We start from the raw sequence: 57,671 nt of genomic DNA, 5'->3' as shown, positions 1-57,671 counted from the left end.
CATGCACAAGCTGATGTTGATTATGCTATTGAGCCGGGGTGAATGTCAGCCCTTATTGGAGTTCTGCCGTATTTTTGGAGGGGATTTTTGCCGGGTAGGGGGCTGAATATTTATCTGATGTCTCTTTTCTATAATTTTTAATCATCCGGCTTTTCTTATGTAATATACAAGATGTTCAGCAATTAAAAAATCAGGGATTATTATTGGAAAAATATTTTTTGATAATTTTGTATGCTACGGGTAACGCTCTTTTAACCATTTTATCGGACAGGTAAATTGTATCTCTTCTGTTTGGGAGATTGTACATAGCAGGATATACAATGATTTTCTTTTTAATACTGGCATTTGAAATAAATATCTCATTTTTATCATTAATAAGATGAATGGCTGAGTCAAAACTTTTTAATCTCTCTTCTAAAGGTTTTAGAATTTTAATCTGTTCTTCTTTTGTAATATCTTCAGGGAGTTTATTGTACATTCCCCAGTTAAGTAAATCGAGAGCTGCATATCGGTCTAATTTGTCCTGACGGTATTTATTCCAGTAGTGTTTTAAACAGTTATGGCAGGCAGATTCACAATTAGATGGACAATTTAGAGTTTCTTTTGTATTTTCAAAAATTAGTTCAGTTATATTTAATAACTCTGAAGAATATCCGGCACCGCTTGATAAACTGTCATAAATATAAATGTCCACAAACACATTTTCATTATTACTGTGAATTCTGTATCCTGCCTTAAGCTCAGAATATTCTATGTCAAGACTTCTGCTTGCTGCCATAAGCATGGCCTCGGTTAAAGTAACTGCAGCATTTTTGATCCATAGTCCGTTGTAATCAGTGTTTATCTTATTTTTATCAAGATCAAATTCAAAGATGACCATATCAGTGTTGAAAGTATGACCGAGAAATACATTTTCAATATTGGAACTATTATAATGGTAGCATGGATATCTGTTTTTTGAACGGGGAACATATGGTCTTCCTATTCCTTTAAGGGAGGGTTCGGAAGTTTGTGCAACTTCAGCTGCGCCACATTCTCTGCAAACATTAAATCCAAGTCCCTTAATTCCTTTATTAATAATAGTTATTTTATCTGAACGGTTTGCTGCCTGTATATGTGGAAATCCAGTATTTTTCAGGTCGTTATGAACCGGTTCTGCAAAATAACATGGTTCTTCGGCATATGAATATTCAACCTCTGCCCATGATTCCGGAATACTTGTACCATTTACCGGAGCAAAACCCCATGGTCTTAACATTTTATGGTCTGAAATTATTTTTGATTTGCAGAAAGGACATTGATTATTTGGTGGTATCTCTATTGATGTCCATCCACATTCAGAATTTTCACATTGATATAATTCAAAAAGGTAGTTAGGATCTTCAAAATAGGGTTTCGCCTGTTTTTCATAAAAACCCTCTTTAAATTTAGAATGGTGGCTGTAAATACCTCCGACCTTGTATGTTTTCTTATCTACGACAAGTATTTTACCGGGTGCATATTCACTTATTGCAATATCAAGTGAACGCTCCGGTTTTTGATCAATTTCTCCATTTTTATCTTCGATATAAAATCCAACAACGTTCTGTGGAAAAGAATATGTTGGGAGTATTCCTTCTGAATTAAGGTGATCGAGAAGTGTGAATTTTTCACTTTCATTTGATGTATATCTTTCAGGGTTTTTAAGTACAGATTTTCTGATCTCTTTTAAGTTATCTATAAGATCTCTTCTGAATTCATCAATGGGGGCATTGTTATTGTAATTCTCAGAGAGCATTGTATCTATAAAGTCCTGCCTGAATCTATAATTATTAAGGTAATCCAGAAAGGCATTATAATAATTGTTGTAAAATTCTGCGGTGTCACATTCTGCAAGGTTGGTTTCCTGAAGGCTCAGGAAATCATTTAAAATCACTAAATTCAGGTGTCTTTTATTTAGTTTTTTGTTATTTACATCAATCCAGGGTAGGCGTGTTTTCCCGGAGATTATTTCCTCAGGATTGTTAAAATACCAGCCATCATGGGGTCCGTTCTGTGCATATGTTACTATTGTTGAAACTGAAGAACCCCTTCTGCCTGCACGACCAGCTCTTTGCTGATAATTTTCTCTCATAGGTGGAACATTTCTAAGACTTATTGCAGTAAGTGAACCAATATCGATCCCTACTTCCATTGTCGTTGTACAGCTCAGAACATCAATTGGAAACTCCTCTTCAAATAAAATATTCTGGAATCTCATTTCATAATTTTCAGTTTTGGACCATGTTTTTTGGCGTTGATCTTTATGTGACAACTGAGCCGTATGTTCCTCTGAATTTATTGTTTTTATTTCCCTTCCGGTACCTTCATCAAGCGCCTTTAATATAGGCTCTCTCCAGAATCTGTATCTTTCAAAATCAGCTATCTTTTCTATTGACTTTTCACCACATCTTGCGCAGTGACCCCACAGAGTATATGGAAAAATACCAGAGCATTTTTTGCAGCGGAACCACTCATGATTATCATCAAACTTCAGTGAGATTTTGTTGAGAAGCAGAAAATTTGATTCCTGCTCTTCGCTTCCTGTTCTAAGAAAATTATGATGAAGGTTCTTTTGGATTAATAAGATTTTTTCCTCATTATATCCCTGTGAATTAAGAATTTTTTTGAGGAAAGGGGGCATTTTATTTATGTCTTTATTTTCAACTCCAAAACGACCGTAAGAATAGAGAAAAACATTATCTCTTACTTTATTGGAAATACTCTCTCCAAGTGCATATTTATCTGTGCAAAGGTAATAAGCCCATGCAGAAAAAAGAGCAGTAAAGTCTTCTTCAGAAATGTTGATGCTCTCTTCTGCTAATTCGTCAATGGAGTCTTCAATATCTTCCAGATTACTTGGAATTAACCAGCAGAGTCCAAGATCTACAAGAGATCTATATGATGAACATAGGTTTTTCAACAACTGTTCAGAATATAATCCTGGTGGATTCCGTAGTTTTTCAGCTAAGTTATGATATTTTAGTGTTTTATTTCTTCGTTTTGCCTGGTTAATGTCCTTTTTGATATTTTCAATATCTCTATTGAATTTGTCCCTATCTCCACCATAGAACAGTCTTAAATGGTTGATGCCTGCAATTTCAAGAAATGCCGGATATAACATCTCTAATGTTATCTTTTCATTATACTTTTCAGACCACTTCTGAAGGTTATATCCTGCAAGAACAATTGCTGATCTGGCAGCCTCATCATCTGCTGATCTTGTCATATCCTTTGCAAGAACAGCAGCTTTTTGTCTGCTGTCTGAGAAGAGTAAAACCTTTCTCCCTTCATTTGGTTGCCGTTCAAGTTTTTCTCTGTCAAATATTGTTGGTGGCTGAATATGAAGTTGCGATGCAACAATATTATAGAACGGTTCATTTCCTTTTGTTGAAAAATCAGATAAGGAACGACTACCAAGTAATTTATTGCATTTTGGACAGGTTGTGAAGGTCAATTGCCCTGGCTTATTTTTTATTTCAGTATGTGAATAAAGGACTTTTAAAAATCCATTTTCATTGTTTGGATTGCTGGATGTAAAAACTCCTGTTTTTGAATTTAACCAACCCTTTGATAATTTGTTTGATTTAAGCCTGTATTTTTCCGGAACAATATAAAAGTGAACCTCTTTCATATCATGATAATACTTTTCTCCGGGATATCTCCAGATATCATTTCCGTCAGCTGATACATTGTTGCTCATGTATCCTTTGATGAATATGGCTCCACATCGACGGTCATTGACTAATTCATATATTTTTCCACCGCAGGAACAGACCTCTCTGCTACTGTCAGTATATAATTGTCCAAGAGTTATTCCATCTCCTGAATGCTTATTTGGGCAATCCGGATTTGTACATGCAAAAAGCCCATCAAGACCCCTAAAGAACATATGCAGACGTGCCGGAAATAATACCTGACCTTCCTTACTCTTTGCAAGAGGCATAATAGCCAGTAATACCTGAATTGCATAGTTGGCTGTATCTTCAGGATCATCAGGAAAGACAATTTTTGCAAGTTCTTTGACATTGGTTGCTTTTCCGGATGTTGACTTTATGAGTCGCTGAACCGGGGCAAATTCCGGAAGTTTTTCGAACAGATAATTTTCCAGTTCGTTATATGTAAAGTCCGGAATATTTTTATTTAAAGCCTTGAAATATTTTTTAATCTCTGAAATTCTTGTTTCTTCATCTTTCAGGAAGTTATCAACAGATATATCTGAAATTTTGTTTGCTTTGAATTTAGCAGTGCCTTCTAATGAGATTTCTTTATGCTTGCCTGTAATGACTGAGTAATTTTCATTTTCAGGGCTATTGACTGTTAAATCATTAATGAAGTTCTGAATAGCTCCTTTATCTTCACTTGATTTTACCGGAATGCTTGCACTGGTGAGGACAAACCTGATTTTATCTCTTTTAATTCCTAATTTGTACATCAGACGCCGGAGGAGTAGTGCAACTTCACCTCCGGGGGATCCATGATACATATGGGCTTCATCAATAACAATCAGGAGTTTATTTTCCGGAGATGCATTCAGCCATTCCCGTGTCCTCTCCCAGATTGGCTTTTCTATATCACGGATCAGCATAAACTGAAGCATTGTATAGTTTGTAACCAGTATATCCGGGCAGTTATTCTGCATTTCCCATCTGGTGATAAGTTCAGCGTCTTCTGGTTCTGTAGAATGAATTCCCTGTTTTAAATTGTCAATGAATCCTTCCAGATCTCTCTTTGCAGGATACCTACCGATCTTCTTTAATTCATTGATAAAATCAGTTTCCGGATTAAGAAGATCTTTTTCCATTGTTTTTGCAAGGTCCTTGTCTTTACTTTTGACCAGGTCGCCGGGATAAGGGGTTCTGCCGGTGTACATCCCAAACTGTGGGTAACGGATGTCTGGATTATTTGTATATTCTGAAAATATGGAATGGAATTTGCCATCCTGATCTCCGATCATTTTGCGCAGGCGACCAATCTGATCGGATACAAGGGCGTTCATTGGGTAAAGTAATAATGCTCTGATCCCTCTTTTTTCCCAGGATTGAGGATTCTTTTTTGCTTCATCTGCAAGGCTTGCGAGAATTGGCCACATGAAACATTCAGTCTTACCTGAACCGGTTCCGGTTGTAACCATAACATCTTTTCCCTGAAAGAATGACTCTAATGCCTCTATCTGATGGGCATACGGACTATCAAAAACTCCAAGATTTTGTTCACTCATCCTGTGAAGGATATCCCGTATGTTTTCCGGTATTTTTGCAGATAATAAACCATTCCTGATAATCTGATATGAAGGATTTGATTCAATATATGGATCCTGATATATGGTATTGTCTCTTTCTAAAAGTTCATCTCCTGCTTCAAGAAGCAGATTATTTAGTCCAAAATACTGTGACTGGATGTAATTTTTTAGCTTATTAACAAGTTCTTTATGAGTATTCTGAATTCCGTAAGCGTCTGTCATTCATTGATCACCCTATATCCACATTCAAATTTTTAAACATTTTTTTTATTATTGGCAGAAATACAATAGGTGCTGTATATTGTGTTCTGTCATACATGCTACGAACAGGCCAGGCAATCATGTTCAACAATGTTTGTTCTCTTTGAGGAAGAGATGTATAAAATTCAATATTCACTGACTTGCCCATTAATGTTAATTTGGCCTTACAGGGATTGCCTTCTGCTGATCTAATGCCGTATAGAAATCTTCTGACCTCTTTTGTATCAACAATATGATTTGGAAATGTTATCGATGAGAGAGTTCCGTTATTGTTTTTGATAATTCCATAATCTAAAATGTTGTTACTGTTTTTATATGCTGTAATTTTATTTGTCTCATCAAAATAGGGTATCCATGATTTATAAAAACTTTTCTTAGAATTAAAGTCAAAAAATCTCCAGTTTTCCGGAATTTCTGACAGAGGAGTATATTTTCCTTTCATTCTTTTATTGAAGTTGTAAAAGGTAGATTCAGCGTTTTCATCAGGTATGAAGAATAGTTCTTCTAATTGTTGGGTAGAAGAGTTTTCAGGAACCCTATTGATATAACTTCCAAGACCTGATATTTGATTGCCAGTTTCAGGGAAGTTACCACGCTCGAAATAAAGATTATCAGTAACAAATCCATATTTTTTCTGGGATAACTGAACAGTATTATTTATCCCTGAGACTAATACCCCTGCTGAAAATAGTCTCTTCTGAATTTCCTGAATTGGTTTTGGATCTTTTTCATCTTCCGGATAAAAATAGTCTTCTATCTGTGGATATATTTCGAGAAAACCTTTGAGAATATCTCCGCATTTCCTTGTAATGTGGTGCTTTGTGCAGCCATCTTCTGTAACGCCTTCCTGGTCATCAATTTTCCTGTCAAATGTTGACGCTTTTATCCATTCTGAAAGGGCGGAATATATGACACGGGCTATAAATCTGTCTTCGTTTTCTTCTGGGAAGGGGATTATCTTCATTTCTTCAGCCATTTTTGAATGGATGCCCGTTTTCATCTTATCTTTCCCCACCGGACAGTTTTTCTGCTATTTTGTAATACTCTGTTTTATCTAAGGTTTGTAAATAGTCGAGGTAATTATCTGTGTTTTCCTGAATCTGATTGTATGTAACCAGTTCAGGAAGAAGGATATTGATAAGAGATTTGTTTTCCTCTTTTTCAGGACCTAAAAGTGTTGAGAGAATTTTAGCCCTTAAAAGGTTATAGCCGTTTTTTAACCCTGATTCTTCTGAAAGCTCACATATTTCTTTGTAGAGTTTCATATATTGATTTTTATTATACTCTGCATTGCTCATTTCTTCAATTTTTGCAGGGGTTAGATCATCATAAATTTCATTCAAATTAAAAGGCAGTATTATTTTTTCACAGTCAATGAGGCTCATGTATCCCAGGATTCCTGCCGGAAGTATCCTTATAGTATCCTGGAATTCTGCTGAAAAAAGAAGAAATTTATCCGGATTATCCTTAATCAGATTGAGGTAGATATATTCATCACAGAATCCAACTGCATTTTTAATAAATACTACATTACTTTCACTTGACCTGACGGAGTTAAGTAACTCATCATAATTTCTAAAACCTGTAGGAACAAAGATAATTTCAGAAGTTCTGCCACAGAATGTTATGGATATAGTTTCAGCCAGAAGCTGGGATGTGTTTCCTATTAGGAGAACAGGTGTTTTAGAAAGGTAAGAGCCAATAATAAATCTGGCTAATTCACCTGAGTTATATTCATCCGGAATTAAGATGCTGTCAAGATTTTTTTCCAGTCCACCTATAAGATCTTCTTTATTGGTTATGGAATATATATTGTCTCCTTCAAATGATTTAGAACAGTTCTTAGTTAGATTATAGTCCTGAATTGGAGTTGCAGAATTCTGAGTGATGCCTTTTAGTACAGCAATTTCACCTAATAGGGCACCTGTATTCTCTTTAATGGACTCAACTTTTTCTTCACAATATTTGTTGAGTTGTTCATTTCTATTTTCTAAATTGCTTATTTTGTTGTTGTATTCAGTGATTTTTTCTTCTTTTTTCCTATATTCATTGGTAATTTCAGCTTTTTTTAATTCTAAAGATTTAAGCTCGTTATTAAGATCTTTTTCTTTTTTATTAAAGATATTTTGAAGATCAGTCTTCTTTTCTTCAAGAATTTTCAACTCCTGCTCAGCTTTTTCTTTTTCGTCAGTCAGATAGTCTTCTTTTAATATATCAAGATAATATTCTTTAAATTCCGGAGTATTTTCAATTACACTTTCAAGAAAGTTTTTCATCCCTTTATCGGATGCATATTTTTTAATAATCTGAGCAGTTTCTTCAAATTTACTTGTTGTATTATGGGTAAAAATAAATTCTTCATTGTCTGAACCGGTTAATTTAAAAAATGCTTCAATATCTTCTCTGTTATCTAAGGCATTGGATATTGTTTTTTTAATAATATTTCTTTGTTCATCATCATAATTCATCTTTTCAGTAATCTCCTCAAAGTAACTTTTGAAGAGAGAGATAAAACTTTTTATTTTTAACTGCCCATCAGGTTTTTTAAGTTTTCTCTCTCTGTAAATTATCCTCCTTTGAGCATAGTAATTTTTTATTGTAGCATTTTTGATGTAATTATCAGTATCAATACAGAGTTCTTCTCGAATTTTATGAATTTCAAGAGTTGTACCCTCCTTAATTTTCATTGTATTATTTTCTATACTGTAGTCTGATTTTTTAAGATCAAAACAAATATATCCATCTCTTTTAGATTTATCAAAGACTAATAGTAAATTATCAGTTATGAATTCAGGAATTTTAAATCCTGATATCAGGATATCGATAAGATCTTCAAGTTTACGTGTTTTTATTTCATCCTTGCTGTCAATATTTTCATCATCTAAAAATATTAATTCGTAAAACTTTTCATTCGTACGGTTTGACAGTTGCTTTTTTTGATCTTCTGGATTTAATTCCCATTTCCATATGGCTAAATCGTTATTTTTTGCCTGATACCGATCCATACTGATTGTTTTGATATTCGGAAGATCAAGTTTATGGCTTTTCCCGTCTAATTTCCATAGTGTTTGTCCATCTTTTCCAATGGGATCTGCAAGTCTAAGCAATTGAGAATAATTATTCTGTTCGATTATAGTTAGACATAATGAGTAATTTTCGTTATTCATTTAAAGATTCCTCCTTTAATGTTGTTAATTATATAGTCATAAGCTGGCTTTGGAATTTCACCTATGCGAAGAGAGTTTAGAATATATGATTTAACTTTGGGATATTCATCGGGGTCTTGTAATGCATATTTTAGGATTATCGGAGTCGTTATCTGCTGTCCTTTTAGCTGAATAAGAGTTTGATACATCTGATTATCACTTTTTTTTATTTCATTGGATTGTTTTTCGTTTTTTTGAGGAAAGTGTATCCTGCTTATAATATCCAGGCCATGGAGGACGAGGAATGTATCGCCTGGCTTAATATCTGATATTTGAGGTATCGTTAATTTATTGGTAATCAATGTCTTTAGGTAATTATTCCGGATATGGCAAAAACTGCATTTATAATTGGATTTGCAGGATATTGTGGAGTTTTTTGTGGTTTGTAATTCTTCGTGATTCTGGAGTTCTTTTTTACCGTACTGTATCGCTATTGTTGGGGGAGAATAAGGAGGAATATTAAGTGAAGGCTTGCAGGAAGTAACGGGATTAAATTGAGTATTATCCTCTTCTAAGGGGATTTTTGTTTCATTTTTATTAACTTCTACATTTAGAATGTCCAAATGTGCGTTTAATGTAATAATTTTTATTAAAATTTTATGTTGTAATATTTCTTTTGAAGATTTATCTTTCTCAACTGATTTTTGGGACTCTAACAGATAATGGGCATGGCAGTCTTTTTTGTAAATATGTTGGTTACCATATTGGACATGTGGAGGCCACAGTGGCGTTAATTTTTGTGGTTTTTCAACCAGAGTCAGATTTAAGTCTCTTGCAAATTCAGAAGATTCATTAGTTATTTCAGTAAATTTGATCTTATATACAAACCATTCTTCAGGCAAATCAGATTTAACTGCTAATATGTTACAGGATTCAATACTCAGAAATTTTTTATTGGATAATATTTCTGCTGAGGGTATAACTAAGTAGTAATATGTATCTGTTGTAATTTTTCCGTTAAATGCAATACGTCTTGAGAACATATCGCTGCAAAAAAAGAGGGCGCCTTTCGGTTCGATTCCATAAATTTCTTTAAAACATCCGTATTTACTTGTAAGCGGATTGGGATTGTGGCGGTATTCAATATGATAGGTTTCGTAAAGATAATCCAGAGGTTTGTATGTTATTTCATCAACTATCAGATCCTCGAGATATATTTGATCGAATTGTACATAATTAGGATCCTTAATTATTATTTCCTGTGATGATTCTATATCATCATTTATTGTGCTTTCTGGTACAGGTGAAAGCCCAATAAATAACCTGAAATTTTCTCCAAGTTTACGAATATATAATGGAAATCCTAACAGTTTTTGATCTAACAGATATCTGTCCTTAGAGGTGCCAATTCCATTTCCGGATACATATTTGTCGCATGTTTTCGCGATTAAAGAACCTCTTATGTGTCTGAAATGTGCTTCCTGTATTTTTCCATGATAATATTTAACATATTCCCCACAATAAGGACATGTGTACTGTTTACTTTTCTCACTGCTTGATTCAGTTCTGATCTTTTTTAATTCTTTAGCATATACTTTTACTTGATTACCAGGTTCTTTATTGTCATATGCAAATTCCACAATCAATGCCCCATTTATTTAAGACAATATCTAAGGATTTTCAGGAATATTTTGTATATCTGAAAATATTTCAAACTCAACGAAGAATAGATAATAAAGTTCTAATTGGGACTATTGCTGATGTGAAAGAGATATTTTATCAATCTTACTGTTTTTTTATTTTTTAGTTTATAAAATATTATATTTATTAATGTAATAATTCAATATGGCTTGGCCATAATGATTGATTATTTAACTTAAATTCCACATATCCCCAAATTTATTATCTGCTGAATCCTTGATTTAATAATCCATTGCGCATTAAATATTATCCTTATTTTAATGTCGGATTTATTAAATATTAAATCTTTTCTTTTTGTTATCTAATGAATATTTTAGAGCTTAAATATCATATTTTTGACATTAAAGCATATCTATGTCTATCGCTATAGAATTGTTTTCACTGCACAGTTTCCTATATTTCTAATGAACAGATTCCTATATTTTAAATGCACAATTGGCAATGTCGCTATCAAATACAAAACTGTTGAACATGATGGAAAAGGCAAAGTTAAAGGGAATTATTCTCTTACAGAATATACAGTATAAACAAAATCTACAGAGTATACAGAACGGACAGAAAAGACAAAACGGACAATTCCGGCAGCATCAGCAGTTATACCAAAATTCCGGGGTTAAGAGGAGCTGCACCATAGAACCACTGAAGAATTTTGCCACGATTGTCACAGGCATCCGGAGATGTGGCAAGTCCACACTCTTAAGGCAGTATCTTTCCGGGAAAAAACCGGTATATTATATCCATTTTGAGGATATCCGTCTGGCATCCTTTGAGCTGAAGGATTTTGAGAAGCTTGAGGATATCTTCCTAAAAGAGCTGGGACTGTCTGAAATCTACTTTTTAGATGAGATACAGAATGTAAAAGGCTGGGAGATATATGTCCGGTCACTGCTTGATTCAGGCAAAAAGGTATTCATCACAGGTTCAAATGCAACCCTGATGAGCAGTGAACCTGGAACAAGATTAACGGGCAGGAATATCAGATATGAACTTTTTCCGTTTGATTTTGATGAATTTTGCCGGGCTAAAGAGAAGGAAAGAAATTCAGCGGAGTTTGAGAAGTATCTTAGTGGCGGGGGTTTTCCGGAGTATGTGCTCCGGAAGGATGAGAGGATATTGCAGGCACTATTAAATGACATCATCTACAGGGACATCTTAGTCCGGAATAAAATCCGGGATGAGGGAGTGGTTAAGAATATTATTACATATATGCTCTCCAATATCGGAAATGAGACCTCCTTTAACAAAATTGGTGAGTTGTTTGGGGTTGCACCAAATACGGTTATATCCATTGTCAATGCTCTTGAGGATGCGTACTTCATCTTTGTTCTGAATAAATTTGATTATTCACTGAAAAAACAGCAGAGAAATCCTAAAAAAGTCTATTGTGTGGACAATGGTTTCATCACACATGCTTCATTTCAGTTTTCAGGAAACAAAGGCTCGTTACTTGAAAATCTGGTATTCATTGAACTCCGGAGAAGAGGGTATGAATTATATTATCATAAGGATAAGGATGAATGCGATTTTGTGGTAAAAGAAGGTGTCAGGATCACAAAAGCATTTCAGGTATGCTATGAATTAAATGACGACAACTTCAAACGGGAAACAGATGGTCTTATCGAGGCAATGGATAAATATGGTCTTGATTCCGGGGTAATCCTGACGTTTGGCCAGGATGATGAGTTTGATTTTGACAACCGGAAAGTTGCTGTAATTCCGCTGTGGAAGTATAATTTTTTGGATTAGAAATATTATTTTGGATAATTCTGGGGATTTATCTCTTTTTTAGCTCATGAAGGCCTTCTGTCGGGTTTAAAAGCTTTAATTTATAATTGTCAAACATCATTTTTTTGGCGGATTTTATAAGAGGACTGTCCAGAGTAATAAAATAATCAGCACAATTAAGAATCGCAGTCGTTAGTATCTTTGAATCCTGTGTTTTTGAATTACTAACCAGAAATAATATTGAAGATAATATGCTCCAGTATTGATCTTCATCGCATGGAGATACTTCGGGAATTATTGTTATTCCATGATTTTTAAATAGTACATCAAAGGATTCAAGAGTTATTCTGTATGTTTCAAGATAAATTTCTTCAGGAATCTCAGGATTGTTTCTTGAATCGCGCCATCTTGAGATTGGAATTCCGTTTTTAAAAAATATAATGCTTCTTATTTCATCCCGGATTGCGGAAAAAAGCTCGTTTGATGCAATAGATGTAAAATAAAATTCATCCTTAAAATCCGGTTTCCTTTTTAAAATATTTCATCAATAAGATTGATTGCCGGTTTATATCTCCTGATAAGCATCTGCGAATTCTTCGGATAAATCATTTGAAAAACAGAGATTTTTAATGATTCCGCCGCTTCCTAAAATCCAGTGTGCAATTATATTTGTATCAATAAACCATATTTTCGGCTGAATAAAATATCTCTCCTTTCAGCTTCTGTTTTTGGCAGAACTCCACAATCCTTTAATCTGACCTTTCTTTCCATATTTGCTTGATTTTTGGCGAACCTCATAGTACTTGCCGGTTACAGGATTGTGAATTCGCTTTTTTGCTTCGGCAGTCATGATTATATTCTCTATGTTCTTTTACCTGATAGTCGTTTTGGCTGCGTGGAGAAGTGTAAATTTTAAGGTTATCTTATTAGTCCGGAGTAATCCTGACATTTGACCAGGATGATGAGTTTGATTTTGATAACCGGAAAGTTGCTGTAATTCCGCTGTGGAAGTATAATTTTTTGGATTAGAAATGTTATTTTGGATCATTCAGGGGAGTTATCTCTTTTTTAGCTCCTGAAGGCCTTCTGTCGGGTTTAAAAGCTTTAATCTATAATTGTGAAACATCATTTTTTGCGTAGTTACATTTGGGACATATGTCCTCATACTTAAGGCACTTCATAGCAATACTAATGTGGTGTATTTTGGTGCCTAAATCCGGAGATGACGTCAAATATTTGAAATCTGCTTGGCAGAAGACCAATGAAAAGAAGTTGCTGATTGATCTGAAAGAGGATTACGGCTTCTCTAAGGCATTAAGCAGATCACTTGTTCATCTGATGCGCGAACACATTGATGAGAACTATGGTAATCTTAGGAAAGATTACCAGGTCGTTTATCATCCCGTTAGTGCTAATGAACCACCAGGTAAATCGTTAGATGAACTCAGAAAGGTTTCTGTTAGTCTTACTGTTTTTGACACTGAGGATGAAAGAGTTTTAAGAGAGTGTGGTCCAAGTGGGTTGAGAAAACACCGGATAGTCAGGCTAACAAATGAAGCATATGATCAGGGCGGATTATTGGTTCAGGAAGATCTCGCTCTGTTGCTTACGACCAGTGTCAGGAGTATTAGAAGAGATATAAAGGAGCTAAAGGAAGAAGGAATCACAATCCCTACACGAGGGGCGATTCAGGACATAGGTCCAACAATATCCCATAAGACTCAGATTGTTGAACTATATCTCAAGGGATATGAGTACACAGACATAGAACTTAGAACTCATCATACCGGTGATGCAATAAAGAGATACATCAAAGCCTTTTCAAAAGTTCTATTCCTCCATAGGTCAGGCTATTCTCCTGTAGAAATCCGTGAATTAACTGATCTGTCTGAGAAAGTTGTTTCAGAATATCTTGAGCTGTACAACAAATATGAGGACATTGGTAGAGAACGAATTTCTCAGATAATGGAACCTATCCAGATTGAATTCCAGAAGAAAAAAGGGGGGGTGGGGGTATGAGTTTATCGTGCAGGAAAGGCTCAGTACAGAATCAAAATATCAAAACTATCGGATTGGAAAATTCAATGAAAAGGTTGTTTCGTGACGAATATGCCTTCATTGGAGGAGATCGTGTCCTAAATATGATCACTGAGGATGTGATCAAAACAGTAAAGGATTATTCACATGATCCCTGGAGCCTTGAAGTTGGACAGATAATGTGGTTTGCCAGAAGTCGGTTTGAAAAACCAGGGCCTGCAAAAAGTTCAGCTGACATTAAGAAAGTGCCAGTTATACTTTCAATAGTTCATGAAGATGATATCAAAATGAAGAATGATGGATTCTCAGCAAAAGAGGTCAGAGTTGGGAGAATTGTAAGAATCATCAATGAGGCTTACGAGCAGGAAGCAGTACTAACTCAATCAGATATTGCTCTTTTGCTTGGAATCTGTAAAGCTACAGTGTCAAATTTAATCAACGAGTATCAGAAGAAGAATAAAACCACTCTGAAATACTGTGGAATGGTTCTTGATATTGGACCATCCCTGACTCACAAGAAGGAAATTATCCGTATGTTTCTGCAAAATGTACCCACTCCGGATATTTCAAGAAGGATGAATCACACCGAGGATGCATGTGACAGATACATAAAGTCATTCAAGAAAGTCCAGATGCTCTATAATAGTAAGATGGAACCCACTAAAATATCTCTACTTCTTGAGATGAGTGAACGGTTAGTAGTTGAATACATTGAAATAATTAAAGAACATAGTTTGGAAAGGAGTTAATGACCATGAGTGAAAAACTTGGAAGAATTCAGTCACAGGTCATATGTCACTATTTCACTATGTGAATAATAAGATAGTCTGGCAGTGAATCATTTTATTGATATGGACATGCGGCAAAAAAATTGATTCTGGCCTTATTTAGATTATCTGAATTGTGTTCCTGCTATTCTATTGTTATGGCCGCAGAAAAAAGGAGTGTGATTTCACTCCTGTTGCTGAATATAACTGATAATGGGGATTAGAATCTCCCTGTTTGCTCCTCCTATATCTCCAAGTGAATTCATATTGATAGTTAATGCAGTATCTTCCTCTTCCCAGTAGTACCACATAGTGTATGATCCCGGATATCCTCCGGTGTGTCCCCACAGTGTTAAATTCATTGAAGAGTTGGTGATGCCTCCGTATCCAAGTCCATAATCCATTTTGTTAATCGTTTTCATCTCCTGAAGCGATTCAGGACTTATGATCTTCGCATCTTCGAGTAAAAGATGGAATCTGTTCATATCGGACGTTGTACTGACGATATCTCCTGCTCCCCTGTCAAACTGAATATACAGGTTTGAAAAATCAGGCAGTTCTCCGTCAACGTACTCTTCTCCAGGGCACCCCATATGTGGTCCGGGGATGCTGTTGGTGCGGTGGACAAAGGTCTGATCCATGCCTGCCGGTACAAGAATTGCCCTGGTGATGTAGTCCTCATACGGTGTCTGGGCTGCCTGGTCAATGATCAGGGTGAGGAGTATATAATTCACATTTGAATATTCATAGTCCGAACCCGGTTCAAAGAGTGGGCTTGCATTGATTCCCTGCCACATCCCATATTGGTATGGTACCGGAAGATCGGGTTTTGGGTATTCAGTCCGGATAATTTCATCTTCGTTGTAATCAGCAATGCCGCTTGTATGGTCAAGGAGCTGCCGTATGGTTATCCTGGAGGAGTTGGGTATTTTTTCTGCTATCTCTTCAGGCAGCCAGTGATCGATAGTATCATCAAGGGATAGTTTCCCCTCTTCACTGAGTTTCAGTATGGCAGTGCTGGTGATGGATTTGGTAACACTGGCGATGATGAAACGCATATCGGGCGTTGCTAAAACATTGGGGGAAATGGAGGCATTCCCGGCGGCAGAACTCCAGATCCATTCAGGTGTTGAAATTTCGATTAATAATCCCGGTATTCCGGTCTTTTCAAGACCGGTTGTAATAATATCCTGTAGTCCGTCACTGATCTCCTCCGGGGGAGACGGCAGGTTTGTATCCTCTGTGGGTGAAGTGTTTTCAGAAACAGATGATTCAGAGATACATCCACATGAAAAAATCAGTCCGAAGATGACAGCACACAGAATAAATGTATGCACCCGGCTGATAGCCGAAAAGTTCATATGGTGTATTTGGATGATTTTGTGATAAATCTATCCATTCTCTATTTTCCGGAACAGTAGCGATGTTGTGGTCAATACCGGATTTATACTCCGGATGAATCTGTAGTTACAGGATTCTGCCGTTGCAACGGCCCATGGTGCGACAGAATTTTCACCTTTTTTGTTTTGGATGAAACTTGATTATTTTTTCAGGAATCATTCTCAGATTATGGCTTGTTTGGGTTTATGTAATTTACATTCTACCGTGCCACAATGTTATGCCTGAAAATGGCACAGTAACTTTGCTACCGTTGCATTTTCCCGTGGTGCGGTTGCAACAGTAAATAATGAATCCGGGAAAACCGGCCTATTTTTTACGGGCGGTTTTCCGGCTAATAATTATATATAATCTTCTCTAATGTTAACTTATCCTCCGGAAGGATGAGGGCTATTGCTATGATGTTTATTGCACTTGCAAAATTCAAAAAATCACTCAGCAAAGAGGTTGTTGAGCAGAATATGAAAGATATAGAGACTGACACAGAAGGGGAGATAAAATACCATGGTATTTACTGGACGCTTGGACGATACGATACGGTTGTCATGTTTGAAGCTCCGGACGAGAAGGCTGCAATGAATATGGTTTTAAGACGGGCTGACAGGATGGAAATCGAGATGCTCGTTGCAGTGCCGGCAGATGAATCACACCCGTCCGGGCCGGTCTGAACTGACAGATAATAATCAGAATTTGATTTTCACTGAATTTTTCATATGTCATCGGTTAAGGTAAACTTTAATTCTAAAATTCTCTCACTTATCCACTAAAATTAGCTACTATTCGTCATAAGAGTCTCTCCTGATAGAAACAGGGTTAACAGGACAGACTCAGCAAACCGGGCAGAAGTTACCAAATTCCTTATGGTGTTTTCAGTCCATACTAATAATAACAAAAATGATTCCTGCAGATCAAAATATTTCACCTGAAGAATTAAAAGAAAGTACTGCAAGACTTTCAATCCTGTCAAACAGTGGTCTTTTTACTATGAAATTAATTGTCGGAGTTTCAATTGGCTCTGTCAGTATTATTTCGGAAGCTATCCATTCAGGAATGGACCTTCTTGCATCAGTTATAGCTTTTATCTCTGTCAGAAAATCTGCCGAACCGCCTGATCATGAGCATGAATTCGGCCATGGTAAATTTGAAGACATCTCAGGACTGATTGAGGCATTACTTATCTTTATTGCCGCAATTCTGATAATTTTCGAAGCTGTGTCAAAATTAACAGGCGGGGGACATGCCGTTATTCCTTTTGAAATGCTGATGGCAGGAATCGTGGTTATGGGGATTTCGGCAACTGTCAACTGGTTTGTCTCAGAAAAACTGATGAAAGTGGGAAAAGATACCGAATCAATTGCACTTGAGAGTGATGCATGGCATCTGCGAACTGATGTTTACACTTCACTGGGTGTTTTTGCAGGTCTGATTCTCATTCAGATAACAGGAATAACTGCATTAGATTCAGTTATTGCAATAGGGGTTGCTCTTGTAATTTTAAAGGCTGCATTTGATCTCACTAAGAGAACACTGCATAATCTTATTGACAGAAGTATTCCTGAAAGAGATAAAGACCGGATAAAAGAGATAATCTGTGAACATTCATCAAAATATGCAGGTTTTCATGATCTAAGGACAAGAAGGGCCGGCCCTCAGATATTCATAAATTTTCACCTTGTGGTTGCAGGTGATGTCTCTGTTCAGCAGTCTCATGACCTTACAGATCACCTCGAATCAGATATAAAGTTTGAATATCCCAGATCAGTTGTAACAATACATGTTGAACCATGCAATGAAGGGTGCAGAAGATGCGGATCTTTTTGTAATTATAAATGAGAGGCTGAATAATAGATATTAGCCTTTTAACAATTTTTTAGTGTTTGATTAATAAAATAAAGCAATTTAGATTACTTTTTTGGATTTCATTATTTTACAGGTGTTAAAAGTTTAGTATTCAAAGTCAGATTTCCTAAAAAACAATCATGAAACAGATGCTTCATGTAAAAAAGAATATTTTGATATTTTCAGAGGTTGTAGCCGGTATTTTCACGGTATGTTTTGGATTATAAAATCTTTTGGATTTTTCTCATGGATCTTTTCAGGCGGGCGGCATCTCATCTCAGATAATCGGTTTTAATAATTATCACCTGCATCCGCCGCCGCAGCCGGTGGCTTTTTTGCCTGATTCCTTCTCTTCTTTATCATCCCGGAAGACACATTTACCCTCCCGGGCTGCCGAAATAACGGTTTCAGGGTTATCCTCAGCTATATCCATATCACCGATCTTCTTTATTCAAAGGTGTGTGGGGGCGAATAGTTACAAAAAATTATTTGGGAACCATCCTTTTCAGGTCATCTTCAACCGTGCTGTTCTTTCCAAGGCCGAAATTCTTCACCAGAACGTCAAGAACTGCCGGTGAGACAAATGCCGGAAGAACAGGTCCGATGGTGATATTTTTTATTCCGAGATTTAACAGTGCAAGAAGGACCAGCACCGCTTTCTGCTCATACCATGCGATGTTGTATGATACCGGAAGCTCGTTTATATCAACACCGAACGCTTCCGCAAGAGCTTTGGCGATTACAACGAGCGAGTAGCTGTCATTACACTGCCCCGCATCAAGAACACGCGGGATTCCGCCGATATCTCCAAGACCTAAGCTGTTGTATCTGTATTTCGCACAACCCGCCGTAAGGATCACAGTGTCGGCGGGGAGGGCTTTTGCAAACTCAGTATAATACTCACGCTCCCTGTGCCTTCCGTCACATCCGGCCATAACGATGAACCGTCTGATTGCACCGTTTTTGATTGCATCCGTAACCGGGCCTGCAAGGGCTAAAACAGCGTCATGTGCACAGCCTGTAATCAGATCGCTGCCATTTCCGACAGCCTCAGGCGGGCTGCATTTCTTTGCATGCTCAATAATTGCGGAGAAGTCCTTGTATCCTTTCTCATCAGCTTTTATGTGCTTTAATCCGGGATAACCCACAACACTTGTTGTGTATACGCGGTCTTTGTATGAGTCCTTTGGCGGAACAATACAGTTGGTCGTTATCAGGACCGGGCCGTTGAACGACTCAAACTCTTCCTTCTGGTGCCACCATGAACGTCCGTAGTTCCCGACAAGATTGTCAGTTCCCTTAAATGCCGGATAGCCGTGTGCCGGAAGCATCTCACCATGCGTATATACATCCACACCCGTTCCCTTCGTCTGCTCAAGAAGCATCTTCAGATCTAATAGATCATGTCCTGAAATGAGAATTGCCGGGCGGTCTCTTACTGTTGTCTTTACGGTTGTAATCTCAGGCTTTCCAAATGTAGTTGTATGCGCCCTGTCAAGAAGTTCGAGTGTCTTAACCCCTACTCCGCCGCACTCCAAAACAAGTCCGGTCATCTCATCTACGTTCAGATCTTTAAGAGTTGATGCAAGACCTTTCTGGACGAATACCGGGATTTCATCATCGGTAAACCCGAGTATTGCCGCATGATGATAGTAAGCGGATACTCCCTTAAGCCCGTAGACCAAAAGTTCTCGAAGGGACCTCACATCCTCGTTGTCTGTTGAGAGCACCCCGACCACTTTTGCCTTTTCTTCAATTTCGGATTTCTCTTTTGGCTTCCATGTGCAGGCGTCATGTTCAGCATCACCGGTTTTTGGTATTGAGTCCCTGACTGCAATAGCCTCGTTGATAAGCTGATAGTAGCGGTCTTTATCGAAATTGACATTTGTCAGCGTCGTAAAAAGCGAGTCCATTATGAAAGTCCCCGCATCAGGATTTCCGGCGCCTTTCTCCATTGCAGCCATATTTCTGACCGATATTCCTTTGCACAGATATATCAGAAGGTCGATTAGATTTGCAGTTCCCTCGTCCTTTCCGCAGATACCTTTTTTAGTGCATCCTTTTCCGTTTAACGTCTCTTCACACTGATAACAGAACATATTTGTTCACCACAATATCTTTTTGATACAATGTATGTATAGGATACTCAGGTATAAATATCAAAAAGTTTCTAAAACTATACCATGGATCAGTCATGCACTGTCTACCAGACCGTCCGCTATCTTACGAAAAAATGGACACTCCTGATAGTTCTCGAGCTATATAAAGGAGAAAATTACACTCTGAGGTTTTCTGAATTAAAGGAATCAATTCCGGGAATCACATCAAAGTTGCTCTCCGAACGTTTAAAGGAGCTTGAAGAGGAGAATATTGTAAATCGGAGGGTCGACTCACGGTCATTTCCTGTCAGGACCGAATATTCCCTGACCGTGAGCGGCATTGAGATAATCGGTATAATTTCTGATATAAAAAAATGGGCGCTTAAATGGAAGATAGAAAACGTTGCCTGCGGGGACCAGGACTGCCGCGAGTGCGTCCTCTAATTTCCCGGTGATCTCAAACTCCTATGAAACAGTACACCGTTTCATTCATTATCTGTGAACTGGCTGGTTCATGAATGACTATTACTATTTGAGATCACTATTCCGGATACTATTACCATTTATGATCACTATTCCGGATACTATTACCATTTGTGATCACTATTCCGGATTCTATTACTATTTGAGATCAGTATTTCGGGGGCTGAATTATAGTAATTCACCTGAAAGATCTTAAGGACTTACCTCGTTTTAGTTCTATAATCCTTTGGTAATTTTAAAACCATTTGATAAAAAAAAGCGGGGACGGGCAGATAAATCAGAGCCCTGCCCTTGTGACAATGACGTCCGCGACATCTTTTGCACTTTTAAATGGGAAATCGTCAGGTTTGAGCAGTTTCCCGGCTTCCCCTGCGGTCACCTTCAGGTCACCGGCACAGCACGCTGTATCCGCTCCGTCCGGAAACGCCGCGATGAGATCTTCAGGCGTTTGAATCGGGAACTCTGCACCGGCGAGAGCACCGGTGATCTGGGCATGGATCTGGTCCTTTACTGAAGGTCCTTTATCTTCACTCATAGTCTTTCCTCCTCAGTCATAGCTGCGATGTCGCCGGCAGCTTTTGCGATCGAACAGTCCGGGCTGTGTGTATCACATCCGAAGCATGCACTCTTTACCGCCTTCAGCGACTCTTCGGCTTTCTCCACCGATACGTTTTTTCCTGTGTAATTCCATTTCGACATTTTTGTCACCAGAACTACTTTGACGGTTATTAATATATATTTTAGCGTCATAAAAATATACATAAGAGTCCAGGTACAGAATTATGACCTGAACCATGAATAAAAATTACCTGAAAATATAATATGGATATAGATATCATGGAGACAACACAGGATGGCCCGCCCGATATCAGCGAGCTGAAAGACGAGATATCCGAACTCAGGACGGAACTCAGAAGATTCATAACGAACTCCGGCCGTCAGCATACCGATCTGATACTTAACAAGCTGAAAGCTGACTATGCAGACCTGTTCAGAGAGCAGCATGTGAAGACCGCCGGAAGCGATCTTTTTGCACACATGGTTGACAGCTGCTCAATGCGGGATAAATGCTACGAAGTATTTATGGATTTTCTCAGGAAGACTTCCAGGCACATAGAAGACGGAAGTGTCTCCGAAGAGATCATAAATTCATACAGGGATGATCTGAAAACCCTCAGAAGTAAAGGCCCTTCGGATAAATGCGGCACCTGCTTTTCGGAGGTCGGGCGTCTGTTTGAAAAACAGGTCGACCTGATGGAATCACTTGGAATATATAACAGAGTCAAAGATGAAGATAAGACTCTGGAGATCGACGATGCAAAAGTTGTCAGAGACATCCTCGAACCTCTTGCAAATATCCAAAGATTCCAGATCCTAAAATCACTTACCACTCAGAGGAGAACATTCTCGGAGATATCGCATATAACAGGTCTCCGTGGCGGAAATCTCCTATTCCATATAAAAAAACTGGCAGATTCGGAGATGATCCTTCAGATGCACGAGCGGGGAGATTATATGATCACAAAAAAAGGTTACAAAACGATAAATTCAGTTCTTGAACTGTCCGGACAACTCGATCAGATCTGACAGCACCCGCATTCCAGAGGAAAAGATCGGATAGTCGGTATAAAAATAGAGATTTAATGATGATGGGTCTCTTTTCCGGCCCTCTCTTCCCACGGGGAAAGCCCCTGTTTCACACGGTAATCATTTATCGCTTTGTGAATTGCATCCTCTGCAAGAACAGAGCAGTGCATCTTCTGCGGGGGAAGACCTTCTAGTGCCTCTGCGACCGCTTTGTTTGAAAGCTCCCATGCCTCCTCAAGCGTCTTTCCTTTGATAAGCTCGGTTGCCATGCTGCTTGACGCAACCGCAGCCCCACACCCGAATGTCTGAAACTTCACATCAGAAATCCTGTTTTCGTCAACTTTGATGTAAATCTTCATGATATCACCGCACTGCGGGTTTCCTTCCTCTCCGATGCCGTCAGCACCCTCGATAGTTCCCATATTTCTCGGGTTTTCGAAATGATCCATAACAGTCTCGCTGTAATCCATCAAAATCACCTTTTATCTCTATTTTCCTTTTTTTAATTTTTCATTATTCATCTCTCAGCTTCGCAGTTCAGGAGGTGTCAGAGGTGACATATTGCGAAGCTTCTGCACAATTTCAGGAACAGTCTCTAAGACATAATCCACATCCTCATCCGTTGTTGAGTGCCCGAGTGTCAGTCTGAGTGAACCGTGCACAATCTCCGGATTGAAGCCGCATGCCATTAAAACATGCGAAGGCTCTAAGGATGCAGAATTGCAGGCACTTCCTGTCGATGCCGATATCCCCTTTCTGTTTAACATCAGGAGTATTGACTCTCCTTCAATGTACTCAAAGATAATACTTACGTTGTTTGGTAGTCTCTCCTCAGGATGTCCGGAAATATGCGACCTTGGAATCCTTAACAGGCCCTCTGTCAGTCGGTTTCTGAGACGAATCAGTCTTTTTGAACTCTCCTCCATCTCAGACACGGAAAGTTCAAGTGCAAGACCAAGACCCACAATTCCCGGCACATTCTCTGTTCCGGCACGCCTCCTTCTCTCCTGATCACCGCCGTGCATCAGGGGATCAATCTTAACCCTCTTTCCGATGTATAAAGCACCTGTCCCCTTAGGGCCGTTAAACTTATGGCCTGAGAGTGAGAGCATATCAATATTCATCGAAACAACGTCAATCGGTACATGCCCGACTGCCTGAACAGCATCAGTATGAAATAATATTCCTCTCTCACGTGCAATTTTTCCGATTTCTGCTATTGGCTCAATTGTTCCGATTTCGTTGTTTGCAAACATTATTGTGATAAGTATGGTGTCATCCCGGATTGCAGCTGAGACATCATCAGGGTCAACAAGGCCGTAATTATCAACAGGAATATAAGTTACTTCAAATCCCTGTTTTTCAAGCCATTTGCATGTGTGTGAGACTGCATGATGTTCAACAGAGGTTGTAATAATGTGTTTTCCTTTGTTTTGGTTTGCAAAACAGACACCTTTAATCGCCCAGTTGTCAGACTCCGTTCCTCCGGATGTGAAATAGATCTCTTTTGGCTGTGCACCTATTGCCGCTGCGACCTGAGAGCGTGCTTTTGCAACCGCCTCGCGGGATATTTTGGCTATATCATAAAGAGAGGACGGATTTCCAAAATTATGTGTCATAAAGGGAATCATCGCATCAAAAACTTCCGGTCTCAAAGGTGTTGTTGCGGCGTTGTCCATGTAAATCATACGTGTTTTATCTGTCATTTCAGACTGCATCTCCTGTGAAATTTATATCTTAAGCATATATTTTTTTTGTTGACGGATAACTGTATAAACGTTCATGAAATTATATTTCATGTAAGTTACAGAGTAACTTTCATGTAAAATCACACAGTATTTTTTACAGAGTCTGTGGCAGAATGGAGAGTGAGCTTAAATCTTCTCCAGAACCTTTTATCTTATTTTCGATAATTCTGACAACATCAACAGATGCCGCAGTCGAGGGTTTATCCGGAACAGCACCGCATCCGCTCGCAGAAGCTATAGAAGGCTCAAATGTGCCAATACTGCGGGCAATCTCTATTACATCCTCCTTGTCAAATCCGATAAGAGGTCTGTAAACAGGAATTGCTGCTGCATCTGTAAGTACTGCCAGATTATCAAGCGTCTGTGATGCAACCTGCCCCATCGCCTCGCCGGTAACAAAACCTTTTGCCCCTGTTCTTCTGGCAGCTTCTGCTGCAATTCTGTACATTCTGCGTTTGCATATGAGGCATGTAAACCGCTCCTGTCTGTTTTTCTCAAGAATCTCTCTTGCTTCTTTAAGATAAGAATCCTTAACGACAAGAAGTTCGATCTCAGGCTGATACTTTCTGAGTGTCTCTATGACACCCTTTGTTCGTGAAAGATTTGTCTCATCTGAAAATCCATCCAGTTCTACATACAGAGGGATTATCTGGCAGCCGCGTTTCATCATCATGTATGCCGCAACCGGAGAATCTATGCCTCCGGAAACAAGTGCAACAAGCGTCCCCTCAACTCCCGAAGGTATTCCGCCTGCACCCTGCTCAACCCTGTCAAAAATGTAGCACTCATCATTTCTTATTTCGATATGTATCTCCAGTTCAGGGTTTTTAAGAGAGACTTTTAAGTGCGGATAAATGCTCTGCACCAAAGAGCCGTATTTTTCAGCAATATCTCCTGATGTAAATGAATGACTGCCTATACGCCTTACACGTATGGCAAAAGTTTTGGCATTCAAAATATCAGAGTTTTCACAAAAAACCTTTAATCCGTCTGATAAATCTTTCAAATCTAAAGCATCACATAAAGAGAATGAATATATTCCAAATATATTTCTGAGCTTTTCGGGGTCAGCCTCTCCTTCAGCCCATATTCGCCCCCGTTCACATCTGACAGTTGTATTTGGAAAACTTTTTGTGATGTTGTCTGCTATAGTTTTCTCCCATTCACGCCGGACATGATCAGATTTTAAAAATACCTCGGAATAGCGTATCATCCAGATCTTTTTATTTATACGCTTCTCAGTAGCCATCTGCTGCTCCTTTTCCTCTTTGCTGCTCTCCATCTTCATAGGGTTTTTCACTTTTTTTCATCTGCACCGACCCATCAGTGAGCTTATCGCCTCACTCGATATGAGTCCGATAACCCTGTTCTTCTCATCAACTACAGGAATAGCTGATATTGACCGCTCCTCCATCCGCCGTGCAACCTCTGTTACTGTCTCATCCGGTAAAGCCGTAATTACTGAACAGGACATAATATCTTCAAGATTTTTATGACCACATGCAACCGCTTTGGCTATATCCCAGGACGTCACTATTCCGATAAGCTCCCCGTCATCTGCAGTAATTGGGAGATGATTGACAGAATTTTCTATCATTACCCTTGCAGCATCATTTAAGGATGAATTTTCCATAATTGCGGGTGTATCTGTCTCCATAACATCGCGAACATTAAGGTGGTCCAGAAAAGAGCCAATCAGATAGCTCATCTGTCCATGTTCAAGGAGAAATGCATCGTGGCCGTATTTTGATCTGATCTCACAGTACTGAACATCAATATCATTTGCCGCAAGTGCCCTGACAATTTCTTCAGACTGATATGGAGGGTACAGCCAGTCAGATGAGACAGATACTACCAGAAATGATGCCTTTATTCCGGCAAAACCCGCTGTAAGAGAGTCATTTCTGGCAAGATCAAAGTAATCCAGAGCTTTTGTTATATACAGGTAGGAGTTTGCATCAAACCTTCTTGTAAATGAGGTGCCCTGATAATGCAGGTAACTCTCAACCTGAAACTCCGTTGAGGAATCATGCTCTGAATTGTCTTTATTCTGAAAATTTCTCCCGAATTTCTCATGCATAGCCTCATCAGAGAGATATGTAATATGCCCTATCATTCTTGCAAGAGAAAGCCCGTCTGCAGGCGGATTATCCTTTGAATAGTTTCCGTCCTTCCAGAGAGGATCAGACATTATTGCCTGCCTTCCTACTTCATTAAATGCTATCTGCTGGGGAGTTGAACGTGCTGTTGTTGCAACTGCAATTATTTTTCCTGCAGAATCAGGGTATGTGACTGCCCACTGGAGCGCCTGCATTCCTCCCATTGAACCTCCGGCTACAGCCGCAAGACACTCAATATCAAGATATTCCACGAGCCTTTTTTGAGCACGGACCATATCCTGTATGCTAATTTTTGGGAAGGAGATGCCATAACTCCCCCCGGTTTCAGGATTAACAGATGAAGGTCCGGTTGAGCCTTTGCACCCACCGATTACATTTGAGCAGATGACAAAATACCTGTCGGTATCAAAAGCTTTCCCAGGTCCTATGAAATTTTCCCACCATCCTGTCCGGGTCTCACCTTCATGGAGACCGGCAGCATGTGCATCGCCTGTAAGAGCATGACAGATTAAAATGGCGTTGCTCTTCTCTTTATTCAGCCTGCCATATGTCTCATAAGCTATAGTGAATGAGGGTAACGATGCCCCGCTGTCGAGAAAAAGAGGCTCATAAAAGGTTGCCTGATGAGTCTGAACAACTCCGACTGACACCTTCATTATAACTTTACACTCCGTTTAATGCCTGCTTTAAATCATCAATTATATCGGCAATATCCTCTGTTCCGATAGATAGACGAATAGTTTCAGGTGTGACTCCTGTTGATGCCTGTTCTTCCGGAGTTAACTGCTGGTGTGTTGTTGATGACGGATGAATGACAAGGCTCTTTGAGTCGCCAATATTTGCAAGGTTGCTGAAGAGTTTCAGACTGTCTATAACCTTTATACTTGCCTGTTCACCGCCTTTGACTCCAAATGTAACGAGCGGGCCAAATCCTCCGTGAAGATATTTCTGTGCCAGTTTGTGGCTTTGATGCTCCGGAAGTCCTGTATAGTTTACCCAGGAAACCTTCGGGTGAGTCTTTAGGTATTCTGCAACTGCCAGTGCATTTTCAGAATGACGGGGTACTCTTAGATGAAGCGTCTCCAGACCTATGAGGAGCAGCCATGAGTTAAACGGACTTATTACAGCACCAGTGTCTCTCATAAGAGAAACCCTTATCTTAAAGACAAATGCAACATTGCCAAGGCCGGGGAAATCCCCGAAGGTATCCCAGTATTTAAGTCCGTGATAACCGGGGTCAGGTTCGGTGAACTCAGGGAATTTACCGTTGTTCCATTCAAACTTTCCGGAATCAACAATTACTCCGCCAATTGAATTGCCATGCCCTCCGACATATTTTGTGGCAGATAAAACGACAATGTCCACTCCGTGATCTATTGGACGGACAAGACCGATACCGGCTGTATTGTCCACAATAAACGGGATTTTGTTCTCATGGGCAATCTTTGATATCTCTTCAAAGTCAGGAATGTCCAGTTTTGGGTTTCCAATAGTTTCAGCGTATATTGCCCGTGTTTTTGAGGTTATCGCATCCCTGAAGGCTTCAGGATTTCCTGAGTCAACAAAAACAACCTTCCTCCCATATTTTGGCAGTGTATGGTTGAATAGTTCATATGTTCCGCCGTATAAATTGTCAGCCGAGACTATCTCATCACCAACACGCGTGATATTCAGGAGTGCATAGGTTATTGCAGCCATTCCCGAGGCTGTTGCAATTGCTCCTGTCCCTCCTTCTATCGCTGCGATACGCTTTTCGAGCACATCTGTTGTCGGATTCATCAGTCTTGTATAAATGTTTCCAGGCTCACGAAGACCAAAGAGATTTGCTCCGTGTTCTGTGTCTTTGAACACATATGATGTTGTCTGATAGATCGGTACTGTCCTTGACCCGGTTGTCGGGTCAGGCACCTGGCCTGCATGAAGGGCTGTTGTTCCCAGGCGGAAATTATTTTCAGTCATTTTGATTCCTCATTAAATTTTACATGAGCGTTTTTCAGGAATCTGAATTTTGCAGTATCCTGAAATTATGCCATATTTAATTTAGTTTTGTATATGTCCCTTATTTACCGGGATTTCGTATTTTTCTGCTATCTCCTGGAAGGCCTGTGTGAGATAATTGATCTTCTCCCAGGACAGCCCATAGGTGTTTAACTTCCATGCCCTGGTTGCACCGGCAAATTCGCCTGCAATTCCACGTTTTTTAAGTTCATCCGATAGGAAGAATCCACGGCGTTTGTGCACCTGTGCAACCTTGTCAAAGCTTCCTGTAGTGTCCACTTTGGAGAGAGTATGCTTTCTTGGATACTCTGAGAGCACCTCTGTGCCTTCTATCTCCAAAAGACCTTTTATGAACGCATTCGACTTTTTGACCTCTTCGCCAAAGCGGGCTGTGCGTTCACGAACTGCCGGAAAAGATGCCATCATTGCCATCAGAGTGCCGCCCATAAGCGTGCACCCAAGCATTTCAACTTCCTTTATCCCGAATTTCCGGTTGGTAACATCCCCGGTCATTGCAGTTGTCCGGAATACAATATCTGCCCATTCATCGGTTGTTGCAAGAACTCCTGAAGGGGCAGGCGATGCCATACTCTTGTGGCCGGAACCGACAACAAAGTCTGCACCAAGTGCCTTTCCGTCAACGGGCATCACACCGACTGTGTATGCACCGTTGCAGAGGAAGGGGATGTCATACTGATGTGCAACCTTTGTAAGTCCCTTTATGTCATGGATATTTGCAAACTGGTAGTCAACATGGTCTATCATCATCAGTGCCGGAGTTTTACCATCACTTCTGATAACTTCCTCAATTTTTTCAGCAGCTCTGTCAGGCTCAACGAGATGCTCCTTAGAGATTGGGACTTCACGGACAATTCCTCCCGCACCTTCAACTGCGAGAAACTCTGTGTAATGAGAAAGTCCCGATACAATTACCGGGTCTCCTTTATTTACCAGCGATGAGGCAACAGCCTGAAATCCCCTGCGTGCTCCCGGAACAACACGGGCAACATCCATATTGACAAACTTTGCAAGGTCTTCATGGAAGGCTGCAATCGGAGGCTTTTGAATCTTATCAAGCCTGAATGGTTTTCGGCAGGCATCACAGGTTGAGTAGCCGTCACCATATGCAATGAGAGCTTTTCGTGCCTCAGGAGTAAGTCTCCCTGCGGCCTGAATCGGCTGGATATTGATATATTCCTCCTCTCTGCTGCGGACATCAAGAATGCCTGCAATTTTTGGCTGATGGACGTTTCCGGTTCCGGCCTCAAGATCATCAAGAATTGCACGAACACGTGCAACACCTGCTTTTAATTCTGCCTCTTCGGCAGCATCCGGACCTGTAGGAAGGGCCTGTCTAAGCACCTCACGGATATCCTCAAGCGCGAACAGCGCTTCAAATGTTTTACTTGTACGTGTATTCATTATTGCCTCCGGAAAAAGCCAGGACCCGGAATCGAACCGGGATATAGCCGCTCTGCAGGCGGCCGCGTTGCCTCTCCGCCATCCTGGCACAGTTATTCACAATTGTGAACCTGCAATATAGTATTAACAATTGTGAGTACATAATATTTTCGCCCGGAAAGTATGAATTATAAGACTCTAATCATTTATTAAATCGTTAATCTGGCAATTATTGCCGCATAACTCTGCATTAGCGCGTGAAGCTTTATTTTTCTGTCCTTAAAGATCGATGCTGCCAAAACTCTGCAAATTATTCAGGGCATTCACAATTGTGATATATTATATATCATCACGATTTAAGATAGTGATGTCAGCGCTGCATTATCTGCCTTTATCGCCAAAATGCGATAACAGGAATTTTCACATGAAAGTTACTTCGTAACTTACATGAAAAGTTGCATGAAATATAATTTCATGAACGCTTTCTGTTGAAAAATTCATTCAGAGTTGGTGCGTCTGATGCTTATTGCAATAATCAGAGGATCTTTATGAGAATAGAAGAGAGCAGAAAAGACTTCCCAATAACCAATGATCTCATATATTTAGACAGCGCTGCTACAAGCCTTACACCCATACAGGTAGTAAATGAGATGAATGATTATGATCTCCGCTACCGGGCCAACATTGGAAGGGGTGTGCACAGGTTGTCAGTTGTGGCAACAGAGCGTTACAAAAACGCTCATGATAAAATTAAAACATTTATAGGAGGCGATGGGGGAACCCTGGCAGTTACCAAAAACACAACAGAAGCAATCGGCATGGTAGCCGGCGGAATAAGATGGGAAAGCGGGGACAGAGTTGTGGCGACAGTCCTTGAGCACCATTCAAATTTTCTTCCATGGCTTCGTCTCCGTGAATATGGTGTTAAAATTGATATAGTCAGGCCTGATTCTGACGGTTATCTTAATCCGGACTCATTTGAGAGTGTCATTTCTGACAAAACACGACTTGCTGCCATTACACATGCTTCAAATGTCCTTGGAAATATTACCCCGGTCAAAGAAATTGCAGATATCTGCCATCAGCATGATGCTTTGCTTTTGGTTGACGGGGCTCAGTCCGTTCCGCATATCCCTGTTGATGTCTCAGATATCGGCTGTGATTATTTCTCTTTTTCAGGGCATAAAATGCTTGGGCCGACAGGAACAGGCGGGCTGTGGATGCGCCGGCCTGACTTAAAACCGCTTCATATCGGAGGCGGTTCTATTGAATCGGCAACAGCAGAAAACTTTACGGCTGCTTCTGGAGAGGAGAAATATGAGGCAGGAACACCGCCTGTTGGCGGCACAATTGGGCTTGGCAGAGCTGTTGATTATCTTAATGACATCGGTATGGATACAATTCGCCGGCATGAAGAGCGCCTGACCGGACGGATTATCGATGGTCTTAGTGCAATCGACCATGTGAAAATTGTCGGCCCTTATTTTGATGAGAGGAGAATCGGGGTTGTATCATTTGTAATGGATGGAATGCACCCACATGAAGTTGCACATATTCTGGATGAGGCTTCAGCAATCATGGTCAGATCAGGCGAACACTGCTGCATGCCTCTCATGCAGCATCTGGGTCTTGAATCAGGGACAGTCCGTGTGAGCACATATCTGTATAATAATCCGGAGGAAGTCGATATGCTGACTGCAACAATTGAGGAGATATCAAGGAAGGTGTCGTGATGTACAAAGATCTGGAAATAATCAGGGTGGAAGATGATTCATTTGCCGCAGGAAATCACAGTGTCATTGAAGAGACTTTGCTTTCTGTCATTGTAAACGGAAGAGATGCACTGACAGCGATGATAAGTCCGGTGATGATTAAGGAGTTTGTTATTGGGTTTTTATTTACCGAAAAAATTATCAGAGGAACTGATGAGATAGAGTCTATCAGAATTGAGGATAACAGGGCAAGTATCCTCACAAAAAATCCGTTTGCAATTTTAACGTCACATAAAACCGTCCTCTCCGGTTGCGGCGGAAGTACATCATTTCTTGATGCAGGACATCTCCCCAAAATCGAATCCGATATTGTTATCTCACCTGATGTTATAAGGCGTGCAGTAAAAGAGACGCTTGAGTCTGACCTTCATAAGTCAACCGGAGGAATTCACATTATAGGTCTTTTTGACGGAGAAGGAAAATCTTTGAAAATATGCGAGGATATCGGCAGGCACAATGCTCTTGACAGAATTATCGGTTACGGCCTTTTAAATAATATTGACTTTTCCAAAACCTTTGTTGTAAGTTCCGGAAGAATCTCTACTGAGATGGTCAGAAAATGTCTGGTTGCAAATATTCCTATAATTGTCTCACGTGGTGCAACAACGACTGCTGCCGTTGAGGCTGCAAATATTGCAGGACTTACTATTGCAGGATTTGTAAGAAGCAGGAAGATGAATATCTACTCAGGATTTGAGCGTATAAAAGGGGCATCATTGTATGATAATAATCAAAACAAATCAGATAAACTTTGATTTAAAATTGTGAATAAAATAATTTTTCGGTGCCGGATATTGCCATTTCCGGTCAGAATTTGCCGTTTTAAATGGACTCTGTAAATCAGTTTCATATCAAATTATGCTGAATTTCACTCTGAATCCAGCAAAAATTATTTTGACTCTTCTCAAATTTCTGAGAAGGAAAGATATTTAACCCTGCAAATACAACTGCCGGTGTTACTGAAAAACACAGAGGGCCTTTTTATGAAAAGAAAGATAATAAACATCAATGAAGAGAAATGCACAGGTTGCGGGCTATGCATCCCTGACTGCCCCGAAGGAGCAATCCAGCTGATAGAAGGAAAGGCAAGGCTTGTCAGTGATCTCTTCTGCGACGGACTTGGAGCCTGCATCGGCACATGTCCTGAAGGGGCAATTTCAATAACAGAGCGGGAAGCAGAGGCCTACAACGAAAAGGCCGTCATGGCAAATATCGTCCGGCAGGGAGAAGCTGTCATAAAAGCTCATCTTGAGCACCTCTTCTCCCATGGCGAAAAGGAATACTACAACACTGCAGTCGAATATCTTACTGAAAATAATGTCCCAATTCCGGAGCACAACAACAGCAAAAATTCAGGCGCACAGGCATGTGAGAATCAGGCAGGTGCATGTCCCGGATCTGCTAACCAGATTATCAGACGGGATGAGAGTCCATATACGAAATCACAGCCTGGTAATGTTAGAAATCCCTCAGAACTCCGGCAGTGGCCGGTTCAGTTAAAACTGTTAAATCCCTCCTCATCATTTTTTGATGGTGCTGATCTACTGGTAGCTGCGGACTGCGTCCCGTTCGCTTACCCTAATTTTCATACCGATTTTTTGACAGGCAGAATTCTGATAATCTTCTGCCCCAAACTCGATTCTGACATTGAAGGGTATATCTCAAAACTTTCAGAGATCTTCTCAAACCATGAGATAAAATCAATAACAGTTCTCCATATGGAAGTTCCATGCTGTGGCGGAGTCAGGGTTATAATTGAAAGTGCTCTTAAAAAAGCAGGGAAGAAGGTAACGATTACTGACAAAACCATACAAATAGATGGAAGCATAAAGCAATAATCAGAACAATACCAGTTAAATTTTAACCGGCAAAAAGCCAAGGCCCGGAATCGAACCGGGATAAAAGTCGCTCTGCAGGCGACCGCGTAGCCTCTCCGCCACCTTGGCCGGCAATCTTCACATATGTGAAGACTCTATACTATACTTAACCTCTTAACAATTTAACAGTTCATTACTGGGCAATTTTTGCCGCAATATTGAAAATTAAAAAAAAGGAAAAATTTGAAAATTTAACGAAAATAGCCCCCCCCTGTTATTCATTCACGCTTTAAATGCCTGCATACCTGGCAGACTTCACTGCTTGAGATTTCACCGCAAATACGGCAGTTATAGAATTTACCATCAGGTTTTTCATAGCAGGATTGCTTTAACGTCTCCTGGAATTTCATAAGATGCCCTTTTGTGCCGGGATGCCGGTGCTCCAGTTCGGCAAGCATAATGCGAACTTCCAACCTCATGGCAGTGCCTGCATACGGGCATTCGGGTAGGTCGCGGTAGAACCCCCTGACAAGAAGATAAGTTACAATCTCTTTTTCGGAGAGGACAGAGAGAGGTTTAATTCTTGGAATGAAATATCCGGGGTATCCTTCTGATGTATCCTGTATAAGAGAGGCAGAGTCCCCTCTTAAAACATTCATTATAACTGACTGGGCCTCATCATCAAGATTGTGGCCTGTTGCAATCTTGTTTGCGCTGAATCTCTCAGCCGCTTTGATTAAAGCCCGCCTTCTAAGAACCCCGCAGACACTGCATGCACGAACATCTTTTCCGGCGACAATTTTGTCAAGATCAGCATCAAATATTTCATCAAAAGAGATTATGTGATGCTCAATACCAAGCTCTGAGGCAATGCTCACTGCCGCTTCAACAGTCTCTTCACGGTATCCTGAAATCCCCTCATCAACCGTTACTGCAACAGGTTCTGCATCTTTGAAATCTGAACGATAGCCATGAAGCATAAGAAGAAGGGCTGTGCTGTCTTTTCCCCCGCTTAAGCCTACAAGAATTCTGTCTCCTGGAGAAATCATCTTATTATTTCTTATGTGGGCATATACCCGATTCTCCACCTCCTCTATAAAGTGCCCGCTGCACAGCCTTATTTTGGAATTACTAAGCCGGATTACTGCCGGCTTTCCGCAGAGGGCGCACTTGTTTTCAGAGCCTGTACCTGATGCTGGCAATCAATCAACCGCCATGTGAAATTGTAATGAGTTTTATTTCATCATCTTCACCTGCACTTACATCCTCAGGAACAACACTTCCGTTCTTTACAACAATAAAAGAAGCAGGATTTAAACCAAGCTCCAGAAGAATCTCTTCTATTGGTGCCGATGAAGAAATATTCTTTATACTTTTATCCGGCAAAATTATCCACATAATACTCTCTTATTCCTTTATTGTGTAACTTCATAAAACCGTTTTTTCCGGCTCAAAAAATACTTAGCTTCAGTGAATTATAGTCTGATAAAAAAACTTTCAGGAGTTATCCGGAAAGTTTGATTAAGACTATTTAGTGCGATTAGAGTGCACGCTTAGAAATAATCTCCATTTCATTCCGATTATTCCTGAACGTAAGTTTATGCACTATAAAAATTCTCATGATTTTGTAAGTAAATACTGCAAAAAAACTCCCCGATTTTTTGTTTTATGAAACATTGGAAAACAATAAAATCATACGCGAAGACTATTACATACATAAATTCACATATGTGAATTTTATTATCTAAACAGGAGTGTTAAAAAACAATGCGCAACATGACGGCTGAAGACAAAGCATATCTCATCAGCATCGGCTCAGCAGACATAGATTCTGAACTGCTGCTTAAGGACACATTAAAGACAAAGGCTTCCGCCGGTCCTGGTGCAGGCGGGGAATCTTTTTTCATCAGATCAGGTGAAAGGAGAGTCCGCCTTTCAATAAATAGCTCATCAACACTGAAAGTAATCAAAATTGGTGATGGAGTAGCTGTAATTGAAGGTGATAAACAGATTGCCGAAGGTATGCCTGAGTTTCCGCTCTGTCACTGCCCCGGGCAGGCCTACATCACAGTCAGTGAACACTGCATCTATGACTGCAAATTCTGCCCTGTCCCTAAACTTGAAGGCGGCATAAAAAAACCGGAAACAGTCCTTAAAATGGTTGAAGAAGCCTGTGAAAAGGGAGATATTTCTGCAATTTCTCTTACCGGCGGTGTTTTTGAATCACCAGAGAAAGAAGTGGAGCGTATGGCTCTGATAGTAAAGATGCTTCGTGAAAAATATGACCTTCCAATAGGTGTTTCAGTATATCCAACCTCAGATTCTGCAAAAATTCTAAAAAATGCCGGTGCAGATGAGATAAAATATAATGTTGAAACAATGGACACTGAAATCTTTGAAAAGGTTTGTCCGGGCCTTTCCCTGGATTTCATCCTTGAAAGCCTCAAAGGAGCAGTAGATATTTTCGGCAGAAATTCAGTTAGTTCAAACTTTATTATTGGTCTTGGAGAGGATGATGAATGCGTCAAAAACGGTGTTACAAAGCTTTCTGAGATGGGAATCATTCCAAATCTTTGACCAATTTCACAATCTCCCTTAAGAGCCGGAGAGATTAAAATAGAACGACCTACAGCAGAGCGCCTTATCAGACTTTCTGTAATGGCGCGCGATATATTAAAGGAGAACAACCTTGATGCAAAACTGGCAAAAACAATGTGCCTGCCATGCACAGGATGTGATTTAACGCCATTTAGAGATATCTGATCTGATAACCGAAAAGTAATTTTTCTTTTTTCCAATCTCTGTATCTCTGATTTTAATAGTGCAGAAAAATTGTAATTATTCAGATAAAATATGTTTCACAGGCAGTTGTCTCTTCAAAACATTTCATGACCGAATCTGCACTTTCCTCTCCAATCCTTTCTGAAATAAAATTCAGAAAACCTTCCATATATTCAGCAGGAATGCATCCAAGGCTTTCGCTGCCATCATATATCAGTCCGATGAGGTAATGGATTTCATCATCATCAAGCACTTCAAGCCTTTTTAGAAAGTCCTCCAAATCTTTTGAATAATGGTTTGCAAGCGGCGGTAGAATTGAACGGTAGGGACTACCTGAGCCTTTACAGATTAACCCCTCAGATTCAGGAGCAATTTTTTTAAGGATTGATATATCTTTTTTTGTAAGAGCACGTGGCATTAGTTATCACCTTCAACATTGTCTTTTTACAATTTTACAGAACTTTTGGTACACTATCGCTTTTTATTGATTCATGCCGAAACATTCACAATTGTGACTGACCAAATAATAACTATTGAATATCTTAAAAAAGGTTGTGATATTATTCTAAGACAAAATGATCAGACAGACAATGAATCCACTTTACAGCAGATAAATTCACTGAAAAAAACCAGGGATGCAACTATTCTTGCACACAATTATCAGCTGCCGGAAGTGCAGGATATAGCTGATATTGTTGGAGATTCGCTCGAACTTGCAAGAGCGGCGGCAAATCTTGAATCAGAAGTAATTGTATTCTGCGGCGTTGATTTCATGGCAGAGACCGCAGCAGTGTTATCACCTGAGAAAACAGTTATTCTGCCTGTAGCAGATGCACAATGCCCGATGGCTGAGATGATAACCGCAGGAGAGGTTAAGGTACTTCGTGAACGCTTCCCTGACGCCGCTGTTGTTGCATATGTGAATACATCTGCGGAAGTAAAGGCAGAAAGTGATATCTGCTGCACATCTGCAAATGCGGTCGCTGTAGTTGAGTCCCTTGATGAGCAGGAAATAATATTCCTGCCCGACCGAAATCTCGCTGCATATGTGGCACGGTTTACTGAAAAAAAGATTCTGCCGTGGGAGGGTTTCTGTTACGTTCACGACAGAATAACATCAGATGATTTAAAGACTGCAAGAAGTTTTCACCCGGATGCAGAAGTTCTTGCTCACCCTGAGTGCCGCCCGGAGGTTATTGATCTGGCAGACCATGTCTTCTCAACATCAGGAATGGTCCGACATGCCTGCAAAAGCCGGTCAAAGGAATTTGTCATAGGAACTGAGGTAGGACTTTTATACCAGCTTGAAAAGAGATGCCCCGGCAAAGTATTTTATCCGCTCTCAGAGACGGCAGTGTGTGTAAATATGAAGAAAACAGGGTTGTCTGATGTTTTAGACTCCTTAAAAAGCCTGAAACCCAGGATTGTAGTTTCAGGTGAAGTTGCCATAAAGGCAGAAAGAGCAATTGAGAGGATGCTTGATATATCCTGAAATTCTCATGAGAGTATGAGGGATCATATTTGATTGCTGCAAAAGGGGTTATGAGAATTATTCAATATTTTTTTTATTTATGTGGGGATCGACCCATTGCTCTTCACCCTTTCGAAATTCTTTCTTCCATACAGGGGCCCTTCTCTTAATCTCTTCAAGGATGTATTCACATCCAGATAATGCGTCTTTACGGTGAGGAGAACCCACAACAATTATCAGGATATTGTCACCGGGTTTTAAGCGTCCGGTTCTGTGAATAATATCAACCGATAAAAGCCCGAATTTTTTAATTGCATCCTCTCTTATAGCCTCGAATTCACGGAGTGCACCCTCTTCATATGCGCTTAATTCAATCCACTCAATATCATCATCTCTGACAATCCCGTCAAATACAACAATTGCACCCATTGCACTCGATTTAGCGCTTTCTACAAGCTTTGCTATATCCGCATCATTATTTGTTACTCTTACAGATATTTCAGTCACCCCCCTGCAACCGGTGGGTAAACTGCAATTTCATCACCGGAAACGATTTGGATTGCCTTTACATCATCTTTATCAATTCTGACAAAATTGTGCATAATCAGAACATAATCCTGAAAACTTCCGTCCTGATTGAAGATACTCTCAGTTCCTTCTGGATATTTCCCACAAAACATCTTTAATGCATCATATACTGTATTCTCACCATCATACTCAAAATCAGTCTCTTTTGGGAAAATTTCTGCAAATCTGGCAAAAAACTTTATTTTTAGCTTCATTTTTAAAACTCCATGGCCGTAACATTAATTATTTTTATATCTCTCCCAAATATCTCCCATAAATATCAGATCACTAATCTGGAGAGCAGGAGACATAACCGAAATCAATATTTATCTATACATCCAATTCACAATTGTGAATTACATAACTGTAATACTTTTCAAATAAAAAATGTTGTGGTAATTATGGATCTACCCTGTCAGAAAATAGTCTGGGATGTCATCCCTGCAATACGCGCCGCTCTTGCAGAAGAGCTTGTCGGAATGGGTGTTTCAAGTCTTCAGGCATCCAAACTGCTTGGAATAGCACCATCGGCAGTATCACAGTATCTTTCAAAGAAGAGAGGGTACAGAATCGAATTTGAAAGCGAGGTCAGGGAAGAATTAAAACTGCTTGCAGAAGATCTAAAAGATGGAAAAGTGAAAGATCTGACATCAAGAATGTGCGCCATATGTAAGATGATCAGAACCGACGACGGATGCGGCGAATAATAAAATACGGAAATAATCCCTGCTATGAAGAGCACGACTGAAGCTAAATTCAATAAATTAAAAGAAGACCTCAGTTCCGGCAAATCCCTTGCAATTGCATATTCAGGAGGGGTTGACAGTTCACTTCTTTCAGCAGTTGCTGTAGAAATTCTTGGGGAGAATGTTCTGGGAATTTTTTTAAACAGTCCTCTGATACCAAACAGAGAATATAATAACGCAGTGGAAACTGCCGCTGAAATAGGACTCCGGTTAAAAGTCATAGACTTTGATCCGTTCCTTGTGGAGGGTCTTTCCTCAAACCCAAAAAACCGGTGCTACATCTGCAAGAGCCACATCGCCGGGAAAATAAAAGAGTTTCTCAAAGACTATGACATAACTGAGATTGCTGACGGGCAGAATGTCTCAGACCTTGGTGAGTACAGGCCGGGAATAAAGGCATCAGATGAGGCAGGGATACTGCATCCCTTCATTAAAGCCGGCATTAACAAAGATGAAATTCGCGAGATTGCACGCGAACTTGGACATTCATTTGCAGACAAACCATCTTCGGCCTGCCTTGCCTCAAGGATTCCATACGGTGATGGGATAAATCCAAAAAAACTGGGAATGGTTGAAAGAGCTGAAGACATCCTCTTTTCACTTGGATTTAATAATTTCAGGGTAAGGCTTCACGGCGATATTGCAAGAATTGAAGTTTTGCCCTCGGATTTTTTGGCACTTCTTCAAAATAAGGATTTAATCATGAAGGAATTAAAAAATACCGGATTTAAGTATATATGCCTTGATATGGGGGGCTACAGAAGCGGAAGCATGGATGAAATATAATTTGTCTGTCTTTTTATTTTTTTATCATCTTATTTTACAGTGCATAATCTTAAGTTTAGGAATAATCGGAATGAAATGGAAGATTATTTCAAAGTGTCCATTCTAATCCAGTACTTTAAACTTAGACGATCATTAATATGTTCAAACCTACAATATTAAATTTAAAATAATCTCTTAAATTGTCCAAATCGCAGTATTGGCCCTAAATTCCCCGTTTTTTTGCACAGAGGTCACAAGGCACATTTTGTAAACCTATTTTGATTAACATCACTCATCCCCATTTAGGCCTCATTAATTCTTCCATTTCTCATCGAGATCAATCTGAAAAGAGTATCTTTGAATTGAAATTGTATTGTTTCCAGTGAAAAAGTTACAAAATTATAGATAGCTACCGCTAAATCGGTCGCAGCTGCATATTCCGTTCATTGAGATGTCAGAATGTCAGCTTATAGCAATTTCATCAATCCTTAATATACGAAAATGAGTCATACTTTCTTCAAATATGATGGCAAGATAATGATTTAAGGGGAATTTGTCCCTGTCTATTACTTTTGGTCCTCTCTGAATCTTTGCAAATCGCTTCCATTTTGTTAAAACCCAAAAATTCTGAATTATGCATGCAATTAGATAATAAAAAAATCTCACCACATGATCTTTGGTGGATGTTCTTACTTTGAATTTATTATTAATGACATATGTTGATTCAATGGCAAATCTATGCCTGTATCGCTCACTAATTGATTTGGGGAAGTATTAATTTTGTACACAACAAAAGCACGATGAAGAGCACCTTTTTTACCCTTTTTACCTTTCATGTAAATGACACGATCAACAATTTTCACCTTACATTTTAGCTTATTCTTCGATTTGGCGTTTATAACATATTCAAATGATTTTGATTTCTTTCCCTTCAGCTGCCTTTTGAGTTCATCACTGTTCTTCTTAACAGGCACTATGTGAGGAATTTCAGATTCCTTAAGGTAACTGAAGATTTCAGCAGAGTAAAACTCACGGTCAAGCATCAGAGATTTGATCTTGAATCCATATCCATAAATTAAATCAACACAATTCTTTATTGCGGTGAGGTTAGTGGAATCTCTAAACAAAGGAATAACCTGAAGTATAAGGTGCTTATCCATATTTACAACCGAGAATGTCAGGTATCCAACAAAATAATTTGTCGATGCCTTTCTTTTTCCACCTACAATTGGAGATTTAGGATTTTTTTTATCCTTTTTCCCATAATATGGAATTAGCGTTATATCAATTGCAAAATCATACTTCTGACCTTTCTTAAGGATTCCTTTTCCCGCTTTTAAAAGCATTTTTGGAGTATTTAGTGTCAATTCCTCCATATTAAGGCCATGAAGTTTTTTTAGACAAGTCGTATGGGACGGTAGTCCTTCCGTCATTTTTGCAAAACCGGATATTGAGTTATTAGAACATGCCGTAGCGATAGCTCCCCGAATCAACGTTAGACTATCATAGTTTCTGCCACCTGTTAAGGTTACATTCCCCTCAACAAGAGCGCATATCGGTTCAAGGTTTCCAAGCTTATTTTCTTTATTAAGCTCTGATTTGCCTATATTTTGACAATTATTTGCCATATGAGGGGTTTTTGAGAGTATATAAACCCCACCATAAATCAGGCGTACGTCAAAAAAATAAGGTAAATTCTGGCTAAATTCTAAAAGAATTTGGCGATATTGGGGTAAACGCGCAGTATTACGCGCAGTAGTCCATGCGGTTTGTCATTAAAATAGAGAAGTACTTAACTTTCTCAAGTTGGGCAGAAATACTCTGAGCAAAAAATGGGGTTTTTCAGGAAATGTTTAAAGTACTGTAATCGCGCTGCACAGCCTTAAACAAACTTTCCGGATAATTCCTGAAAGTTTTGTATCAGACTATAATTGAAGGAGAGGTTTTATTTTTTAATCAAAGCATTTTTTTGTTTCTCCATTTTTTTTTGTTTCTCCATTAAATCCTCTTTAGATCTTCTTCAAATTTCCTTCCTGCCTGACAAATCTGTCCCAGTTCCAGGGTTCATCAAGAATATTCACTAAAACGCTGTTTATTCCGCAGATTCCAAGCGCCTTTCTTTCCACCTGTGATTTAAGGTAATTGACAAGAGGGCAGGTTTTGCATGTCAGAATCATATCAATTATTGCTTCATCTCCCTGCACGCGGATTTCCTTAATAAGGCCGAGATCAACAATATCAATACCCACTTCAGGATCAATGACTTCTTTTAAAGCTTCAAGGATCTCGTTTTTACAGACCATTTCAGAACTGATTTCCGGATTCTCCCCGGATAAAAATGCCTTTTCCATGCTTAATATCCTGTCTTCAAGCTGACTCTGTCTGTCTAAAAGCCGGCTTATAACTCTCAACATCGGATCAGGCATACTCTCAGGGTCCCCGTTTCCGGATTCAGTGCTCCCTTCCGGTCCGGCAATTCTTCCGGGAACACCGACAACGGTTGCACCTGCAGGCACTGATCTTATAACAACTGCACCTGCACCAACCTTTGAGCCTTTCCCAAGCGTAATCGGGCCAAGAACTGATGCACCCGAACCTATCACAACATCGTCCTCCACAGTAGGATGACGTTTTACATTTTCAAGGGCAGTTCCTCCAAGAACAACACCCATGTATATTAAAACATCATTTCCGACTTCGGCAGTCTCGCCGATAACAACTCCCATACCATGATCAATTACTGCCCTGTGCCCAATTTTAGCCCCGGGATGTATCTCGATTCCTGTAAAAAAACGGCTTATATGAGAGAGAAATCTTGCAAAAAATTTTAGTCTGTGTTCCCACAGCCAGTGCGAACGCCTGTGAAACCATAGTGCATGAAGTCCCGGATAGCAAAACATTACCTCAATTGCAGAGCGGGCTGCAGGGTCTTTTGACTTAATTGCTCTGATATCTTCCTGCAAACGAAATGGCATCTCAATCAGTCCTTTCTTCAAACAAACCGGAGCTTAAGTATCTCTCACCGGTATCAGGAAGAATAACAACAATAACTTTTCCTGCATATTCATCTCGTCCGGCAAGGCTTAATGCACCATAAAGTGCTGCACCGGAGGATATCCCTGAAAGAATTCCTTCATCACGGGCAAGTTCTCGTGCGGTTTCAAATGCATCCTCATCCTTTACCCGGATAATTTCATCAACAAGACTTACCTTCAGAGTATCAGGAATAAAACCTGCACCGATACCCTGAATTTTGTGAGGGCCGGGACTCTCTCCGGAGAGAACTGACGATGAATACGGCTCAACAGCAACGGCCTTAAAATCACTTTTTCTGGCTTTTATCACTTCTGAAATTCCGGTGATTGTTCCGCCGGTTCCGACACCTGCAACGACGGCATCCACATTGCCGCCGGTATCACGCCAGATCTCTTCTGCGGTGGTCTTCATGTGCTTTAGAGGGTTTGCCGGGTTTTTAAACTGCTGAGGTATGAAGAAGGAGTCGGGTTTTTCTTTTTTTATCTCTTCTGCACGTGCAATTGCCCCTTTCATACCATCTTTTCCAGGCGTCAGGATAAGATTCGCACCAAAGGCTTTCACAAGCATCCGCCTCTCTGAACTCATCGTATCGGGCATGACGATAGTTATTTTGTATCCGCGTGCAGCCGCCGCCATTGAAAGAGCAATACCTGTATTGCCGCTCGTAGGCTCAAGAATTTCTATATCTGCTGTCAATAGCCCTGCTTCTTCTGCTGCCTCTATCATTGCGATTCCAATCCTGTCTTTTACACTTCCCATCGGATTGAATGATTCAACCTTTGCAACCACAGTCGCATCGAGACCTTCTGTAATGCTATTAAGGCGTATAAGAGGAGTATTTCCTATTGTATCGGTGATATTTCCATATATTTTCACCATTTTCAATCATCCCAACAAAACTTTCTTTTTACAATTTTTTTTCATTCTTCTTTTTTCCTCTCTGTCAGGAAAATTCACAATTGTTAACTATTACATATTAGCATCTCTTCCTGATTATAAATAAATTCTGTTATTCAGGATGTTAAAAAAAGTATGAAATCAAAAACTATTTAATCAATATATAATCGGTAATTTTATCCATAAAATGAGTTATTTCCCGTTTTTATTCAAAACAATTTTTCTAAACCTTAAAAGTTCATCACAGAATTCACCAAGGTAGTCATCCATTGAAAGACTGCCTTCCTGAAATGTGCAGTCCTCCTCTTCAATAATTCTCTGTATCTTTTCGCCTGACGGAAGAAGAAGATCTATTGGGACACCGGATTTTTTTGAGCCTCTGATAAGAGACTCTCTGAAGAGGCCAAGACAATAGCCTATACGATATTTATATGTACCGCGTGTCTTTTCAAGATATGCCGCAACTCTTTCAGTCTCTATCTGGAGGAAATCCTCCCTTATCTTCTCATCATTGACCTTTCCAAGCATGTACTTATAATGCGCATACGGGTACATCTCTTCAAGTTCTCCCGGGACTATGCCACATGTGCCAAAAACAACGATATGATAACTCTCAGGAGGAAGAACCTGTGAGATTATCATTCTGATAAGTTTGTGGCTTGGACTCTGGCTGTATGGCTTTTTTACAGCACACGGCATAAATATTGCAATGTCTTTTTTTTCGACTTCATATTCATCTATGATATACCTGTGTGACTTCTCAAATTCCGGCAGATAAAAAGGAGGTCCTGTCAGAACAGGCCCTGAGTCAGTATTTTTCATCTCTTCATTGGTATCTGGCGTCTGCATAATAATTCTGTATAGTTGTAACCGGAAATACAATAAACCAGTTTATTCCTGCATACTCTGCAGATTCAGGGAATTATTAATATTAATATCTGCCATTAAAAGTATACTCTCCCAAAACAGATATTTTGGAGAAAATTATTTCATCCTCCGGAGACTGGTGGAAAAATCCTTATTTCATCACCATCTTCAGCAGAGATTTCATCTGCATCGTCTGAATAGATCCTCTCACCGTTCTTCATAAGAATAACATAATCATAGAAATTGCCTGCATCATCAAAAATAAACGCCTGTCCCTCAGGATTGTCCTCTGTAACTGACTTTGCAATGCTTTTCAGCGTATCAGTTGAATTATTGTCTATTTCCTTTATGATTTCACTTCCAAAATACTCCTGGAAACGTGCATAAAATTTAATTTTAATTCTCATATCTTATGAGGTTGTTGCGTGAATAAAATGTAGTGGATAAATGGATAAATTGTTTATATGTATTGGTTAAAACTTGTCAAAAAATGCCTGTTTGTCAAATGAAATTGTCCTATTGACTACAAGAAAATAACCGTGCAACAGCCTCTTATATTCAGCACTTTGAGCGATCGCGATAATATTTTTCACATTCAGAACCAGGCAATTTGGAGGGAATCATATATTCCGGCCACCAGACCAAGGTGATTAATTGACTCAATGGATCCACCAACATAACCATCTAAGATATCCATAGTTGAAAAAGTCACCCATGAGCCTGCGGGTTCCCAGATGATGAATGAAACAGTGTATTGTTTTATAGGGGTATATTTGGATCATAATATGTGGATCTTTCTATTTTATATTTTGGAATTAATTCTTACCTGCGGATTGTAAGATAAATTCTGTAATTTTTTGTTCATCTGTTCTCTTCTTCTTTACTTCATCATTGGAATGATCTCTTTTTTTGGGACGAGACTGTCGTAAATTACATATGATCCGACTGAACCTTCATAGTTTACAGTGACCTTAATCCTGTCCTGTGTCTTCTGACCTCCGTCAAATGTGACTGTTCCGCGGACTTTGTCTGCACTTAGCTCTTTTATCTCATGTCCGCCATCTGCATAGTAACAGTCGACCTGGATGTTGTTTACATAGTTCTGACCCATTCCACCGCGGAACCCTACTGTAATTGTACCGTAGACTGTGTCCTTGTCAACCCCGACTACCACCTGATACTTGCTCTCAGGTTGCTGTGTCGGTCCGGGGACAAGGTCAGAGTTCTTTGTCGGCTCTGCCGGTGCAGATGTTGGAGCAACTGTTGGCTGAACCGTCGGTGCCTGGGTTGCAGGACTGCTGTCTGTTCCTGTGCACCCTGCACAGATTACAAGTCCGGCTGCAATGAAAACCAGAATCAAAGATACATATCTCATGATATAGGGTTAGTTACCGTAAAAATATTTAAAATATAGCTTCAGCATTAAAACCGATATGTGACACAATCATGCGGACAGGTAGCATATCTTCCTCACTCCTTATTCATAAGATTTCCACAGGATACACATGCGGGATTTTTGGCAAACTGTATCTCCTCTGTTCGTGCCTGCATCCCATCCCATATAATGAGCCTGTTTTTCAGGAGTTCTCCTTCACCTGTTATATATTTGATTACCTCTGTTGCCTGAACCATACCGATTAGCCCGGGAGTTACACCGACAACAGGAAAAACTTCAACAGGCGGTGCTTTTGGAAACAGGCAGCGTAGACATGCAGTTTTACCCGGGACTATTGTTGTAGCCTGACCGTGAAATCCTCTTATTGCACCGTGAAAGAGAGGTATGCTTTTCTGAAGGGCAACATCATTGAGGAGGTAGCGGGTTGGAAAATTATCCATTCCGTCCACAATTCCATTACTATCACCGACCAGTTCTGATACATTTGATTCATCAATTGTGACGTCCAGAACTTCCACTCTGATGTCAGGATTTAGTGCATTTAATTTTTCTTCTGCCGATTCTGTCTTTTTCTTCCCGATATCCCGATTATAGTGAAGAATCTGACGATTGAGATTTGTTAACTCAACAACATCCTTATCGGCAACAACTAATGTTCCGACTCCCGCAACTGCAAGATATATGGATATCGGAGAGCCCAGCCCTCCGGCGCCGGCAACAAATATCTTTGCATCCTTTAATTTTTTCTGGCCTTCCTCACCAAAAGACAGTATCTGTCTTTTATACCTGTCAAGTTCCTGTTTTGAAAACACTATATAATCACTTTTCCCACGTAATTGATCATTTTTAGCTGGCGAACTACAATCTCTATAATTTTCTGAAATTGTAAATGTTCAGTCTTCTGAAGCAATATCCTAATTTCCCATTTTTTTGAATCACTTTTCTGGAAATATCGCTATTTTGATTCAAATCGTAAGTTATATATACTTTAGATATCTAATAGATATCTGTGAAAAAAGTACCAATTGTTGCAGAAACTGAACTTAATGTCAAAAACATTGAGGGGTTCTACATTCGAAAAGTTACACCCTTTGGAACAAGTGCGAAGGTTGATTGTCCAAAGGAACACCTTGGAAAGAAAGTCTATCTTGTAATTGTAGGGCCTGAAGACTGATATCAGATGAATTGCGAAAGTATCCGTAATTACAACAAAACATACAGGTACAAGAAAGAAATAGCCAAATTATCTCATGATATTATTCAACTGAAGGTCGAAAACGAGAAGTTGAATAAAAAATTGAGTCAGGCTAATTCCACCAACATAGAGTTACTCTACGAAAATGAAAAGCTGAAAAAAGAATTCAATGAGTACAAATTCAGGCATCCACCAACTACAGGAGAAAAAGGTGGCAAACCATATGCCATAAAAAAAGAGTCAAAAAAAAGCACAACTAAAGATTCCAAGGATCCAGATAATAATAAAACAGAGAAGAAAAAGAAGAGAGGGGCACAACCTGGACATAAGGGTAATTTTAGGCCAAAACCGGAGAAGGTTGACATACATAAGACAATTGATGTGGCTGAATGCCCTTACTGCGGCAATACCAAATTGAGCAAAGTGCAGGAAGAAAGGACAAGAATTGTTGAGGATATCCCCATAGTTAAACCAATTGTTACAATGTATCATATCCCTCGGAGATATTGCTCAAAATGTAAAAAAATGGTTGAAGGAGAAGTTTTAGATGCTCTTCCAAACGCAAGGATAGGTTTAAGGGCTATGCTTACTGCGGTCTGGATGGATGTTGTAATGAAAGGTACTGCAGTTGGAATACCTAAAATATTTAAGAACTTTACCGGTTTAAAAATCAGCACTGGTGAAGTCAAAAAAATGGGTGAATTGATTGCAAAGGAATTCTCTGAATATTATGAGGTTCTCAAAGAGATGGTCAGAGAAGCCGATGTCAGATACATGGATGAAACTTCCTGGAGAGAGAGTGGAATTAACAAATGGTTGTGGGTTTTTGTTGCGGAAGGTGTAGCACTATACATGATTGCAAAAACCCGCAGTCACAAGGAACCACTTTCTATTCTTGGAGAAAACCCAAAAGGAATAGATGTTCATGACCGATTCTCTGCGTATAATACATTGGCAAGAAAAACCGGAAACAGAGCACAACAGATTTGCTGGTTTCATCTTCTTGTAGATTCTAAAGATCTTTCAAAACTTTATGGTGAAGAGGGCAAACATATCCATGAAACAATGAAGTACATCCATGCTAAAGCAAAATCATTCGAGGGAAAAGGCCGCCCGGAGGATGTTGAAAATTTAATCTCAGAATTGCAGGATAAATTAGACCGACCTTATAAAAATTTAAAATGCAGGAAATTTGGGGAGAGTTTAAAGAGAGTTAAGGAAAAATTATTTCAGTTTGTGATTAATCCGAAAGTAGAGAGTACTAACAATAAAGCTGAAAGAGCTGTTAGGCCAATGACTGTAAAAAGGAAAATTTCCGGAGGAACGAGATCACCAGAAGGTTCTCGGACATTAGAAATACTTGCATCTGTACTTTTTACCAGTCAGAACAATGGTGCAGATTTAATTGAAGATTTGCTTAATTTGATTCATCCTTCACAACACTGAATATATACCTGAAATTCCTATATTTTTCCCTGCTTCATAAATATCTGCAAAACTGTTTAGTATCACATAGGTTAACGACAAAAGTTTCCTTATTAAATTTCAGCTTCAGCCAGCAGAAAAATCTGTTTTCTCAGACCTTGTAAAAAAACCGTCATTCACATATGAATCTACAAAATATTTATGCTGGATGATAAAATGAGGTGCCTATATATCCACCGACAGGCGAACAATTCCTCAATGTTAAAGGGCATCATGCAACAATAACCTCTTCAGGTGATAAATTCAACCCGTAAAGACTCTGTCTGGCATCAATAAAATAATGCTTTTCAATCAGGAGATTCTCATCCTTAAGCCTTTTTATGGCATAACGGACAGTTCTTGAGGGAAGTGTCGTCTCAGATATCAGATCTTTCTGGGTCAGATTTCCGTTCAGTTCAAGTGTCTTGTATACAAGCTTTACAGACGGAGGCAGATGCCCGATATTACGGTTTTTCTCCTCATTCTTTTCTGTTTTTACAACAAAAACGATCACTCATAGTCTAATCAACCAATATAATATTGAAGTTCACAATTGTTAAGTCTTACCCCTCATTTTTATTGATGGCTTATAATTACTGGCGGTTATATTTTGGGAGGTATGCTAATTTTTGGCTCTGTAGAAATCTTCCCGTAAAATAGCTACCAAAAGATCGATCGTACAGGTATTTCCATGTCACCGCCGGTTTAATGTTGCTCAATGTGTGCCGGCAATCACATCCGGCAGGGCCGGTCTGAACTGACAGATAATAATCAGAATTTGGTTCTCACTGAATTTTTCTGATTTTGTTTTTCTCTCAGGAAATATTGGTGAAAAACGATCTGCTGGCACAGGTCCGCGTAGATCCCGGAATTATATTCGTCTGGTAAGGCCAGGTATGCAAAAAGAGCACAGCCTGTGAGAGGGATATACATATCATCTCTTCAAAGAGCATACCTGTCTGGTTAGTCTTCTCCATTTTATATTCCCGTATTACTTCATCACCAGCAGAATTGAATTCATCCTCAATAATATTACAGTATTCTGTATGTTTTTTTTCTGAATTGGCGAAAAGCCGGAATATAGAGTCCTGTGTCTGAATTGTGAGTGAAAAATGATATGCATTTATTACAGGATGAATGATTAAAGGACTGAATAACTACTCAGTTAAAGATTTAAAAACCTAAAAAGAAAGAATAAGCCTCAGACGAGAATCGAACTCGTGACCTGCTGATTACAAATCAGCCGCTATACCGCTAAGCCACTGAGGCGCACTAACTAGGTTGAATTTATTCCTATATATAAGCTCTTATTTGGGCTTTTAAATTCGCCTTTGGGAAAAGAATTATTCAGGGTCTCCGGAATATGGCAGTCTTTCCTTAAAGAGGCATAATTTTCAGTTATGATTCACATTACAGGATTTAACAAATCACATAAAAAAGAAAGAATAAGCCTCAGACGAGAATCGAACTCGTGACCTGCTGATTACAAATCAGCCGCTATACCGCTAAGCCACTGAGGCGCACTATTTAGGTTGCATTTATTCCAATATATAATCTGTCATTCTGTTCTGCCGGCCGGAATGATTCCTTAGTTGTATGTGGTGAAAATAACCCTGAATAATACCCGGAACCTGCAATAAACCCAATCAATTAATCTGAGAATACATACCAATGTTAAAGAAGGAAAGATAATGGCGCACCTGACCGTGGACATAGGAGGAAGACCCGGCATAGACTGCCAGGGCTTTTGCAGTTACTGCTACTTTAAAAAATTAAAAAAGGAAGAGAATCCCGAACCTTTCGGGTGCAAATACTGCCTTCCCTTCTCAAAAGGCTGTGAATACTGCACAGACGGAGTGAGGGAAAGATATGAAGACTTCAAACCCTTAAAAGAAGTTGCAGACGATGTCCTTGCAAACCTCCAGATGACGGACGGGGAGCTTGATAAAATAACAATAAGCGGCGGCGGAGATCCGTCCTGCTATCCGGAATTTAAAGACTTAATGGAGATCCTCGGTTCAATGGAGGCCCCCCTTCATATAGGCTACACCAGCGGAAAAGGCTTTGACGACCCTGACCTCGCCGACTTCATGATAGAATGCGGCCTTACAGAGATTTCATTCACAATATTTGCATCTGACCCAAAACTCCGGGCAGAATACATGGGCGATAAAAACCCCGAAGCCTCACTTGCAGTCCTAAAGCGCCTCTGTGAAAAGATAGACGTCTATGCAGCAGCAGTCATAATTCCGGGCATAAACGATGGCGAAGTCCTCGAAGAGACCTGCCGGTGGCTTGACGAAGCCGGCGCAAAGGGTTTAATCATAATGCGCTTTGCGAACCGGAGAGATCAGGGCTTAATCCTTGGCAATGCACCTGTAATGGACGATGTCTTCTTCCTGCACACAGTGAGGGAATTTGCAGAGATAGTCGAAGGTTTAAACAGCAGATATAAGATGAAGATAAGCGGCACACCGATGTATGACCCAACAATCGGATCACCATTCGCCATCCTCAACGAACCCGGACTCCTCGAAAAACTCCCCCGTGTAACCGGAAAGGCAAGTGTCATAAGTGGAAGCATAGCCGCACACCCGATACAGAAGATCCTTGACGCATGCGGAAACGACACATGGGTTGTTCCGGCACAAAAGGAGATCGCCTGCCTGCTTACATCAGACGACCTCAGAAAAATAGATAAATCCCGCCTTGAAAAAACGGTTATAATCCCCGGAAGGTCATTCATATTTGAAGCGGATGCTGTGGAGATTCTCTCAGAAGACGGCATTTCAAGAACAGTTGTCAGAGGGCCTGACACCCTCACAGCCGATGCCGAGACAAGCATGGGCATGACAAAAAATGAGGTCCTTGAGATGGAGATGGAAGGTTTTGCAGACTTAATCCGTCTTATTAATATGTACGGGAAATAACTGTCCCACCTATCCTTAAAATTTCTTAAGCTTTTTTTTAGATCCAGCCCCTTGCAGCCATAGACTCAACAAGCTTATTGAGTGCCATCGTATAGGACGCCTTTCTCATAGAGATCGAATGCAGTTTTGAGGACGCTAAAACCTTATTATACGTCCTGGTCATCTTGCCGTCAAGCCTTTTATTTACATAATCCTCATCCCAGTGGTCCATATTGAGGTTCTGAACCATCTCGTAATAGGAGACGATCACTCCGCCGCCATTACAGAGAATATCCGGGATGATATGGATATTTTTCCCAAGCAATATCTCCTCGCCTCCGGTTGTCACAGGGCCGTTGGCGAACTCTGCGACAATCTTTGCCTTAACATTACCGGCGTTCTCATCCGTTATTACATGTTCAAGGGCGGCCGGAATCATGATATCAACATCAAGTTCGAGCAGTTCTTTATTTGTGATACTCTCAGAGCCGGGATAACCGGTAAGCGTCTTATTCTCCTTCTTATATTTCATAACTGACCGGGGATCAAAACCCTCTTCATTATAAATCCCGCCTCTGCTGTCACTCAGGGCAACAATCCGGCAGTCATAGCTCTCCTTCCCAATCAGTGCCGCATTATAGCCGACATTGCCAAAACCCTGCACTGCGACTGATGGTTTTTTCCTCCCGGAATTATTCTCATTTAAATGTCCGGAGACCTCGTGCAGCTCAAGCCCCATCTCCTTTGCAGCCTCACGTACCGTAAACCATCCACCCCTCGCCGTAGATGTGCTTCTTCCTTCAGAACCGCCAAGTGAGAGCGGTTTTCCGGTGATGACCTCAAAATGGCTGCTGCCCCTGCATTTGCAGTATTCATCGGCCATCCAGCCCATAATCCTGCTGTCTGTGTACACATCCGGTGCCGGAATATCAATATCAGGCCCGATAAACGGGCCGAGTGCCTGTATATATGCCCTTGACATCCGCTCGGTTTCTCCGTCTGACATCTTCTTCGGGTTGCATACGATGCCTCCCTTCGCCCCGCCGAGCGGCAGTTCGTTCAGGGCGCATTTCATCGCCATAATTGCTGCAAGACCCCTGATTGTATCCGCGTTCTCGTCCGGGTGGTACCTGATCCCGCCTTTTGTCGGCCCTCTTGCATTGTTGTACTGGACTCTGAAACCCTGAAAGGTCTTTATTGTGCCGTTGTCCATCCTCACCGGGATTGAGACATGGATCTCTCTCATGGGCTTTTTTAAAAGTTCCTCAATGTCAGCGGTAAGCTCCATATCGACAGCACAGGTGCATATGTTTTTCCTGACCGAATCGTAGAGGTTCTCCTCAGCACTGAATATATCATGATCTTCATCCATGTTTTAAAGGATGTTCTCAATCCGATAAATTCTTTCCCGCTGAAATAGTGTTATAATCTCATCATCTCCGGAATTTTCTTTAAATGATCAACTTAAAATGTTCTTATTCCCAATTATTCATTGTTCAACTGTTTTCAGGTTAATCCTGCAATATCAAAGGTAAAAATATGAAGAAAGGATATATACACATTAATACAGGGGATGGAAAGGGAAAGACGACAGCGGCTCTTGGGCTTTCTGTCAGAACCTTAATTTCCGGGGGAAAAGTCTTCTTCGGCCAGTTTATCAAGAAGGGAAATACTGCTGAACTCTCAGTTCCTGACTATTTTGAGAATTTCACCATTGAGCAGTTTGGCGAAGGGCTTTTACTTGGCAGGGTTCCGGATGATAACGACATCCGTTCTGCTGAGGAGGGACTGAAGAAGGTTGCCGGAATTTTAAGGTCGGGGGAGTATGACCTCGTTGTCATGGACGAGGTCAATGTTGCGATATCAAAGGGCCTGATTAAGACCGAAGACGTCCTCTCTGCCATTAATAATAGGGCGGAGCATGTTGAGGTTATAATGACGGGGCGTTATGCACCGGCAGAGCTTATTGAAAGGGCGGATCTTGTAACCGAGATGAGGAAGGTGAAGCATTACTACGATAAGGGTGTTAAGGGCAGAGAGGGGATTGAATACTGACGTTTAACGCCCGGAATTGTGCCTGTCTGGCATATTTTTTCCGGTTGCCTCTCTCATAAAATATCAAGTATGCTCTTTGGCATGTCGGGGCATTCGTCCCTGAGGTAGCATCTATCGCAGGGTGCGTCCTTTGGTTTTTTCGGGATTTTGCCGCCGTCTATCTCTTTTGCCTTCTTTATTGCTCTCAGTGTCTCTCTCCTGTCTTTTGGCTGGATTTTACATATCCTTGATATTCCGGAGGGGATATATTCAATTAAAACTTCCCGGCATGTTACATCAAGGGTCTCTTCGGCACAGAATGCGAATGCTGCTGCCCGGATTCTCTCAGCTCCGTACACGCCGGCTTCGGGTGCCGGTGCGGTTCTGACTATGCCGATGTACGGACTTTTGTCAAAGATATGATCTGCACGTCCGTATATGCCGAACTTTTCTGATTTCAGCTTTACGTCATAATCTGCCGGTCTCTGCCAGTTCTCTTTCCTGCATGCCGAGACCCAGTCCCTGAGGTTTACTCTGTCCTCATCTGTCAGGTCAGGGTTCACTGTTTCAAGTTCTTCTAATATCTCATCCTCTATGATCTCATCGCCGGTGTGGTAGGATATCTGCTTGGCTATGGTGTATTCGGCCGGTTCTTCGCCTCTCTCCCGGTTTTTTTCGAGGTAGTAGCGGAACGGGCAGGCGTGGCAGGCGACAACTCCGCTTATCGGGGTTAGCTGCGGCTTTTCTTCTTCCTGTTCTTCCCCGTCATATCTCCCGAATTCGAGTTCATCTCCCGTTTCCGGTCTGCTGCCCTTTGCTGTATATATATCTGTCAGTCTTTTTTCTGTCATATCTTTAATAAACCTTAACCATTCAGAGCATAAAATATAATGGCATGGAGAAGAGAGAGATAGCAGTAAATATTCCTCAGGATCTTGATCCTGTATATTCAAACCGGATTCAGGTTGCCTTTAAGGATGATGAGTTCACTTTTGTATTTATGCACGAAATTCCGGGCACAAACCAGGCGCGTGCAAAGTCGATTGTCTCTATAAGTCCAAAGCATGCAAAGAACTTCTCTGAGGTGCTGGCAAATACCGTTAAGGGCTATGAGGATAAATTCGGCGAGATTGCAGCGCCTAAGGGCGGCAGTGATAAGAGAGAGTTTGACGATAAGAACGTCACAATAAAAGGATATTCCTGATTTTTCAGGGCATTTCCACATATTTTATTAAATGTCTGTATCCCGTTTATTTTTTATTTTTTCCTGTCCTGTTTTGCTGTAATGTTTTCACCGGAGAAATGAGTATATCCGGGTTATGCCTATTTGGGCAATATCTTCCCGTCCGGAAGCAATGTTTCAGGCCCGTCAGGCTAATCTGCTGTGCCCGGTTTTTCCGGACGGTAAATGACAGTTTTATAAATCCGCGGGTACAATATATACAGGCACAGTTGCAGTGCCGTTGTGGCTTAGTGGTATAGCGGCTGATTCGTAATCAGCAGACCGGGGGTTCAAGTCCCCCCAGCGGCTTTTTGTATCTCATGGTCTAAAGCCTTAAATTGTTAGACCTTTTAAATCTATTCTATGTCTGATATTCACCCCGGAGTTAAGACTTACAATCATGAAAGAACTTTAAAAAATGCTTTAGATTCTAATTTAATTACTAATAAAGATTCCAATCTGATTTTAGAATATGTACGGGAAAGAAAAATAACATATGATCTAAGCCCGACCAGAATTAATAAAATTACAACTCACCTGACCTTATGGAGACGTTTTTTAAAGGCTGAATATAAACAGGCAGCCATCTTTGATATTTATGAAGCAATTGAAGGTTTAAAGAATGGCAAAAATACCAGAGGCAAAGATTTTGCACAGAATACCATTCATGATTATATCACAGTTTTAAAGCCTTTTTTACTATGGCTTATAGAGAATGAATATTCGGATATTCCGGAGAAGAAGGTTAAAAAAATAAAATCTCCCCCTGTAGATACTGAAACCACAAAGCCGGAAGAGCTCCTAACACAGGAAGAAATATACAACCTTATTCAAGGAGCAAGGAACACCCGTGATAAAGCATTGATTGCCGTATTGTATGAAAGTGGTTGTCGGATAGGTGAATTAGGGCGGCTTACATGGAGAGATGCTATTTTTGATGAATACGGAGTAAAACTTTATTCGGATGATCATAAAGGTAAACAAACCAGATACAGCCGTCTGACCTTCTCAACTGAATATCTGGCCAACTGGAAGGAAAATACCCCGCTAAAAAATCCTGATGATAATATTTTCATTGCTTATCAGTCTAATGCACCTCTAAATTATTCCGGATTCCTCCGGGCAATACAAAGAGCTGCTAAAGCCTCCGGAGTAACCAAAGCGACAAAAACCCACCTGTTCAGAAAGAGCCGGATAACTCATATGATTACTCAGAACTATCAGGAGTCAATCATAAAAAAAACAATGTGGGGAAATCTGAATACAAATATGTTTCAGACCTATGTCAGGTTGTCAGAGGATGATATCGATAACGAATTCCTGAAGCATGCCGGAATTGTCCGGGATGATGAACAGGAAAAAGATCTATTACTACCTATAACCTGCAGCCAATGTCATACTGTTAACGCTCCGGATTCTATGTTCTGCTATAAGTGTGGGAATCCTCTTAATGAAGAAGCTGAAGAGATCCTTAATAGGAATATCAATAACTACATCAATGATATTGAATCTGATCCGGAATTTGAACCACTGGATCAAGAATATAAAAAATTTGAAAGTTCAGCCAGGGAGAAGCTGAACAAATAACCCTTTTTAACTCCGGACATATCCCTTATTCTGAAGCATATCCAACAGTGCCAGGTTAGCAACATCAGACATATCAAGAGGCCTGACCCTTACCCCGTCCGGTTCCATTGCCATTAGTAATACAGGGATGCCATGTATGTTCATGAATCTTTGAATAGAGATGTTTAAAGTATCGCTCTTCTCCAGCTTATGATTAGAGATAACATCTAAAAGTTCCTTCTCGATCCTTATTGTTGACGTGATCCTTTGTTTAGGTTCAAGTCCTAAAATGCGGCTCAGTGCGGTGGTGGATTTCATTTTTTTTTTCTCCTTAGTTAGTGTGTACTAACTCCATGACAAACCCATGTTTGTTAAATACGTTATTTAACCGACTACTATATTTATGTTACTCTATGTAACAGTCATATTATCGATGAGGTGATACGATTTGTCTGATGATGTAACACTCAATATTGACTTTGCAGACACAGAGCCAATAAAAACAGAATCACGTTTCTCCGTCCTGAAAAGCAGGTTCGGTCTTAAAGTTGCGGCTGCATCTACAGGTATGGCCGGGCTGGTCTCCTGCGTCTCTGCGGATACCTCAATCAACTGGACATCCATAACCGATCTCCTTGAAGGGGTAACCACAATCTTTCCATCAATCGGAAACATGGTTGTAGCTATCATCCCTACGCTGATGATCCTTGCTGTAGTCGGATTCGTCCTGTATTTCTTTGATGCAATTCTGGACGCAATAAGCGGAAGTCTCAAAATATTCCGCAGGTAGGAGGTAACAATTATGAAACTTATTCATACAGTCCTCCTTTTTACCTTACTGATCTCTGCTCTCTCCATACCTGTTATGGCAGAAGATGATATTGTCATCACCTTTTCTGATCTCGATTTCGACAAATCAACAGAAATTCTTATCTATGACGGCACCGGCGAGCTTGTCCGGGAAACGAACACATCCGGCACCGTATCTCTGAATCAGTCTTACTCTTATCTTTTTGTGTTTAAGCCATCTGAAAAGACATGGTTCTCAGATCCGTTTCAATCCCTCGAATTTCTGAAGATTCAGATGCCCACATATGTTGCTTATCTGATCTGGATCGTGGCTGTAATCGGACTCATGGCTATATTAGTAGCAGTTTTTGGAGGAAGGAGGCGTTAATCATGAACGAATTAACAGAACCAAAAGAAGGAACTGGAAAAAATGAAATTCTGAAAGGAATTTCAAATATCATTAAAAGTGACAGGAAAAAAGAGAAAAAAAAGAGTAACCAGAGTTTTGAATATATCGTTGGTGCTTTCTCATTGATATTTGGAATTATCTTCCTAGTATTCTTCACAATGCACTGCACTGTAGGTAATCTTTTCCTTGCCATTCAGGATGGCATACTGGGGATTTTTTTCTTCCTTGTAGGTACAGGAATATCTCTCAAACTTCAGATAAGGAAATCAGAAAAAAGATTAGAAAAGAAAATCCGGAAGCTGCTAAAGGAGGCCACCCCATGAACGGAAGAAAGGCCCTCCCATTCCTGATGATAGTGGGGCTTGCGGTTCTGCTGATTTGCAGTCCGGTGAGTGCCT

General features: G+C 40.1%; 55 protein-coding genes, 5 tRNA genes and 1 pseudogene. 24 read left to right on the top strand and 37 right to left on the bottom strand.

Annotated elements, in window-relative coordinates:
- Window positions 1-190: 190 nt before the first annotated feature.
- The 5 genes and pseudogenes from METLIM_RS12195 to METLIM_RS12180 all read right to left on the bottom strand — a co-directional run bounded on the left by METLIM_RS12195 (window position 191) and on the right by METLIM_RS12180 (window position 10,307).
- A complete protein-coding gene (locus METLIM_RS12195; RefSeq protein WP_245543540.1) occupies window positions 191-4,822 on the bottom strand; it encodes a Zn-binding domain-containing protein in 4,632 nt (1,543 codons plus the stop codon).
- A 120-nt stretch (window positions 4,823-4,942) separates the two neighbouring features.
- Window positions 4,943-5,239 (bottom strand): annotated as a pseudogene (locus METLIM_RS17730) (DEAD/DEAH box helicase); the annotation flags it as partial.
- Between the two features lie 250 nt (window positions 5,240-5,489).
- Complete coding sequence (locus tag METLIM_RS12190) at window positions 5,490-6,521, bottom strand: hypothetical protein (protein WP_004078845.1); 1,032 nt, start codon at window positions 6,519-6,521, stop codon at window positions 5,490-5,492.
- Between the two features lies 1 nt (window position 6,522).
- A complete protein-coding gene (locus METLIM_RS12185) occupies window positions 6,523-8,688 on the bottom strand; it encodes a coiled-coil domain-containing protein (protein WP_004078844.1) in 2,166 nt (721 codons plus the stop codon).
- Window positions 8,685-10,307 (bottom strand): competence protein CoiA family protein, encoded by a 1,623-nt coding sequence (locus METLIM_RS12180; protein ID WP_004078841.1) that lies wholly within the window; start codon window positions 10,305-10,307, stop codon window positions 8,685-8,687. Before METLIM_RS12180 ends, METLIM_RS12185 begins: the two co-directional genes overlap by 4 nt.
- Window positions 10,308-10,809: 502 nt before the next feature.
- Between METLIM_RS12180 and METLIM_RS12175 the strand changes: the two genes are divergently transcribed.
- The 3 genes from METLIM_RS12175 (at window position 10,810) to METLIM_RS12165 (ending at window position 14,879) form a co-directional block, all read left to right on the top strand.
- Complete coding sequence (locus tag METLIM_RS12175; RefSeq protein ID WP_004078839.1) at window positions 10,810-12,114, top strand: ATP-binding protein; 1,305 nt, start codon at window positions 10,810-10,812, stop codon at window positions 12,112-12,114.
- Between the two features lie 1,185 nt (window positions 12,115-13,299).
- On the top strand, window positions 13,300-14,112 hold the full coding sequence (locus tag METLIM_RS12170; RefSeq protein ID WP_169312391.1) for a DUF1670 domain-containing protein: 813 nt from the start codon (window positions 13,300-13,302) through the stop codon (window positions 14,110-14,112).
- Complete coding sequence (locus METLIM_RS12165; RefSeq protein ID WP_004078828.1) at window positions 14,109-14,879, top strand: DUF1670 domain-containing protein; 771 nt, start codon at window positions 14,109-14,111, stop codon at window positions 14,877-14,879. The genes METLIM_RS12170 and METLIM_RS12165 overlap by 4 nt, the downstream gene beginning before the upstream one ends.
- Before the next feature lie 203 nt (window positions 14,880-15,082).
- On the opposite strand, the gene METLIM_RS12160 is transcribed toward METLIM_RS12165, so the two are convergent.
- Window positions 15,083-16,258: a serine hydrolase domain-containing protein gene (locus tag METLIM_RS12160; protein ID WP_004078826.1), complete on the bottom strand. Its 1,176-nt coding sequence runs from the start codon at window positions 16,256-16,258 to the stop codon at window positions 15,083-15,085.
- A gap of 420 nt (window positions 16,259-16,678) precedes the next feature.
- Between METLIM_RS12160 and METLIM_RS12155 the strand changes: the two genes are divergently transcribed.
- Entirely contained in the window at window positions 16,679-16,963 is a 285-nt protein-coding gene (locus METLIM_RS12155; protein ID WP_245543539.1) for a GYD domain-containing protein, read from the top strand.
- Window positions 16,964-17,189: 226 nt separating this feature from the next.
- Window positions 17,190-18,128, top strand: a complete 939-nt coding sequence (locus tag METLIM_RS12150; protein ID WP_004078822.1) for a cation diffusion facilitator family transporter — start codon at window positions 17,190-17,192, stop codon at window positions 18,126-18,128.
- 307 nt (window positions 18,129-18,435) lie between these two features.
- Here the strand turns inward: METLIM_RS12150 and METLIM_RS17600 are convergent, their stop codons facing one another.
- A complete protein-coding gene (locus METLIM_RS17600; RefSeq protein ID WP_004078820.1) occupies window positions 18,436-18,567 on the bottom strand; it encodes a hypothetical protein in 132 nt (43 codons plus the stop codon).
- A gap of 52 nt (window positions 18,568-18,619) precedes the next feature.
- Window positions 18,620-20,233, bottom strand: coding sequence for a hydroxylamine reductase (hcp, locus tag METLIM_RS12145; protein WP_004078818.1), 1,614 nt, complete (start codon window positions 20,231-20,233; stop codon window positions 18,620-18,622).
- An 84-nt stretch (window positions 20,234-20,317) separates the two neighbouring features.
- Here hcp and METLIM_RS12140 point away from each other — a divergent pair, with 84 nt between their 5' ends.
- Complete coding sequence (locus METLIM_RS12140) at window positions 20,318-20,677, top strand: winged helix-turn-helix transcriptional regulator (RefSeq protein WP_004078816.1); 360 nt, start codon at window positions 20,318-20,320, stop codon at window positions 20,675-20,677.
- A 316-nt stretch (window positions 20,678-20,993) separates the two neighbouring features.
- Here METLIM_RS12140 and METLIM_RS12135 read toward each other — a convergent pair whose 3' ends face one another.
- Window positions 20,994-21,251, bottom strand: a complete 258-nt coding sequence (locus METLIM_RS12135) for an MTH865 family protein (RefSeq protein ID WP_004078814.1) — start codon at window positions 21,249-21,251, stop codon at window positions 20,994-20,996.
- Window positions 21,248-21,415, bottom strand: coding sequence for a hypothetical protein (locus METLIM_RS12130; RefSeq protein WP_157202312.1), 168 nt, complete (start codon window positions 21,413-21,415; stop codon window positions 21,248-21,250). The genes METLIM_RS12135 and METLIM_RS12130 overlap by 4 nt, the downstream gene beginning before the upstream one ends.
- A gap of 123 nt (window positions 21,416-21,538) precedes the next feature.
- Here METLIM_RS12130 and METLIM_RS12125 point away from each other — a divergent pair, with 123 nt between their 5' ends.
- Window positions 21,539-22,303 carry a winged helix-turn-helix domain-containing protein gene (locus METLIM_RS12125; RefSeq protein WP_245543538.1) on the top strand — a complete coding sequence of 255 codons (765 nt, stop codon included), beginning with the start codon at window positions 21,539-21,541 and terminating at the stop codon, window positions 22,301-22,303.
- Window positions 22,304-22,356: 53 nt separating this feature from the next.
- Here the strand turns inward: METLIM_RS12125 and nifU are convergent, their stop codons facing one another.
- The 7 genes from nifU to METLIM_RS12090 form a co-directional block, all read right to left on the bottom strand.
- Window positions 22,357-22,773, bottom strand: a complete 417-nt coding sequence (nifU, locus tag METLIM_RS12120; protein WP_004078809.1) for a Fe-S cluster assembly scaffold protein NifU — start codon at window positions 22,771-22,773, stop codon at window positions 22,357-22,359.
- A 54-nt stretch (window positions 22,774-22,827) separates the two neighbouring features.
- On the bottom strand, window positions 22,828-24,009 hold the full coding sequence (nifS, locus tag METLIM_RS12115; RefSeq protein WP_004078808.1) for a cysteine desulfurase NifS: 1,182 nt from the start codon (window positions 24,007-24,009) through the stop codon (window positions 22,828-22,830).
- A 136-nt stretch (window positions 24,010-24,145) separates the two neighbouring features.
- The gene (thiI, locus tag METLIM_RS12110; protein WP_245543537.1) at window positions 24,146-25,351 is read right to left on the bottom strand and encodes a tRNA uracil 4-sulfurtransferase ThiI; all 1,206 of its coding nucleotides are present in this window, start codon (window positions 25,349-25,351) and stop codon (window positions 24,146-24,148) included.
- Window positions 25,352-25,357: 6 nt separating this feature from the next.
- The gene (gene metX / locus METLIM_RS12105; RefSeq protein WP_004078806.1) at window positions 25,358-26,827 is read right to left on the bottom strand and encodes a homoserine O-acetyltransferase MetX; all 1,470 of its coding nucleotides are present in this window, start codon (window positions 26,825-26,827) and stop codon (window positions 25,358-25,360) included.
- Window positions 26,828-26,834: 7 nt separating this feature from the next.
- Entirely contained in the window at window positions 26,835-28,130 is a 1,296-nt protein-coding gene (locus METLIM_RS12100) for an O-acetylhomoserine aminocarboxypropyltransferase/cysteine synthase family protein (RefSeq protein ID WP_004078805.1), read from the bottom strand.
- A gap of 81 nt (window positions 28,131-28,211) precedes the next feature.
- A complete protein-coding gene (gene pscS, locus METLIM_RS12095; protein ID WP_004078803.1) occupies window positions 28,212-29,591 on the bottom strand; it encodes an O-phospho-L-seryl-tRNA:Cys-tRNA synthase in 1,380 nt (459 codons plus the stop codon).
- A gap of 16 nt (window positions 29,592-29,607) precedes the next feature.
- A tRNA-Cys gene (locus METLIM_RS12090) sits at window positions 29,608-29,679 on the bottom strand.
- A gap of 439 nt (window positions 29,680-30,118) precedes the next feature.
- Between METLIM_RS12090 and METLIM_RS12085 the strand changes: the two genes are divergently transcribed.
- The 3 genes from METLIM_RS12085 to METLIM_RS12075 all read left to right on the top strand — a co-directional run bounded on the left by METLIM_RS12085 (window position 30,119) and on the right by METLIM_RS12075 (window position 33,180).
- The gene (locus METLIM_RS12085) at window positions 30,119-31,303 is read left to right on the top strand and encodes an aminotransferase class V-fold PLP-dependent enzyme (RefSeq protein WP_004078802.1); all 1,185 of its coding nucleotides are present in this window, start codon (window positions 30,119-30,121) and stop codon (window positions 31,301-31,303) included.
- Window positions 31,303-32,097, top strand: coding sequence for a formate dehydrogenase accessory sulfurtransferase FdhD (fdhD, locus tag METLIM_RS12080; RefSeq protein ID WP_004078800.1), 795 nt, complete (start codon window positions 31,303-31,305; stop codon window positions 32,095-32,097). Before METLIM_RS12085 ends, fdhD begins: the two co-directional genes overlap by 1 nt.
- Before the next feature lie 228 nt (window positions 32,098-32,325).
- Window positions 32,326-33,180: an ATP-binding protein gene (locus tag METLIM_RS12075; protein WP_004078799.1), complete on the top strand. Its 855-nt coding sequence runs from the start codon at window positions 32,326-32,328 to the stop codon at window positions 33,178-33,180.
- A gap of 35 nt (window positions 33,181-33,215) precedes the next feature.
- Here the strand turns inward: METLIM_RS12075 and METLIM_RS12070 are convergent.
- The 3 genes from METLIM_RS12070 to METLIM_RS12060 all read right to left on the bottom strand — a co-directional run bounded on the left by METLIM_RS12070 (window position 33,216) and on the right by METLIM_RS12060 (window position 34,557).
- A tRNA-Cys gene (locus METLIM_RS12070) sits at window positions 33,216-33,288 on the bottom strand.
- A 149-nt stretch (window positions 33,289-33,437) separates the two neighbouring features.
- The gene (locus METLIM_RS12065; RefSeq protein WP_004078798.1) at window positions 33,438-34,361 is read right to left on the bottom strand and encodes a TIGR00269 family protein; all 924 of its coding nucleotides are present in this window, start codon (window positions 34,359-34,361) and stop codon (window positions 33,438-33,440) included.
- Window positions 34,362-34,365: 4 nt separating this feature from the next.
- Window positions 34,366-34,557 carry a ubiquitin family protein gene (locus METLIM_RS12060; RefSeq protein ID WP_004078797.1) on the bottom strand — a complete coding sequence of 64 codons (192 nt, stop codon included), beginning with the start codon at window positions 34,555-34,557 and terminating at the stop codon, window positions 34,366-34,368.
- A 369-nt stretch (window positions 34,558-34,926) separates the two neighbouring features.
- Between METLIM_RS12060 and METLIM_RS12055 the strand changes: the two genes are divergently transcribed.
- Window positions 34,927-35,736, top strand: coding sequence for a radical SAM protein (locus METLIM_RS12055; protein ID WP_245543536.1), 810 nt, complete (start codon window positions 34,927-34,929; stop codon window positions 35,734-35,736).
- Window positions 35,737-36,001: 265 nt separating this feature from the next.
- On the opposite strand, the gene METLIM_RS12050 is transcribed toward METLIM_RS12055, so the two are convergent.
- A complete protein-coding gene (locus METLIM_RS12050) occupies window positions 36,002-36,358 on the bottom strand; it encodes a hypothetical protein (protein WP_004078796.1) in 357 nt (118 codons plus the stop codon).
- Between the two features lie 93 nt (window positions 36,359-36,451).
- Between METLIM_RS12050 and nadA the strand changes: the two genes are divergently transcribed.
- Window positions 36,452-37,432: a quinolinate synthase NadA gene (nadA, locus tag METLIM_RS12045; RefSeq protein ID WP_245543535.1), complete on the top strand. Its 981-nt coding sequence runs from the start codon at window positions 36,452-36,454 to the stop codon at window positions 37,430-37,432.
- A gap of 57 nt (window positions 37,433-37,489) precedes the next feature.
- Here nadA and METLIM_RS12040 read toward each other — a convergent pair whose 3' ends face one another.
- On the bottom strand, window positions 37,490-37,918 hold the full coding sequence (locus METLIM_RS12040) for a molybdenum cofactor biosynthesis protein MoaE (RefSeq protein ID WP_004078794.1): 429 nt from the start codon (window positions 37,916-37,918) through the stop codon (window positions 37,490-37,492).
- Entirely contained in the window at window positions 37,915-38,193 is a 279-nt protein-coding gene (locus METLIM_RS12035) for a MoaD/ThiS family protein (protein ID WP_004078793.1), read from the bottom strand. The genes METLIM_RS12040 and METLIM_RS12035 overlap by 4 nt, the downstream gene beginning before the upstream one ends.
- A gap of 186 nt (window positions 38,194-38,379) precedes the next feature.
- Here METLIM_RS12035 and METLIM_RS12030 point away from each other — a divergent pair, with 186 nt between their 5' ends.
- Both METLIM_RS12030 and larE read left to right on the top strand, forming a co-directional pair.
- A complete protein-coding gene (locus METLIM_RS12030) occupies window positions 38,380-38,685 on the top strand; it encodes a transcriptional regulator (protein ID WP_004078792.1) in 306 nt (101 codons plus the stop codon).
- A gap of 24 nt (window positions 38,686-38,709) precedes the next feature.
- Complete coding sequence (gene larE, locus METLIM_RS12025) at window positions 38,710-39,510, top strand: ATP-dependent sacrificial sulfur transferase LarE (RefSeq protein ID WP_004078791.1); 801 nt, start codon at window positions 38,710-38,712, stop codon at window positions 39,508-39,510.
- Window positions 39,511-40,178: 668 nt separating this feature from the next.
- Here the strand turns inward: larE and METLIM_RS12020 are convergent.
- From METLIM_RS12020 to METLIM_RS11990, 7 genes are all read right to left on the bottom strand, one after another.
- Complete coding sequence (locus METLIM_RS12020) at window positions 40,179-41,117, bottom strand: transposase (protein ID WP_004078790.1); 939 nt, start codon at window positions 41,115-41,117, stop codon at window positions 40,179-40,181.
- Between the two features lie 381 nt (window positions 41,118-41,498).
- Window positions 41,499-42,464 (bottom strand): serine O-acetyltransferase, encoded by a 966-nt coding sequence (gene cysE, locus METLIM_RS12015; RefSeq protein WP_004078789.1) that lies wholly within the window; start codon window positions 42,462-42,464, stop codon window positions 41,499-41,501.
- Window position 42,465: 1 nt separating this feature from the next.
- A complete protein-coding gene (gene cysK / locus METLIM_RS12010; RefSeq protein ID WP_004078788.1) occupies window positions 42,466-43,404 on the bottom strand; it encodes a cysteine synthase A in 939 nt (312 codons plus the stop codon).
- Window positions 43,405-43,614: 210 nt separating this feature from the next.
- On the bottom strand, window positions 43,615-44,271 hold the full coding sequence (locus tag METLIM_RS12005) for a DUF5591 domain-containing protein (protein ID WP_004078787.1): 657 nt from the start codon (window positions 44,269-44,271) through the stop codon (window positions 43,615-43,617).
- A gap of 140 nt (window positions 44,272-44,411) precedes the next feature.
- Window positions 44,412-44,696 carry a MoaD/ThiS family protein gene (locus METLIM_RS12000; RefSeq protein WP_004078785.1) on the bottom strand — a complete coding sequence of 95 codons (285 nt, stop codon included), beginning with the start codon at window positions 44,694-44,696 and terminating at the stop codon, window positions 44,412-44,414.
- A 473-nt stretch (window positions 44,697-45,169) separates the two neighbouring features.
- On the bottom strand, window positions 45,170-45,664 hold the full coding sequence (locus METLIM_RS11995; RefSeq protein ID WP_004078767.1) for a hypothetical protein: 495 nt from the start codon (window positions 45,662-45,664) through the stop codon (window positions 45,170-45,172).
- A 95-nt stretch (window positions 45,665-45,759) separates the two neighbouring features.
- Window positions 45,760-46,497, bottom strand: a complete 738-nt coding sequence (locus METLIM_RS11990; protein ID WP_004078765.1) for a HesA/MoeB/ThiF family protein — start codon at window positions 46,495-46,497, stop codon at window positions 45,760-45,762.
- 197 nt (window positions 46,498-46,694) lie between these two features.
- Between METLIM_RS11990 and METLIM_RS16275 the strand changes: the two genes are divergently transcribed.
- Together METLIM_RS16275 and tnpC are read left to right on the top strand one after the other, a co-directional pair.
- Window positions 46,695-46,859 carry a DUF2080 family transposase-associated protein gene (locus METLIM_RS16275; RefSeq protein ID WP_004076083.1) on the top strand — a complete coding sequence of 55 codons (165 nt, stop codon included), beginning with the start codon at window positions 46,695-46,697 and terminating at the stop codon, window positions 46,857-46,859.
- Window positions 46,860-46,865: 6 nt separating this feature from the next.
- The gene (gene tnpC / locus METLIM_RS11985) at window positions 46,866-48,326 is read left to right on the top strand and encodes an IS66 family transposase (protein WP_004076082.1); all 1,461 of its coding nucleotides are present in this window, start codon (window positions 46,866-46,868) and stop codon (window positions 48,324-48,326) included.
- 250 nt (window positions 48,327-48,576) lie between these two features.
- Here the strand turns inward: tnpC and METLIM_RS11980 are convergent, their stop codons facing one another.
- The 4 genes from METLIM_RS11980 to METLIM_RS11970 form a co-directional block, all read right to left on the bottom strand.
- Window positions 48,577-48,858: a winged helix-turn-helix transcriptional regulator gene (locus METLIM_RS11980; protein ID WP_004078763.1), complete on the bottom strand. Its 282-nt coding sequence runs from the start codon at window positions 48,856-48,858 to the stop codon at window positions 48,577-48,579.
- Window positions 48,859-49,159: 301 nt separating this feature from the next.
- Window positions 49,160-49,321 (bottom strand): hypothetical protein, encoded by a 162-nt coding sequence (locus tag METLIM_RS16740; protein WP_157202309.1) that lies wholly within the window; start codon window positions 49,319-49,321, stop codon window positions 49,160-49,162.
- Between the two features lie 220 nt (window positions 49,322-49,541).
- Window positions 49,542-49,613: transfer RNA gene (locus METLIM_RS11975), tRNA-Thr, on the bottom strand.
- 179 nt (window positions 49,614-49,792) lie between these two features.
- Window positions 49,793-49,864 (bottom strand) — tRNA-Thr (locus tag METLIM_RS11970).
- A 171-nt stretch (window positions 49,865-50,035) separates the two neighbouring features.
- Between METLIM_RS11970 and mmp10 the strand changes: the two genes are divergently transcribed.
- Complete coding sequence (gene mmp10, locus METLIM_RS11965; protein ID WP_004078761.1) at window positions 50,036-51,274, top strand: methyl coenzyme M reductase-arginine methyltransferase Mmp10; 1,239 nt, start codon at window positions 50,036-50,038, stop codon at window positions 51,272-51,274.
- Between the two features lie 37 nt (window positions 51,275-51,311).
- Here mmp10 and METLIM_RS11960 read toward each other — a convergent pair whose 3' ends face one another.
- Window positions 51,312-52,625: a Glu/Leu/Phe/Val family dehydrogenase gene (locus tag METLIM_RS11960; protein ID WP_004078759.1), complete on the bottom strand. Its 1,314-nt coding sequence runs from the start codon at window positions 52,623-52,625 to the stop codon at window positions 51,312-51,314.
- Between the two features lie 167 nt (window positions 52,626-52,792).
- Here METLIM_RS11960 and METLIM_RS11955 point away from each other — a divergent pair, with 167 nt between their 5' ends.
- Window positions 52,793-53,308 carry a cob(I)yrinic acid a,c-diamide adenosyltransferase gene (locus tag METLIM_RS11955; RefSeq protein WP_004078758.1) on the top strand — a complete coding sequence of 172 codons (516 nt, stop codon included), beginning with the start codon at window positions 52,793-52,795 and terminating at the stop codon, window positions 53,306-53,308.
- Window positions 53,309-53,361: 53 nt separating this feature from the next.
- Here the strand turns inward: METLIM_RS11955 and METLIM_RS11950 are convergent, their stop codons facing one another.
- Window positions 53,362-54,138, bottom strand: coding sequence for a hypothetical protein (locus METLIM_RS11950; RefSeq protein ID WP_004078755.1), 777 nt, complete (start codon window positions 54,136-54,138; stop codon window positions 53,362-53,364).
- A 44-nt stretch (window positions 54,139-54,182) separates the two neighbouring features.
- On the opposite strand from METLIM_RS11950, the gene METLIM_RS11945 reads away from it, so the two are divergent.
- The 3 genes from METLIM_RS11945 to METLIM_RS11935 all read left to right on the top strand — a co-directional run bounded on the left by METLIM_RS11945 (window position 54,183) and on the right by METLIM_RS11935 (window position 56,096).
- Window positions 54,183-54,491 carry a DUF3467 domain-containing protein gene (locus tag METLIM_RS11945; RefSeq protein WP_004078753.1) on the top strand — a complete coding sequence of 103 codons (309 nt, stop codon included), beginning with the start codon at window positions 54,183-54,185 and terminating at the stop codon, window positions 54,489-54,491.
- 255 nt (window positions 54,492-54,746) lie between these two features.
- Window positions 54,747-54,818 (top strand) — tRNA-Thr (locus METLIM_RS11940).
- Window positions 54,819-54,872: 54 nt separating this feature from the next.
- Window positions 54,873-56,096, top strand: coding sequence for a tyrosine-type recombinase/integrase (locus METLIM_RS11935; RefSeq protein ID WP_004078752.1), 1,224 nt, complete (start codon window positions 54,873-54,875; stop codon window positions 56,094-56,096).
- 6 nt (window positions 56,097-56,102) lie between these two features.
- On the opposite strand, the gene METLIM_RS11930 is transcribed toward METLIM_RS11935, so the two are convergent.
- On the bottom strand, window positions 56,103-56,393 hold the full coding sequence (locus tag METLIM_RS11930; RefSeq protein WP_004078749.1) for a hypothetical protein: 291 nt from the start codon (window positions 56,391-56,393) through the stop codon (window positions 56,103-56,105).
- Between the two features lie 130 nt (window positions 56,394-56,523).
- Here METLIM_RS11930 and METLIM_RS11925 point away from each other — a divergent pair, with 130 nt between their 5' ends.
- From METLIM_RS11925 to METLIM_RS11915, 3 genes are read left to right on the top strand one after another with little or no spacing between them, the layout of a single operon-like run.
- Window positions 56,524-56,865, top strand: coding sequence for a hypothetical protein (locus METLIM_RS11925; RefSeq protein WP_004078746.1), 342 nt, complete (start codon window positions 56,524-56,526; stop codon window positions 56,863-56,865).
- Between the two features lie 12 nt (window positions 56,866-56,877).
- Entirely contained in the window at window positions 56,878-57,252 is a 375-nt protein-coding gene (locus METLIM_RS11920; protein WP_004078744.1) for a hypothetical protein, read from the top strand.
- Between the two features lie 2 nt (window positions 57,253-57,254).
- On the top strand, window positions 57,255-57,596 hold the full coding sequence (locus METLIM_RS11915) for a hypothetical protein (RefSeq protein ID WP_004078741.1): 342 nt from the start codon (window positions 57,255-57,257) through the stop codon (window positions 57,594-57,596).
- Window positions 57,597-57,671 lie beyond the last annotated feature (75 nt).

The sequence above is a fragment of the Methanoplanus limicola DSM 2279 genome, assembly GCF_000243255.1.
GTDB lineage: Archaea > Halobacteriota > Methanomicrobia > Methanomicrobiales > Methanomicrobiaceae > Methanoplanus > Methanoplanus limicola.
Note: the sequence above shows the minus strand (reverse complement) of the source record. Positions and strands in the feature narration are given on the sequence as shown.

Bases quoted from the DNA above. Each gene is read 5' to 3' on its own strand.
- METLIM_RS12195 (WP_245543540.1), bottom strand. From the start codon at position 4,822: ATGGAAAAAGATCTTCTTAATCCGGAAACTGATTTTATCAATGAATTA.
- METLIM_RS12190 (WP_004078845.1), bottom strand. From the start codon at position 6,521: ATGAAAACGGGCATCCATTCAAAAATGGCTGAAGAAATGAAGATAATC.
- METLIM_RS12185 (WP_004078844.1), bottom strand. From the start codon at position 8,688: ATGAATAACGAAAATTACTCATTATGTCTAACTATAATCGAACAGAAT.
- METLIM_RS12175 (WP_004078839.1), top strand. From the start codon at position 10,810: ATGTCGCTATCAAATACAAAACTGTTGAACATGATGGAAAAGGCAAAG.
- METLIM_RS12165 (WP_004078828.1), top strand. From the start codon at position 14,109: ATGAGTTTATCGTGCAGGAAAGGCTCAGTACAGAATCAAAATATCAAA.
- METLIM_RS12160 (WP_004078826.1), bottom strand. From the start codon at position 16,258: ATGAACTTTTCGGCTATCAGCCGGGTGCATACATTTATTCTGTGTGCT.
- METLIM_RS12155 (WP_245543539.1), top strand. From the start codon at position 16,679: ATGAGGGCTATTGCTATGATGTTTATTGCACTTGCAAAATTCAAAAAA.
- METLIM_RS12150 (WP_004078822.1), top strand. From the start codon at position 17,190: ATGATTCCTGCAGATCAAAATATTTCACCTGAAGAATTAAAAGAAAGT.
- METLIM_RS17600 (WP_004078820.1), bottom strand. From the start codon at position 18,567: ATGGATATAGCTGAGGATAACCCTGAAACCGTTATTTCGGCAGCCCGG.
- hcp (WP_004078818.1), bottom strand. From the start codon at position 20,233: ATGTTCTGTTATCAGTGTGAAGAGACGTTAAACGGAAAAGGATGCACT.
- METLIM_RS12140 (WP_004078816.1), top strand. From the start codon at position 20,318: ATGGATCAGTCATGCACTGTCTACCAGACCGTCCGCTATCTTACGAAA.
- METLIM_RS12135 (WP_004078814.1), bottom strand. From the start codon at position 21,251: ATGAGTGAAGATAAAGGACCTTCAGTAAAGGACCAGATCCATGCCCAG.
- METLIM_RS12130 (WP_157202312.1), bottom strand. From the start codon at position 21,415: ATGTCGAAATGGAATTACACAGGAAAAAACGTATCGGTGGAGAAAGCC.
- METLIM_RS12125 (WP_245543538.1), top strand. From the start codon at position 21,539: ATGGATATAGATATCATGGAGACAACACAGGATGGCCCGCCCGATATC.
- nifU (WP_004078809.1), bottom strand. From the start codon at position 22,773: ATGGATTACAGCGAGACTGTTATGGATCATTTCGAAAACCCGAGAAAT.
- nifS (WP_004078808.1), bottom strand. From the start codon at position 24,009: ATGACAGATAAAACACGTATGATTTACATGGACAACGCCGCAACAACA.
- metX (WP_004078806.1), bottom strand. From the start codon at position 26,827: ATGAAGGTGTCAGTCGGAGTTGTTCAGACTCATCAGGCAACCTTTTAT.
- METLIM_RS12100 (WP_004078805.1), bottom strand. From the start codon at position 28,130: ATGACTGAAAATAATTTCCGCCTGGGAACAACAGCCCTTCATGCAGGC.
- pscS (WP_004078803.1), bottom strand. From the start codon at position 29,591: ATGAATACACGTACAAGTAAAACATTTGAAGCGCTGTTCGCGCTTGAG.
- METLIM_RS12085 (WP_004078802.1), top strand. From the start codon at position 30,119: ATGAGAATAGAAGAGAGCAGAAAAGACTTCCCAATAACCAATGATCTC.
- fdhD (WP_004078800.1), top strand. From the start codon at position 31,303: ATGTACAAAGATCTGGAAATAATCAGGGTGGAAGATGATTCATTTGCC.
- METLIM_RS12075 (WP_004078799.1), top strand. From the start codon at position 32,326: ATGAAAAGAAAGATAATAAACATCAATGAAGAGAAATGCACAGGTTGC.
- METLIM_RS12060 (WP_004078797.1), bottom strand. From the start codon at position 34,557: ATGTGGATAATTTTGCCGGATAAAAGTATAAAGAATATTTCTTCATCG.
- METLIM_RS12055 (WP_245543536.1), top strand. From the start codon at position 34,927: ATGCGCAACATGACGGCTGAAGACAAAGCATATCTCATCAGCATCGGC.
- METLIM_RS12050 (WP_004078796.1), bottom strand. From the start codon at position 36,358: ATGCCACGTGCTCTTACAAAAAAAGATATATCAATCCTTAAAAAAATT.
- METLIM_RS12035 (WP_004078793.1), bottom strand. From the start codon at position 38,193: ATGAAGCTAAAAATAAAGTTTTTTGCCAGATTTGCAGAAATTTTCCCA.
- METLIM_RS12030 (WP_004078792.1), top strand. From the start codon at position 38,380: ATGGATCTACCCTGTCAGAAAATAGTCTGGGATGTCATCCCTGCAATA.
- larE (WP_004078791.1), top strand. From the start codon at position 38,710: ATGAAGAGCACGACTGAAGCTAAATTCAATAAATTAAAAGAAGACCTC.
- METLIM_RS12020 (WP_004078790.1), bottom strand. From the start codon at position 41,117: ATGGCAAATAATTGTCAAAATATAGGCAAATCAGAGCTTAATAAAGAA.
- cysE (WP_004078789.1), bottom strand. From the start codon at position 42,464: ATGCCATTTCGTTTGCAGGAAGATATCAGAGCAATTAAGTCAAAAGAC.
- cysK (WP_004078788.1), bottom strand. From the start codon at position 43,404: ATGGTGAAAATATATGGAAATATCACCGATACAATAGGAAATACTCCT.
- METLIM_RS12005 (WP_004078787.1), bottom strand. From the start codon at position 44,271: ATGCAGACGCCAGATACCAATGAAGAGATGAAAAATACTGACTCAGGG.
- METLIM_RS12000 (WP_004078785.1), bottom strand. From the start codon at position 44,696: ATGAGAATTAAAATTAAATTTTATGCACGTTTCCAGGAGTATTTTGGA.
- METLIM_RS11995 (WP_004078767.1), bottom strand. From the start codon at position 45,664: ATGAGATATGTATCTTTGATTCTGGTTTTCATTGCAGCCGGACTTGTA.
- tnpC (WP_004076082.1), top strand. From the start codon at position 46,866: ATGAATTGCGAAAGTATCCGTAATTACAACAAAACATACAGGTACAAG.
- METLIM_RS16740 (WP_157202309.1), bottom strand. From the start codon at position 49,321: ATGGAGAAGACTAACCAGACAGGTATGCTCTTTGAAGAGATGATATGT.
- mmp10 (WP_004078761.1), top strand. From the start codon at position 50,036: ATGGCGCACCTGACCGTGGACATAGGAGGAAGACCCGGCATAGACTGC.
- METLIM_RS11960 (WP_004078759.1), bottom strand. From the start codon at position 52,625: ATGGATGAAGATCATGATATATTCAGTGCTGAGGAGAACCTCTACGAT.
- METLIM_RS11955 (WP_004078758.1), top strand. From the start codon at position 52,793: ATGAAGAAAGGATATATACACATTAATACAGGGGATGGAAAGGGAAAG.
- METLIM_RS11950 (WP_004078755.1), bottom strand. From the start codon at position 54,138: ATGACAGAAAAAAGACTGACAGATATATATACAGCAAAGGGCAGCAGA.
- METLIM_RS11945 (WP_004078753.1), top strand. From the start codon at position 54,183: ATGGAGAAGAGAGAGATAGCAGTAAATATTCCTCAGGATCTTGATCCT.
- METLIM_RS11935 (WP_004078752.1), top strand. From the start codon at position 54,873: ATGTCTGATATTCACCCCGGAGTTAAGACTTACAATCATGAAAGAACT.
- METLIM_RS11930 (WP_004078749.1), bottom strand. From the start codon at position 56,393: ATGAAATCCACCACCGCACTGAGCCGCATTTTAGGACTTGAACCTAAA.
- METLIM_RS11920 (WP_004078744.1), top strand. From the start codon at position 56,878: ATGAAACTTATTCATACAGTCCTCCTTTTTACCTTACTGATCTCTGCT.
- METLIM_RS11915 (WP_004078741.1), top strand. From the start codon at position 57,255: ATGAACGAATTAACAGAACCAAAAGAAGGAACTGGAAAAAATGAAATT.